General features: G+C 46.8%; 53 protein-coding genes, 2 tRNA genes, 1 other RNA gene, 1 pseudogene and 1 riboswitch (1 of these 58 cut by a window edge). Of the genes and pseudogenes, 26 read left to right on the forward strand and 31 right to left on the reverse strand.

The window, feature by feature from the left end:
* The 3 genes in view from ICN42_RS05195 to ICN42_RS05205 are tightly spaced (at most 29 nt apart) and all read left to right on the forward strand, a layout consistent with a single transcriptional unit that may run on beyond the window.
* On the forward strand, window positions 1–10 hold the end of the coding sequence (locus ICN42_RS05195; protein ID WP_216251859.1) for a hypothetical protein. The gene continues 155 nt to the left of window position 1, outside the view; 10 of the gene's 165 nt are visible here — the last part of the coding sequence; the start codon falls outside the window, past its left edge; it ends in the stop codon at window positions 8–10.
* 10 nt (window positions 11–20) lie between these two features.
* On the forward strand, window positions 21–758 hold the full coding sequence (locus ICN42_RS05200) for a hypothetical protein (protein ID WP_216251862.1): 738 nt from the start codon (window positions 21–23) through the stop codon (window positions 756–758).
* Window positions 759–787: 29 nt separating this feature from the next.
* Complete coding sequence (locus tag ICN42_RS05205; protein ID WP_216251865.1) at window positions 788–1,063, forward strand: hypothetical protein; 276 nt, start codon at window positions 788–790, stop codon at window positions 1,061–1,063.
* 138 nt (window positions 1,064–1,201) lie between these two features.
* Here the strand turns inward: ICN42_RS05205 and ICN42_RS05210 are convergent.
* The 3 genes from ICN42_RS05210 to tsaE form a co-directional block, all read right to left on the reverse strand.
* A tRNA-Lys gene (locus ICN42_RS05210) sits at window positions 1,202–1,277 on the reverse strand.
* An 86-nt stretch (window positions 1,278–1,363) separates the two neighbouring features.
* The gene (locus ICN42_RS05215; protein ID WP_216251867.1) at window positions 1,364–2,701 is read right to left on the reverse strand and encodes an N-acetylmuramoyl-L-alanine amidase; all 1,338 of its coding nucleotides are present in this window, start codon (window positions 2,699–2,701) and stop codon (window positions 1,364–1,366) included.
* A gap of 2 nt (window positions 2,702–2,703) precedes the next feature.
* Window positions 2,704–3,231, reverse strand: coding sequence for a tRNA (adenosine(37)-N6)-threonylcarbamoyltransferase complex ATPase subunit type 1 TsaE (tsaE, locus tag ICN42_RS05220; protein WP_216251884.1), 528 nt, complete (start codon window positions 3,229–3,231; stop codon window positions 2,704–2,706).
* A gap of 43 nt (window positions 3,232–3,274) precedes the next feature.
* Here tsaE and queG point away from each other — a divergent pair, with 43 nt between their 5' ends.
* Genes queG through ICN42_RS05235 form a run of 3 tightly spaced genes read left to right on the forward strand, consistent with a single transcriptional unit; the run spans window position 3,275 to window position 5,540 of the window.
* Entirely contained in the window at window positions 3,275–4,369 is a 1,095-nt protein-coding gene (queG, locus tag ICN42_RS05225) for a tRNA epoxyqueuosine(34) reductase QueG (RefSeq protein WP_216251896.1), read from the forward strand.
* Between the two features lie 44 nt (window positions 4,370–4,413).
* The gene (locus tag ICN42_RS05230) at window positions 4,414–5,199 is read left to right on the forward strand and encodes an AzlC family ABC transporter permease (RefSeq protein ID WP_216251901.1); all 786 of its coding nucleotides are present in this window, start codon (window positions 4,414–4,416) and stop codon (window positions 5,197–5,199) included.
* Window positions 5,200–5,225: 26 nt separating this feature from the next.
* A complete protein-coding gene (locus ICN42_RS05235) occupies window positions 5,226–5,540 on the forward strand; it encodes an AzlD domain-containing protein (protein WP_255539245.1) in 315 nt (104 codons plus the stop codon).
* 23 nt (window positions 5,541–5,563) lie between these two features.
* Here ICN42_RS05235 and ICN42_RS05240 read toward each other — a convergent pair whose 3' ends face one another.
* A complete protein-coding gene (locus ICN42_RS05240; RefSeq protein ID WP_216251909.1) occupies window positions 5,564–8,656 on the reverse strand; it encodes an FAD-binding and (Fe-S)-binding domain-containing protein in 3,093 nt (1,030 codons plus the stop codon).
* Window positions 8,653–9,336 (reverse strand): GntR family transcriptional regulator, encoded by a 684-nt coding sequence (locus ICN42_RS05245; protein WP_255539246.1) that lies wholly within the window; start codon window positions 9,334–9,336, stop codon window positions 8,653–8,655. The genes ICN42_RS05240 and ICN42_RS05245 overlap by 4 nt, the downstream gene beginning before the upstream one ends.
* Window positions 9,337–9,516: 180 nt before the next feature.
* Between ICN42_RS05245 and ICN42_RS05250 the strand changes: the two genes are divergently transcribed.
* The 3 genes from ICN42_RS05250 to ICN42_RS05260 all read left to right on the forward strand — a co-directional run bounded on the left by ICN42_RS05250 (window position 9,517) and on the right by ICN42_RS05260 (window position 12,616).
* Entirely contained in the window at window positions 9,517–10,701 is a 1,185-nt protein-coding gene (locus tag ICN42_RS05250) for an alanine--glyoxylate aminotransferase family protein (protein ID WP_216251912.1), read from the forward strand.
* Between the two features lie 73 nt (window positions 10,702–10,774).
* Entirely contained in the window at window positions 10,775–11,179 is a 405-nt protein-coding gene (locus ICN42_RS05255) for a heme-binding protein (RefSeq protein WP_216252928.1), read from the forward strand.
* A 6-nt stretch (window positions 11,180–11,185) separates the two neighbouring features.
* Window positions 11,186–12,616 (forward strand): DEAD/DEAH box helicase, encoded by a 1,431-nt coding sequence (locus ICN42_RS05260; RefSeq protein ID WP_216251914.1) that lies wholly within the window; start codon window positions 11,186–11,188, stop codon window positions 12,614–12,616.
* Here the strand turns inward: ICN42_RS05260 and gluQRS are convergent.
* Window positions 12,603–13,556: a tRNA glutamyl-Q(34) synthetase GluQRS gene (gluQRS, locus tag ICN42_RS05265; RefSeq protein ID WP_370625999.1), complete on the reverse strand. Its 954-nt coding sequence runs from the start codon at window positions 13,554–13,556 to the stop codon at window positions 12,603–12,605. The two genes, ICN42_RS05260 and gluQRS, sit on opposite strands and share 14 nt — an antisense overlap.
* A 15-nt stretch (window positions 13,557–13,571) precedes the next feature.
* Between gluQRS and dnaE the strand changes: the two genes are divergently transcribed.
* On the forward strand, window positions 13,572–17,198 hold the full coding sequence (dnaE, locus tag ICN42_RS05270) for a DNA polymerase III subunit alpha (RefSeq protein WP_216251917.1): 3,627 nt from the start codon (window positions 13,572–13,574) through the stop codon (window positions 17,196–17,198).
* Window positions 17,199–17,230: 32 nt separating this feature from the next.
* Here the strand turns inward: dnaE and ICN42_RS05275 are convergent, their stop codons facing one another.
* Genes ICN42_RS05275 through ICN42_RS05285 form a run of 3 tightly spaced genes read right to left on the reverse strand, consistent with a single transcriptional unit; the run spans window position 17,231 to window position 19,967 of the window.
* Window positions 17,231–18,388 (reverse strand): glycosyltransferase family 9 protein, encoded by a 1,158-nt coding sequence (locus tag ICN42_RS05275; RefSeq protein WP_216251920.1) that lies wholly within the window; start codon window positions 18,386–18,388, stop codon window positions 17,231–17,233.
* A gap of 23 nt (window positions 18,389–18,411) precedes the next feature.
* Window positions 18,412–19,191: a glycosyltransferase family 2 protein gene (locus ICN42_RS05280; RefSeq protein WP_216251924.1), complete on the reverse strand. Its 780-nt coding sequence runs from the start codon at window positions 19,189–19,191 to the stop codon at window positions 18,412–18,414.
* Window positions 19,188–19,967 carry a glycosyltransferase family 2 protein gene (locus ICN42_RS05285; protein WP_216251928.1) on the reverse strand — a complete coding sequence of 260 codons (780 nt, stop codon included), beginning with the start codon at window positions 19,965–19,967 and terminating at the stop codon, window positions 19,188–19,190. The genes ICN42_RS05280 and ICN42_RS05285 overlap by 4 nt, the downstream gene beginning before the upstream one ends.
* Window positions 19,968–19,977: 10 nt before the next feature.
* On the opposite strand from ICN42_RS05285, the gene msbA reads away from it, so the two are divergent.
* Entirely contained in the window at window positions 19,978–21,741 is a 1,764-nt protein-coding gene (gene msbA, locus ICN42_RS05290; protein ID WP_216251930.1) for a lipid A export permease/ATP-binding protein MsbA, read from the forward strand.
* On the opposite strand, the gene rng is transcribed toward msbA, so the two are convergent.
* Genes rng through ICN42_RS05330 form a run of 8 tightly spaced genes read right to left on the reverse strand, consistent with a single transcriptional unit; the run spans window position 21,738 to window position 28,440 of the window.
* Window positions 21,738–23,201, reverse strand: coding sequence for a ribonuclease G (gene rng, locus ICN42_RS05295; protein ID WP_216251933.1), 1,464 nt, complete (start codon window positions 23,199–23,201; stop codon window positions 21,738–21,740). The genes msbA and rng overlap by 4 nt on opposite strands.
* Window positions 23,198–23,821, reverse strand: coding sequence for a nucleoside triphosphate pyrophosphatase (locus tag ICN42_RS05300; RefSeq protein WP_216862432.1), 624 nt, complete (start codon window positions 23,819–23,821; stop codon window positions 23,198–23,200). The genes rng and ICN42_RS05300 overlap by 4 nt, the downstream gene beginning before the upstream one ends.
* 7 nt (window positions 23,822–23,828) lie before the next feature.
* Window positions 23,829–24,272 (reverse strand): 23S rRNA (pseudouridine(1915)-N(3))-methyltransferase RlmH, encoded by a 444-nt coding sequence (gene rlmH, locus ICN42_RS05305; RefSeq protein ID WP_216251936.1) that lies wholly within the window; start codon window positions 24,270–24,272, stop codon window positions 23,829–23,831.
* Between the two features lie 10 nt (window positions 24,273–24,282).
* Window positions 24,283–24,672, reverse strand: a complete 390-nt coding sequence (rsfS, locus tag ICN42_RS05310) for a ribosome silencing factor (RefSeq protein ID WP_215329439.1) — start codon at window positions 24,670–24,672, stop codon at window positions 24,283–24,285.
* Between the two features lie 55 nt (window positions 24,673–24,727).
* On the reverse strand, window positions 24,728–25,417 hold the full coding sequence (locus ICN42_RS05315; protein WP_255539247.1) for an adenylyltransferase/cytidyltransferase family protein: 690 nt from the start codon (window positions 25,415–25,417) through the stop codon (window positions 24,728–24,730).
* 16 nt (window positions 25,418–25,433) lie between these two features.
* Window positions 25,434–26,345 (reverse strand): oxygen-dependent coproporphyrinogen oxidase, encoded by a 912-nt coding sequence (gene hemF, locus ICN42_RS05320; protein WP_216252935.1) that lies wholly within the window; start codon window positions 26,343–26,345, stop codon window positions 25,434–25,436.
* Window positions 26,346–26,394: 49 nt separating this feature from the next.
* Window positions 26,395–27,672 (reverse strand): phosphoribosylamine--glycine ligase, encoded by a 1,278-nt coding sequence (gene purD / locus ICN42_RS05325; protein ID WP_216251943.1) that lies wholly within the window; start codon window positions 27,670–27,672, stop codon window positions 26,395–26,397.
* Between the two features lie 48 nt (window positions 27,673–27,720).
* Window positions 27,721–28,440 (reverse strand): YebC/PmpR family DNA-binding transcriptional regulator, encoded by a 720-nt coding sequence (locus tag ICN42_RS05330; RefSeq protein WP_216251946.1) that lies wholly within the window; start codon window positions 28,438–28,440, stop codon window positions 27,721–27,723.
* A 141-nt stretch (window positions 28,441–28,581) separates the two neighbouring features.
* Here ICN42_RS05330 and ICN42_RS05335 point away from each other — a divergent pair.
* Window positions 28,582–28,666: transfer RNA gene (locus ICN42_RS05335), tRNA-Leu, on the forward strand.
* 41 nt (window positions 28,667–28,707) lie between these two features.
* On the opposite strand, the gene ICN42_RS05340 is transcribed toward ICN42_RS05335, so the two are convergent.
* The 3 genes from ICN42_RS05340 to lptF form a co-directional block, all read right to left on the reverse strand.
* Entirely contained in the window at window positions 28,708–29,649 is a 942-nt protein-coding gene (locus tag ICN42_RS05340; RefSeq protein ID WP_216251950.1) for a CysB family HTH-type transcriptional regulator, read from the reverse strand.
* 62 nt (window positions 29,650–29,711) lie between these two features.
* Window positions 29,712–30,866: an LPS export ABC transporter permease LptG gene (gene lptG / locus ICN42_RS05345; RefSeq protein ID WP_216251953.1), complete on the reverse strand. Its 1,155-nt coding sequence runs from the start codon at window positions 30,864–30,866 to the stop codon at window positions 29,712–29,714.
* On the reverse strand, window positions 30,863–31,978 hold the full coding sequence (gene lptF, locus ICN42_RS05350; RefSeq protein ID WP_216251958.1) for an LPS export ABC transporter permease LptF: 1,116 nt from the start codon (window positions 31,976–31,978) through the stop codon (window positions 30,863–30,865). Before lptF ends, lptG begins: the two co-directional genes overlap by 4 nt.
* 124 nt (window positions 31,979–32,102) lie before the next feature.
* Here lptF and ICN42_RS05355 point away from each other — a divergent pair, with 124 nt between their 5' ends.
* From ICN42_RS05355 to ICN42_RS05385, 7 genes are all read left to right on the forward strand, one after another.
* The gene (locus ICN42_RS05355; RefSeq protein ID WP_370626016.1) at window positions 32,103–33,698 is read left to right on the forward strand and encodes a leucyl aminopeptidase; all 1,596 of its coding nucleotides are present in this window, start codon (window positions 32,103–32,105) and stop codon (window positions 33,696–33,698) included.
* Between the two features lie 18 nt (window positions 33,699–33,716).
* Window positions 33,717–34,181 (forward strand): DNA polymerase III subunit chi, encoded by a 465-nt coding sequence (locus ICN42_RS05360; protein WP_216251966.1) that lies wholly within the window; start codon window positions 33,717–33,719, stop codon window positions 34,179–34,181.
* Between the two features lie 19 nt (window positions 34,182–34,200).
* Window positions 34,201–34,989, forward strand: coding sequence for a prolipoprotein diacylglyceryl transferase (gene lgt / locus ICN42_RS05365; protein WP_216251969.1), 789 nt, complete (start codon window positions 34,201–34,203; stop codon window positions 34,987–34,989).
* A gap of 25 nt (window positions 34,990–35,014) precedes the next feature.
* The gene (locus ICN42_RS05370) at window positions 35,015–35,932 is read left to right on the forward strand and encodes a LysR family transcriptional regulator (RefSeq protein ID WP_216251973.1); all 918 of its coding nucleotides are present in this window, start codon (window positions 35,015–35,017) and stop codon (window positions 35,930–35,932) included.
* 128 nt (window positions 35,933–36,060) lie between these two features.
* Window positions 36,061–37,365, forward strand: coding sequence for a malonyl-CoA decarboxylase (locus ICN42_RS05375; RefSeq protein ID WP_216251975.1), 1,305 nt, complete (start codon window positions 36,061–36,063; stop codon window positions 37,363–37,365).
* Window positions 37,366–37,481: 116 nt separating this feature from the next.
* Window positions 37,482–38,477, forward strand: coding sequence for a tripartite tricarboxylate transporter substrate binding protein (locus ICN42_RS05380; RefSeq protein WP_216251978.1), 996 nt, complete (start codon window positions 37,482–37,484; stop codon window positions 38,475–38,477).
* Window positions 38,478–38,516: 39 nt separating this feature from the next.
* The gene (locus tag ICN42_RS05385; protein ID WP_216251981.1) at window positions 38,517–40,040 is read left to right on the forward strand and encodes a malonyl-CoA synthase; all 1,524 of its coding nucleotides are present in this window, start codon (window positions 38,517–38,519) and stop codon (window positions 40,038–40,040) included.
* A 19-nt stretch (window positions 40,041–40,059) separates the two neighbouring features.
* Here ICN42_RS05385 and ICN42_RS05390 read toward each other — a convergent pair whose 3' ends face one another.
* The 8 genes and pseudogenes from ICN42_RS05390 to ICN42_RS05425 all read right to left on the reverse strand — a co-directional run bounded on the left by ICN42_RS05390 (window position 40,060) and on the right by ICN42_RS05425 (window position 46,500).
* Entirely contained in the window at window positions 40,060–40,878 is an 819-nt protein-coding gene (locus ICN42_RS05390; RefSeq protein WP_216251984.1) for a sulfite exporter TauE/SafE family protein, read from the reverse strand.
* Window positions 40,879–41,097: non-coding RNA, 6S RNA (gene ssrS, locus ICN42_RS05395), on the reverse strand. It lies immediately after the preceding gene.
* A gap of 99 nt (window positions 41,098–41,196) precedes the next feature.
* A pseudogene (locus ICN42_RS12015) lies at window positions 41,197–41,427 on the reverse strand (cell division protein ZapA); the annotation flags it as partial.
* Window positions 41,402–41,686, reverse strand: coding sequence for a hypothetical protein (locus ICN42_RS05405; protein ID WP_216251987.1), 285 nt, complete (start codon window positions 41,684–41,686; stop codon window positions 41,402–41,404). The gene ICN42_RS05405 and the pseudogene ICN42_RS12015, both read right to left, overlap by 26 nt.
* 51 nt (window positions 41,687–41,737) lie before the next feature.
* Complete coding sequence (locus ICN42_RS05410; RefSeq protein ID WP_216251989.1) at window positions 41,738–42,499, reverse strand: ABC transporter ATP-binding protein; 762 nt, start codon at window positions 42,497–42,499, stop codon at window positions 41,738–41,740.
* Window positions 42,496–43,506, reverse strand: a complete 1,011-nt coding sequence (locus ICN42_RS05415; protein WP_255539248.1) for an iron ABC transporter permease — start codon at window positions 43,504–43,506, stop codon at window positions 42,496–42,498. The genes ICN42_RS05410 and ICN42_RS05415 overlap by 4 nt, the downstream gene beginning before the upstream one ends.
* Complete coding sequence (locus tag ICN42_RS05420) at window positions 43,473–44,378, reverse strand: ABC transporter substrate-binding protein (RefSeq protein WP_255539249.1); 906 nt, start codon at window positions 44,376–44,378, stop codon at window positions 43,473–43,475. Before ICN42_RS05420 ends, ICN42_RS05415 begins: the two co-directional genes overlap by 34 nt.
* A gap of 10 nt (window positions 44,379–44,388) precedes the next feature.
* Window positions 44,389–46,500 carry a TonB-dependent receptor gene (locus tag ICN42_RS05425; RefSeq protein ID WP_216251991.1) on the reverse strand — a complete coding sequence of 704 codons (2,112 nt, stop codon included), beginning with the start codon at window positions 46,498–46,500 and terminating at the stop codon, window positions 44,389–44,391.
* A gap of 147 nt (window positions 46,501–46,647) precedes the next feature.
* Window positions 46,648–46,863, reverse strand: a riboswitch (cobalamin riboswitch).
* Between the two features lie 70 nt (window positions 46,864–46,933).
* Between ICN42_RS05425 and ICN42_RS05430 the strand changes: the two genes are divergently transcribed.
* The 7 genes from ICN42_RS05430 to ICN42_RS05460 all read left to right on the forward strand — a co-directional run bounded on the left by ICN42_RS05430 (window position 46,934) and on the right by ICN42_RS05460 (window position 54,998).
* Window positions 46,934–47,551: a Crp/Fnr family transcriptional regulator gene (locus tag ICN42_RS05430; RefSeq protein ID WP_216251992.1), complete on the forward strand. Its 618-nt coding sequence runs from the start codon at window positions 46,934–46,936 to the stop codon at window positions 47,549–47,551.
* 211 nt (window positions 47,552–47,762) lie between these two features.
* Window positions 47,763–49,472, forward strand: coding sequence for an oxalyl-CoA decarboxylase (gene oxc, locus ICN42_RS05435; RefSeq protein ID WP_216251994.1), 1,710 nt, complete (start codon window positions 47,763–47,765; stop codon window positions 49,470–49,472).
* 76 nt (window positions 49,473–49,548) lie between these two features.
* Window positions 49,549–50,799, forward strand: coding sequence for a formyl-CoA transferase (gene frc, locus ICN42_RS05440; protein ID WP_216251996.1), 1,251 nt, complete (start codon window positions 49,549–49,551; stop codon window positions 50,797–50,799).
* Between the two features lie 96 nt (window positions 50,800–50,895).
* Window positions 50,896–51,318 (forward strand): PAS domain-containing protein, encoded by a 423-nt coding sequence (locus tag ICN42_RS05445; RefSeq protein WP_216251998.1) that lies wholly within the window; start codon window positions 50,896–50,898, stop codon window positions 51,316–51,318.
* A gap of 134 nt (window positions 51,319–51,452) precedes the next feature.
* The gene (frc, locus tag ICN42_RS05450; RefSeq protein WP_216252000.1) at window positions 51,453–52,700 is read left to right on the forward strand and encodes a formyl-CoA transferase; all 1,248 of its coding nucleotides are present in this window, start codon (window positions 51,453–51,455) and stop codon (window positions 52,698–52,700) included.
* Window position 52,701: 1 nt separating this feature from the next.
* Window positions 52,702–53,634, forward strand: a complete 933-nt coding sequence (locus ICN42_RS05455; protein WP_216252003.1) for a methionyl-tRNA formyltransferase — start codon at window positions 52,702–52,704, stop codon at window positions 53,632–53,634.
* Between the two features lie 59 nt (window positions 53,635–53,693).
* Entirely contained in the window at window positions 53,694–54,998 is a 1,305-nt protein-coding gene (locus tag ICN42_RS05460) for an alpha/beta fold hydrolase (protein WP_216252005.1), read from the forward strand.
* A gap of 134 nt (window positions 54,999–55,132) precedes the next feature.
* On the opposite strand, the gene panC is transcribed toward ICN42_RS05460, so the two are convergent.
* The 3 genes from panC to ICN42_RS05475 are packed head-to-tail and all read right to left on the reverse strand — an operon-like array spanning window position 55,133 to window position 57,031.
* Entirely contained in the window at window positions 55,133–55,984 is an 852-nt protein-coding gene (gene panC, locus ICN42_RS05465; protein ID WP_216252007.1) for a pantoate--beta-alanine ligase, read from the reverse strand.
* A complete protein-coding gene (locus tag ICN42_RS05470) occupies window positions 55,981–56,850 on the reverse strand; it encodes a ScpA family protein (RefSeq protein WP_216252009.1) in 870 nt (289 codons plus the stop codon). The genes panC and ICN42_RS05470 overlap by 4 nt, the downstream gene beginning before the upstream one ends.
* Complete coding sequence (locus ICN42_RS05475; protein WP_216252010.1) at window positions 56,843–57,031, reverse strand: DUF3460 family protein; 189 nt, start codon at window positions 57,029–57,031, stop codon at window positions 56,843–56,845. Before ICN42_RS05475 ends, ICN42_RS05470 begins: the two co-directional genes overlap by 8 nt.
* Window positions 57,032–57,161 lie beyond the last annotated feature (130 nt).

The raw sequence follows: 57,161 nt of genomic DNA on the forward strand, positions 1-57,161 counted from the left end.
ATCTATTTAAGTGGAAATTTATGCCATTGCCTATTGAGCAAAGAACGAAATTTTTTGTTTTTGTTATTGAGTCACCATCAGCTCCTGATCTTTATCACAGAAGAAGTGAAGGAGATGTAATAAGCCAGGCTGTATCACTAAATGGTATTCATTGTGTGGTTAAAACGGCCATATCCCTCGAGGCATTTAACGCATGCCTTAAAGTTGGCATATCCGAGGAAATGCAAAAGTTCCCTGGGTTTATGCCGCTATTGCATATAAGTGCTCATGGGAATAGTGAAGGGATTCAGCTATCGGACGGATACATGATGACCTGGGTGAAGCTTAAAGAATATCTAAAGCCAATTAATCAAGCGCTTGGCGGCTCATTAATAGTATGTATGTCTAGCTGCGAAGGATATTCGGGAATAAGAATGGTAATGGATAAGAATGCAATTGATCATCCTTACTTTGCCTTAATTGGATGTAGTGAAAAGCCAACCTGGGGTGAGACTGCCGTAGCTTATGCAACTTTTTATCATCAACTAGCCAGAGGTGAGTTTATTCATGATGCGGCTGAGGCTATGAGAGTTGCCTCTGGAAATAAACATTTCTTTTTGGAGCATTCAGAAAATACACACAAAACGTTTGTTGAGTTTCTGAATAACCGAGAATCTCAGGAGGCGATAGAGAATCTTGAGAAAATTGTTGAGAATGAAAGTCCTGAGAGCAAGACTTTACTAAAGAACTTGTTAAGTTCAAGTGCAAAGATTTTGTAGGAATAAAGGTCTAAACCAAGGAGTTCTAAATGGCGCTTCCCCCAATTCTTGATGATCTGATACGTTACTGTCAGGTTAAGGGCTGCCCAATGGAGAAAGTTTCTGAATTTGTAGATCAGTGGGAAAGTAGTGATGATCCAGGTTCTTTAGTGACCATCCCAATTCCTTGCCCAGAGTGTTTTATGAAGAATGCTCACGAATCAAAAGGGCTTTATCAGCTGGGGCTGGATGAATCTGAGCAGCAATATATGAAATGCCATACCTGCAAAGTAAAAATCCCTATAACCGATGAAGATGATGTTTAGTTGCTCAGTCTCAAGCCAGCGCCTAACATCCTCACCCATCTCGGTCTAATAGATCTCCTATTGTTCCCCGCAGTCACTACATTTCGCCAGCCTATAAAGACAAAACCCCCACTATTGCTAGTGAGGGTTTCTTGATACTGGTGGGTCGGGCGAGATTCGAACTCGCGACCAACGGATTAAAAGTCCGCTGCTCTACCGACTGAGCTACCGACCCAGTAAGACAGAAATTATAGCAAGAACTTGGTTTGACTCGCCTTACTTTGCTGGGTTTTCCCTCTGCGCCTTGTAATTACTAGAGCGCTAAGCGTTTGCTCGTCTGGCAACGGGTGGATTTTTGGAGAAATAGTCCTTAATTCCTCTCAAAATCGCTTCGGCAATTTGATCTTGGTAGGCGTCGTCATTGAGCCGTGCTTCTTCCTGGGGATTGCTGATAAAAGCGGTTTCTACAAGGATAGACGGGATATCAGGGGCTTTGAGAACTGCAAAGCTCGCTTGCTCCACTTTTCCTTTATGCAAAGGTGCAAATCCACTTATTCGCTTCAGAATCGATGTGCCCACTTGCAGTGAGTCCTTAATCTGGGCGGTTGTAGACATATCCAGCAGTAGATTGGCTACTTGCTTATCTTGAGTCTTGATGTTGATGCCACCGATGAGGTCCGAGGCATTTTCTTTGTTGGCCATCCAGCGTGCCATAGTGCTACTGGCACCCATTTGAGATAAGGCAAAAACTGAAGCGCCTTTGGCTCGCGGTTCAATAAATGCGTCTGCATGAATAGAGACAAATAAATCCGCTTCCACTCGACGCGCTTTTTGAACTCGGGTATGAAGAGGCACAAAGTAATCACCATCTCTTGTGAGAAATGGGCGCATGTAGGGATCATTCTCAATTTTGTCGCGTAAGCGCTTAGCAATCGAGAGTACAACATGCTTTTCTTTGGATCCCATGGCTCCAATAGCGCCTGGATCTTCGCCACCATGACCGGCATCGATTGCAATGGTAATAAGGCGTTTGTATTTAGCTTGCGCTGGAAGTTCTTTTACATCTGGAATCGCTTGGACTACTGGGGCTTTGGGGGCTTCTTTTTCTTTCTTGCTTGCGAACTGTGCAATTAAGTCAATTTCTTCATTCGCTTTTTCTAGAGCACTTTCTTTGCGGGCGCTACTTTTGACCAACTCCATCAAAGGATCTGGTGGTGTCGCTGGGTAGAGATCTAGCACCATGCGATATTGGTATTCCGCAATTGGATCGAGCGTGAATAGCTGAGGCTTAACAGGCTCTTTAAGATCAAAGACCAGGCGCACCATACCGGGTTGAAATTGCCCCACTCGAATTTGCGAAACGTAGGGATCATTTGGCTTTACTTTGGCCACTAAATCTTTCAGGGTGGAATTCAATTCCATGCCTTGAACATCGACCACCAAGCGATCGGGGTTTGTGAGGAGTTGTTGGGTAATGGGGAGTGCTTTATCAGACTCAAGCGTAATACGTGTGTAATCTTCCGCCGGCCAAATACGTACTCCCAAGATCTTGGCGCCCCAGGCAATCTCTGCTTCACTGAAGAAGAGGATGAAGCCCAACATCTTTGCTGAGGTTTTGAGGTGTTTTCTTCTGGAGGAATTAATAGGGGGCTTACTCATTTCTATTGGGCACGCATCTTTTCCATAACCGCGATTCCCTGGCCTGAGTTTGCCTTGAGCGTAATCATTCTGGCGTTGTCATCATCGCCAGCAATGAGATGAATTTCAATATCAAATGCGGGTAGGGTACCCTCAGCTTTTGCTGGCCACTCCACTAAGCAGAACCCAGGCTCATCAAAATGCTCTGCGAAGCCTGCCTCTTGCCACTCCAGTGGATCTCTCATGCGATAGAGGTCAAAGTGATGGGCTGTAATGCTTGCTAGATGTGAGTCGCTGCTATTGATTTGAATGGAGTAGGGCTCGCATAGGGTATAGGTGGGACTCTTGACCCGGCCTTCATATCCTAGGGCCTGTATTAGATGACGAGCGAAGGTAGTCTTGCCGGCTCCAAGATCGCCTTCTAGGGAGATGTTGAGGTGAGCGCTTTGATCTGCTTGAAAAACATGACTAAGGCTGAAGGCAAGCTTTTGTGCCAAAGCAGTCGTTTCTGCTTCTTGCCTACAATGTTGAGTAAATGAATTCTGAGCCATTTGCCTAGTTTATTCAATTATTAAGCTACATTCTGTATTCCTAATGACTTCTTCCACAATACTGAACTCTGTAGATCAGTCTAATCTTCGTGAATGGCTAGATGAGCAGTCTCGTCAATTGGGTTTTGATGGCCTACGTATTACCGATACCCATCTTGGATCGGCTACTGAGAGGCTTCATGAGTGGTTAGAGCAGGGTCGCCATGGTCAAATGGAATACATGGCCAGGTATGCCAATTTGCGCTCAGATCCTGGAATGTTAGTCCCAGGGACCGTCAGAGTCATTTGCGTCACTATGAATTACTTATCTCCCGCAATTGATTTTGATCATGAGTGGCAACGATTAGCGGTACCAACTCAAGCAGTTGTGTCTTTGTATGCCCGCGGGCGCGATTATCACAAAGTCATGCGCAACCGTTTGCAGGAGTTCGCTCAGCTCATTGAAAAGCGGATTGGAGCATTTGGCTACCGTGTATTTACGGATTCTGCGCCATTGATGGAGGTGGAGCTCGCCCGCAAGGCTGGATTAGGTTGGCGTGGGAAGCATACTTTGCTGCTGAATCGAGAATCTGGATCGACATTTTTCTTGGGTGAGATCTTGGTGGATGTGCCATTGCCAGTAGACCAAGAACAAGAATCGCATTGCGGTACTTGCCAAGCTTGTATTGATGTTTGTCCTACTCAAGCTATTACCGACCCATATCAATTGGATGCTCGTCGTTGCATCTCCTACTTAACTATTGAAAATCCGGATGCCATTCCAGTTGAGTTTCGTAGGGCCATGGGTAATCGTGTTTATGGATGCGATGACTGTCAGTTGATTTGTCCTTGGAATAAATTTGCGCAACGCACGGCCTTGCCAGATTTTGCTGAGCGTCACGGTCTTGGTAGAGCTAGCCTCTTGCAACTCTGGTCTTGGACTGAGGATGAGTTTGAAAAGCGTCATGAGGGCAGTGCAATTCGCCGTATTGGCTACTCTCGCTGGCGCAGAAACTTGGCGGTAGCAATGGGCAATGCCCTAGCAGATAGGGCTGTGCCTGAAGCAGACAAAGGCTTACTGCGGGATGCTTTGAGTGATGCTTTACCCATTTCAGATGCCTTAGTGGCTGAGCATATTCAGTGGGCGCTGGACTCTTAAACCTGCTTTACAAATCTGATCCTCATCTCACTTACAATCATTCAATGTCATCAGCCGATCAACCCTATATAGATCCCAGCGAAATTGCTCTAGAGGGATCGGCAGCGCAGCGTTTTAAAAATCGTAGCGATGCTTTTTGGTCGGGTATGAGAGATGCTGCAGGTGCTCCTGCCATGGTTTTATTCGCAGGCATGGTGGGCTTTGGGGCGATGGGTAAAAGCAATGGCATGGATGCTTTGTTTACGGGCGCAACAACTTTATTTATGTTTGCGTTGCCTGGGCAGGTTGTGTTGCTAGAGATGGTGATTACTGGCTCTTCCGTCATCGCTATTGCTTTAGCTGTCACATTGACCTCTACTCGTTTCATTACCATGACGATGACACTTTTTCCGCAGTTTCATGAAAAAGATCGGGATCGTGGGCTCTATGCCTCAGTGCATCTCTTAGCAATGACCGCATGGGCTATCTCGATGCGAGAGTTTCAGACAATTGAGGCAAAGCATCGTTTAAGTTACTTCGTCGGTCTTGGTCTTTTGTGCTGGTTCATTTCAGTACCAGGCACAATTTTAGGATATTTATTGGCTGGAATGGTTCCGCCTGCGATCACCCTAGGCCTTGTCTTTATTAACCCCCTATTCTTTTTACTGACGTTTACCGAGGTAAAGCCTTGGATTAATCGTATTGCGATTGGCTTAGGATTTATTCTTGGCCCCATTTTCTTTATCTTGGACCGCGATACCAGTTTGTTGACTACTGGGTTGGTGGCAGGAACCATTGCTTATTACATTGATCGCAAAGTGTTGCGTAAGAAAGCAGGGGTAATCAGTTGATCAATGCCAGTCTCCAAGGGTGGGGCTTGTGGATTGCCTTAGCTGGCGCCACAATCGGCACCTATTTTTGTCGCGCAATCGGCGTCTTGCTCGCCAAAAAAATTAACCAAGATAGCGAGATCTTTCGTTGGCTTGCGGCAGTAACTTATGCGATGGTTGCGGCCTTGGTTGTCAGAATGATCTTGATGCCGATTGGCCTCTTGGCAACTGTCCCGGTATGGATTCGGATTCTGATTTGTGTTCTCAGTATTGGTGTGATGGTGTCTAGGCCAACACGCCGCCTTGTTCCAGCCTTAATGACTGGAACCCTCTTGATGCTAGCTTACGGCGTGATGCGCTAACCCAATAAATTGAGTAGCCTGGTTTAAAGGTGGGCTGCCAAAATTTTGGCAATGTGTACGGCGTCCCTTTTCGTGCCATCAATAATCTGATGGCGGCAACTAGTGCCATCTGCAACTACCCAGCTATCTGGAGATTTTCGTATTGCAGGTAAGAGACTAGCTTCTGCCATTTGCTTTGACACATCAATGTGCTCAGCTTCATAACCAAAACTCCCCGCCATACCGCAACAAGAAGTCTCAATGAGTTTAGGGTCAGCATTGGGGATTAACTTCAGCAGTTCCATTGCTGGCGTAACTGCGGCAAATGCTTTTTGATGGCAGTGGCCATGAAATAGTACTGGGCGCGAGGCTGGCTTTAGCTGGAGCTGGAGCTTTCCATTTTTTGCTTCGCTAGCCAAGAACTCCTCTAAGAGCTGCACCTGTTTACTTACCGTAACTGCACGTTCACCAAAGCCCATGACCAAGGCTTCATCTTTGAGTGTGAATAGACATGAAGGCTCTAGACCAATAATGGGAATATCCTTTTCTGCAAAAGGGGCTAGATGATTTACTAATTCATCTAAGCTAGCTTTAGCCTGATCCACCATGCCAGCAGCTAAGTAGGTGCGACCGCAGCAGAATTCTTTAGAACAGGTGTTTTTTGTTGTGCTTGAGCCGGCATTTTGTTTATTCAAGCTCTTCTGTGGAATATGGACACGGTATCCAGCAGCCTTCAGAACATTTAGTGCTGCTTGCAGATTTTCATCTTCAAAGTAAGAGTTGAAAGTATCGGCTAGCAGTACCACGCCCTTATTTCCATTCGCATCAGCATTACTCAACTCCGCTGGCGTAAATTGATACGATGCAATCGCACTCTGATCACTCCAGAAGTTTTTTGCCTTCCAGATCGGCAGACTTCTTTGTGCGGAAACGCCCATCACCCATTCTTGTAATTTAGCAATTGGTGCAAGGTGATTGCGAAGGTTCAGTAATGCGGGAAGTCCTGGAATAGCGCTGATGATGGGGGCATATTTAGGCAGGTAGGCTACGGCTAAATCGCGCATCGTATGCCCAACCCGTTTCTTATAAGCTGCCAGAAACTCAATCTTCATTTTGGCCATATCGACGCCAGTTGGACATTCACGGCGACACGCTTTGCAGCTGACGCAGAGCTCCATCACTTCCTTGATAGCGTCACTACCTAAGGGGGAGCTTTCATCTTTGATATCTAACTGGTTTGATAGAGCAAGACGTAAAGTGTTGGCGCGACCACGGGTGAGATGCTTTTCATCACGAGTCACGCGATAGCTTGGGCACATCACTTCCGCATCAAACTTGCGGCAGTGGCCATTGTTATTACACATCTCTACAGCTTTAGCTAAACCCATCGCAGGATCGCCGCCAGTTCCCGGTGCGCTGGTTTCTTCAGTGACAGGGTTATTTTGGACATTCCAAGCGGACCAATCTAAAGCGGGCTGAAGTGGAATAACTTTATAGCTGGGTGGAAAGCGGAAGTTTCTCGCATCATCCATCTTCGGTGGATGAATAATTTTTCCAGGATTGAATAACCCTTTTGGATCAAATGCATGCTTGATTTCAGCGAGTGCTTCTGTGATCTTAGGGCCAAATTGCCAAGAGATCCATTCGCCACGACAGAGTCCATCACCATGCTCACCGCTATAGGCGCCTTTGTATTTGCGAACCAAGGCAGAAGCTTCTTCGGCAACTGCGCGCATCTTCTGCGCGCCATCACGACGCATGTCTAAGATCGGACGAACGTGCAGAGTGCCTACGGAAGCGTGGGCATACCAAGTGCCGCGAGAGCCGTGCTTAGAAAATACATCTGTGAGTGCTTGGGTGTATTCAGCCAGACTTTCTAAGGGGACTGCGCAGTCCTCAATAAAACTCACTGGCTTCCCATCGCCTTTTAGGCTCATCATGATGTTCAGGCCAGCCTTGCGTACTTCCCATAAATTCTTTTGTAAGCCTGCATCGGGCATCGCGACTACTGAGCCTGGAAGATCCAAATCACCCATGAGGTTTTGTAAGGACTTTAATTTCTCGAGCAAGGGAGCATGTGCTTCCCCAGAAAACTCCACCAATAAGATTGCCTCAGGAGTCTGGCCAGTAGCATCAATGAGGGCGGTCTCAATAGTTTTTTTGAAGCTGGGGTTGTGGCGCGCTAAGTCAATCATGGTGCGATCAACTAGCTCTACTGCAGTAGGCCCTAGTTTGACGATGTGCTGCGCGCTATCCATGGCTTTGAAGAAGCTCGTAAAGTTCACCACGCCAAGCACTTTATGTTGAGGTAAAGGCGCGAGTTTGAGTTCAAGTGATTTGAAATAAGCTAGCGTACCTTCGCTACCTACTAAGAGGTGGGCTAAATTAACGCTACCATCTTGTGTGTAAGGGCGCTCACTTTGTGGGTGAAATACATCCAGGTTGTATCCGGCGACACGACGTAATACCTTAGGGAAGTGCGCCTCGATTTCTGGTTGGAGGCTGTTGGCGAGATCTTTTACAAAGTCACCCAGTTGTTTTGCAACACCAGAGCTATTGGCATAATTTCCAAAGCTGGCTACTTGCCCATTCGCTAACCAGGCATCAATACCTAAAACGTTGTGCACCATGTTTCCATAGGCGATCGAGCGGCTACCGCAAGAGTTATTGCCTGCCATGCCACCAATCGTGGCTTGACCAGCAGTGGAGACATCTACTGGATACCAGAGGCCATGGGGTTTGAGTGCGGCGTTAAGGTGATCTAAAACCATGCCAGGCTCAACGACTGCTATAGCTTTTTCTGGATCAGCGTGTAAAAGCTTGCGAAAGTATTTAGTGTTATCAATGACGAGTGCAGTGCCGGTGGTTTGGCCACACTGGCTGGTGCCCCCGCCACGCGGCAGAACTGGGATGTCTAGGTCAGCTGCAATCTGAATGGCGCTTGCAACATCTTCGGCAGTTTTAGGGATAAAGACAGCAATAGGCATAGCTTGATAGATCGATGCATCCGTTGCATAGCGTCCGCGACTAGCCATGTCAGTCATGACTTCGCCAGAAGTTTCTTGTTTAAGGCGTTTAGCCAATGCTGCCTTATTGGCAACGAATTCTGGGAGCGGCAAATCAAGCGGCTTGTTCATGCTGCAACTTTCTCTTTGGATTCTGAGTCAATCAATTGAATCACTACATCACGTTTATTCATGACATGTTGAATCATGACTTTGCGCATGCGCACGCTATCGCGAGCCTTTAATGCATCCAACATTTCTTGATGTTCTCCGACAGCCTTTTCCCACTTGACGCCATCCTGATTGGAGCGAAAGCGAAGCGCTTCAATGCGAGCGTTGACTTGAGTAAATAGCTGACTGAGGACAGGATTGTTTGCCGCTTGATTAATAGCCCGATGAATTTTGAGGTTGAGTCCGTAGTAGCTGGAGAGGTCTCTGCGCGCATATGAAGCCATCATTTCATATTGAAGTGCCTCAAGTTCGGTGAGCGCTCGATCGCTAATGTTTTGCGCTGCCAATTCCCCAGAGTAGCCCTCTAGATTCGCAATCACATCAAAGGTGTGAATGATGTCGTCACGGCTTAGTTGTACCGCAATTGCTCCACGATTAGTAATCAGCTCAACCAGGCCATCAGCAGCCAGGCGTCGAATCGCCTCACGAATAGGCGTGCGAGATACATTGAGTTGCTCTGCTAGCTCACGCTCATTGAGTTTGCTGCCGGGGGTGATGGCACCTTCCACTAATAAAGTTCGGAGCTTTTGGAAAGTAGCTTCGTGTAAGTTTTGGGTGCTTTGGGGCGCTGTGAGCATCATTTGAAATGCCTTAAATTTGTATACATAATTACTATAACCCATCAATAAGCATAAATAACGCCATAAATGGCTTATTTTTTTTATTATTTGATCAATATTTTGCATACAAAATTGTCAATTGACAAAAAGTGACTTACACTGGCCCCCAAGATTAACTACAAAAACCAAGCGAGACTCAGCATGCTAAAACTAGATAACCACCTCTCAGGACGTCATTTTTTACATATTCCTGGCCCAAGCCCAGTACCTTCGCGCATCCTGAGGGCTATTAGCTATCAAACCATTGATCACCGTGGGCCTGAGTTCGGTGCGTTTGGCCTCAAAGTCTTGGATGGTATTAAGAAGATTTTTAAGACTGAGCAACCCGTCATTATTTATTCCGCTTCTGGAACGGGTTCTTGGGAGGGTGCTTTAGTCAATGTCCTCAATCCCGGTGACAAGGTGCTCTTTTATGAAACCGGCCACTTTGCAAACTTGTGGCGCGCGTTGGCCAAAAAGATTGGCATTGAAATTGAAGTGGTAGGTAAAGCAGGTGCGGATACTTGGCGTTGGGGTATTGATGCATCTGTGATTGAAGAGGGCTTACGCAAAGATACTCAACATGAAATCAAGGCGGTTTGTGTAGTTCATAACGAAACCTCTACTGGCATGACATCCAATATTGCCGCGGTTCGCAAGGCGATCGACGATGCAAAGCATCCGGCGCTATTACTCGTGGATAGTGTGTCTGGCTTAGGTTCAGCGGATTATGAGCATGACAAATGGGGTGCTGACGTAACCGTTTCCGGTTCACAAAAAGGCTTAATGTTGCCTCCAGGAATTGGCTTTAATGCCTTATCACCAAAGGCGATTGAAGCTAGTAAACATAGCAAGATTCCGAAATCTTATTTAGCTTGGGATGAAATTCTGGAATCCAATAAGACTGGCTACTGGCCAACCACGCCAAGTACTAATCTGATGTATGGCCTGCATGAGGCGATCGACATGATGCAAACCGAAGGATTGGATACGATTTTTGCTCGTCATCAGCGCTTAGCTGAAGCATGTCGTCGTGCGGTAGCTGCCTGGGGTCTTGAGAACCAGTGCTTGGACCCAAATGCCTATTCACCAGTATTAACGGCCATCGTAGTTCCAGAGGGAATGGATGCGGATGTGCTCCGTAAACATGCCCTAGAAAAGTTCAATCTTTCGCTAGGAACGGGTTTAGGCAAGCTCAAAGGCAAGATTTTCCGTATTGGCCACCTGGGCGATTGCAATGAATTGAGTCTGATGGCCGCTTTAAGCGGGGTAGAGATGAGTTTGGGTGCTATGGGCTATAAACCCAAGGCTAGTGGCGTAGTTGCGGCCCAAGAGTACCTAAAGTAAGGCTTAGTCGACAGACTCAACCTATAATTCACCCTATATATCAATAGTATTAGAGACAGAGAGATTAATCATGTTGGCAACTAAACCTTACCTTACTCAAGCTGATGTTCAAAAGATTTTGAATGCGGCAGATAAACATGCTGCAGCCAATAACTGGGCAGTAACCATCGCTGTTTGTGATGATGGCGGACATCTATTGGGTTTAATTCGTCGCGATGGTTGCGCTCCTGTCTCCGCTTACATTGCTCAAGAAAAAGCGCGTACCGCTGCAATGGGTAAGCGCGAGAGCCGCGTATACGAAGAGATTATTAATAACGGACGTATTTCCTTTTTATCTGCCCCACATATTTCGGGCATGTTGGAAGGTGGCGTCAATATCGAGGTAAATGGGTTTACCATCGGCGCAGTCGGCGTTTCCGGCGTTAAATCGACTGAGGATGCCGAAACCGCGAAGGCCGGCATTGCAGCCATTCTGTAAGTTACCTTGACAAATACTGTTCCTGAAATAAATTCCTCTACCGGCGCTGCGCCAAGCAGCGCCACCCCAGCAACTATTACCTTTGCTGACTTTGGTTTAGATCCAAAGATTCAAAAAGCGGTATCTGAGCAGGGTTACAACACCCCAACTCCGATTCAAGCGCAAGCTATTCCGCATGTGTTGGCTGGAAGCGATTTGATGGGCGCGGCCCAAACTGGTACCGGTAAAACGGCTGCTTTTGTACTGCCGATTATTCAAAAGATTTTGCGTCACGCTAGCAGCAGTGCTTCACCTGCTCGTCACCCAATCCGTGCTTTGGTATTAACACCGACACGTGAGTTAGCTGTTCAGGTTGCCGAGAATGCGGCAAGCTACTCAAAACATACCGATTTACGCGCTGCCGTGGTCTATGGTGGCGTGGATATGAAAGAGCAAGTAGCCACATTGCGTGGCGGCGTGGAGATTTTGATTGCCACTCCAGGGCGCTTGCTTGATCACATTGGCTCCAAAGTAGCCAACCTCTCCCAAGTAGAAATTCTGGTGTTAGATGAAGCGGATCGCATGCTGGATATGGGCTTCTTGCCTGACTTGCAGCGCATCATTGATTTGATTCCAGCGCAGCGTCAAACTCTTTTATTCTCAGCAACGTTTTCACCTGAGATTAAAAAGTTAGCGCAAAGTTATTTGCGTACGCCAGTTACTGTTGAGGTGGCGCGTCAAAATGCCGCTGCCGATACCGTGAAACAAGTGGTGCATATGGTATCTAGCGCGGATAAGCAGCGAGCGATTGTGAAAGTGCTTGAGGTGCGGACTCGTCAAGGCTTATCTCGCCAGTGCATCATCTTTACTAATAGCCGTTTGGGTTGCGCAAGACTGGCTCGTTCATTGGAGCGCGATGGCATTAAAGCGGGTGCGATTCATGGTGATAAGAGTCAAGGCGAGCGTACTCTCACTTTGGATGCATTTAAGTCTGGCGCGATTGAAGCTTTAGTTGCAACTGACGTCGCTGCACGCGGTCTAGATATTCCTTCCATGCCTTGCGTCATTAATCACGAGCTGCCATTTAATGCGGAAGATTTTATTCATCGCATTGGACGGACAGGTCGTGCTGGCAGCAAAGGCGATGCGATTGCCTTGGTGGATGCTAGTGAAAAACGTTTGCTCGACGATATTGAAAAGTTGATGAAGCGGAAGTTGGATATCCAACCCTTGCCGGAGGGCAACCCTAGTACTAGCTCTAGTCCTGCGTCAAGTAGGGGCTCGTCTAGATCGGATGCGCCGGCAAAAATGTCGGATCCATTTTTCTATAAGCCTTATGAGCCTACTGTTGCTCCGCAGCCAGCCTCTGGTGCTACTGGCGCCGAAGAGAAGAAAGTCGGTATTACACCTGCAAGACCATCTGTTGGTGCATTACTTGGCGGCTTTAAGAAAAAGTAATTTTTCTATCCCAAGCCTGGGTGGCCGCTAAAAGCCACTCAGCAATTGAAGTCGCCCTCCCATCTGGCAGATTTCTTAATCCAAGGTGTCTTGCAGCTTTACGTAACTCCTGTAAAGCCTGCTGCTCATTCTCAGTATGAATGGCACTCGCTAAAGTTTGCTTACTGAGTTTTTCGCCATGCTCATCAAGCACTAAAGGCAGATGTAAGTAGCTCGGAGTTCCGTATCCCAAGATCCGTTGCAGATGAATTTGCCTTGCTGTGTTGTTGAGTAAGTCTGCGCCACGCACAATGTGAGTGATGCCTTGTTCGGCATCATCTACCACTACGGCAAGTTGATAGGTAAATACGCCATTCCTACGCCGTAATACAAAATCTCCTACTTCTTCATTGAGGTTCTGACTTTGTTGTCCAAGGATGAGGTCTTCAAATTCGATGGTGAGATCTGGTGGCAGGGCGAGTCTCCAAGCCACTTCGTCCAAGGTCGCATTGCCCTCTTTGTATTTGGGTCTTTCATGGGGTCGACAGACTCCTGGATAGACCATTTCTTGATTGCGAGGAGTGACCGCACCACGAGCCTCCAGAGCATTTGCAATACTTTGTCGGGAGCAGGTGCAGGGAAAGGTGATTTGGAGCTCATTCAAGCGCTCCAGAGCCTTTTTATAGCGTTCTTGATGTCTAGATTGCCAAGTGGGCTCCTCGTCCCAGGTAAGGCCACAGGCAAGCAGTTGGCGCAGGATTTCTTGATCCGCCCCAAGGATGCAACGGGGAGTATCCAAATCCTCAATTCTGAGCAGCCATTTCCCTTGATTTTTACGGGCATCTAACCAGCTTCCAAGGGCGGCAACCAGCGATCCCCCATGAAGCGGGCCAGTAGGCGAGGGGGCAAATCGCCCGCGATAGCCGTCGGCTGGGGATGAGGGGTTTTTAAAGTTCAGCACAGCTAAAATGATCTCATGGCTTCACCCCGTTTTGTTCATCTGCGCGTCCATTCCGAGTTTTCAATTACGGATGGCGTCGTTCGCATTGACGATGCGGTTGCCGCAGCCGAAAAAGACGGAATGGGAGCCTTAGCGCTCACTGATTTAAGTAACTTATTTGGCTTAGTTCGGTTTTACACCGCTGCGCGTTCTGGTGGAATAAAGCCAATTGCGGGCGCGGATGTTTGGGTTAGCAATCCTCAGGATCCCGATCAACCTTATCGTTTATTGCTGCTGGTTCAAAACCACTCTGGCTATCTCAATCTTTGTCAGTTATTGAGTAAGGCCTCCCTAGAGAATCAATCTCGCGGTCGAGCTGAAGTAGATCCCAAGTGGTTTAGCGAGCCAGCTTCTAAAGCTGAAGATAAGGCCGTAAAAAGAACGCTTGCCTACGGATTAATCGCACTCTCAGGTGGACGTTGGGGTGATGTTGGTGCCGCACTATTGGCTGGCCAAGAAGAGCAAGCCAAAGAAGCTGCCAAATGCTGGGCAAGCTTATTTCCAAATGCTTTTTACATTGAAGTGCAGCGTGGCGGTCATCCTCAAGATGAAAAGCAGCTTCAGCTTGCTTGTCACCTTGCTAGTGAATTGGATTTACCTATCGTTGCCACACATCCTGTGCAGTTTATGCAGCGAAGCGATTTCACGGCCCATGAGGCGCGGGTGTGTATCGCAGAGGGTGAGCTCTTGGGCAACCCTCGTCGCACCAAAAAATTTAATGAAGAGCAATATTTTCTATCCCAAGAAGAGATGGAAAAACGCTTTGCGGATTTACCGGTTGCGCTGGCCAATTCAGTGGAGATTGCCAAGCGTTGCAACCTCTCTTTAACGCTAGGTCAACCACGTTTACCGGATTTCCCGACGCCGCCTGGCATTACGCTCGACGACTATTTGCTACAGCAATCCGAGATTGGTTTGAAGCGACACATGGAGCGCAACTTCCCGGACCCGGAGGAGCGCGCTAAAGAAGAGGTTCGATATCACGAGCGCTTGGTCTTCGAGGTGAAGACGATTTCCCAAATGGGTTTCCCGGGCTACTTCTTGATTGTTGCGGACTTTATTAACTGGGCTAAGAACAATGGCGTACCAGTAGGCCCTGGTCGTGGATCTGGTGCGGGCTCTCTGGTTGCCTACTCACTCGGTATTACCGACCTTGATCCGCTGCGTTATAACTTGCTCTTTGAGCGCTTCTTAAATCCTGAGCGGGTATCCATGCCCGACTTCGATATTGACTTCTGCCAGCACGGGCGTGATCGCGTCATCCAGTATGTAAAAGATAAATACGGTAAAGATGCGGTCAGTCAAATCGCCACTTTTGGCACGATGGCTGCAAGAGCAGCGATTCGTGACGTAGGTCGCGTACTCGAGCAAGGTTATAACTTCGTTGATGGTATTGCCAAGTTAATTCCAAACAAGCCAGGTCAGTACATGACTATTGAAATGGCCAAGAAGGAAGAGAAGCAATTAGCCGAGCGCGAAAAGAATGAAGACGAAGTACGTCAGCTTTTATCTCTCGCGCAGCAGTTAGAAGGTATGACCCGCAACGTCGGTATGCATGCGGGTGGCGTATTGATTGCCCCGGGCCGCTTAACGGATTTTTGCCCGCTCTACACACAAGAGGCCAAAGATTCTAAAGATCAAGAGAGCGGCTCAGTCATTAGTCAGTTTGATAAAGATGATGTAGAGGCGATCGGCTTAGTGAAGTTCGACTTCTTAGGCTTAACGACGCTGACTATTTTGGCGGCCGCTGAAAAATGGATTAAGACACTGCATGCTGATCGTAAGGATTGGAATATTGGCGAGATTCCGCTCGACGATGAAAAGGCTTTTGAGGTTTTAAAGAATGCCAATACGGTTGCCGTCTTCCAGTTAGAAAGTCGCGGCATGCAAGGCATGCTTCGTGAAGCTAAGCCTGATCGCTTCGAAGACATTATTGCGCTCGTCGCACTCTATCGTCCTGGTCCAATGGATTTGATTCCTGACTTTATTGAACGTAAGCATGGACGTCAAAAAGTAGAGTATCCAGATCCCCGTATTGAACCCGTTCTGCAAGAAACCTACGGCATCATGGTGTACCAAGAGCAGGTGATGCAGATGGCGCAGATGATTGGCGGCTACTCACTCGGTGGCGCGGATATGTTGCGTCGCGCGATGGGTAAGAAGAAGCCTGAAGAGATGGCGCAGCATCGCAAGATTTTTAGTGATGGCGCAAAAGCGGGTGGCATTACCGAAGGCAAGGCCAACGAGATTTATGACTTGATGGAACGCTTTGCAGGCTACGGATTTAATAAATCCCATGCTGCTGCTTATGCGCTCCTGGCATATCAAACCGCTTGGTTAAAGGCCTATTACCCAGCTGAATTTATGGCGGCCAACTTATCGCTCGCAATGGATGACACCGATAAGATCAAGATTCTGTATGACGATTGTTCGGCTAACCAGATACGGGTGTTCTCGCCAGACATTAATACGGGCGTTTATGCATTTACGCCCTTACGTGCGCCGGACGCTACGCCTGATTCTCCCATTAGCCATATTCGTTACGGCTTAGGCGCTGTTAGAGGCACTGGTGAAGCAGCAATTGAGGTGATTGTGAAGGCGCGTGAAGCAGGCGGTCCATTTAAAGACCTGTTTGATTTCTGCGCACGCGTTGATCGCAGACAAGTCAACCGTCGCGCAATTGAAGCCTTGATGCGTGCCGGTGCTTTTGATAGCTTATACAAAGACGCCATTCCCGCCGGTGGAAATCTTTACGATATTCGCTCTACTTTATTAGCTTCACTTGCGCGCGCAATCGAGGCGGCTGAACAAGCTGAAGCCTCAATCAACCAGGTAAGTTTGTTTGAGATGGCAGGGGAAGAGGATCGCCACTTGCCTGAATTAGTGCGCGAACCAGTCTGGTCTGAAAAGAAACGCCTCCAGGATGAAAAAAGCGCCTTAGGTCTTTGCCTCACGGGGCATATGTTTGACGCCTATCGTGAAGAGACTGCGCATTTCATTCGCCAGCCATTGGCTAAAGTGACCGAGGGCAAGGATCAGTTGATCGCCGGCATTATTACTTCCGCGCGGATGCTGACTGGCCAGCGTGGTCGCATGATGATTGCGACAATTGATGATGGAACTGCTGCAATTGAAGTCACTCTCTATAGCGAAGTCTATGAACCCAATCGTTCTTGGCTTAAGGAAGATGAGTTGCTAGTAGCTAAGGTCAACGTCACTCCAGATAAGTTTTCTGGAGGGATGCGCATTGTGTCTGAGGCGGTGATGGATATCACGGGCGCCCGCATGCGTTTTGCGCGCAATGTTCATCTATTCATTGACTCCGGAATTGACCTCAAATCTTTACGTAGCCAAATTGGACCTTACTTAATGAGTAATCGAGTGCGTGATCCAAAGTTGGGGCCTGCAGCGGCTTCCATGCCAAGTGGTAGCGAGGGCTTGAAAGGTTTAATGCTCACTGCTGCAGTCACTACCAGCGGTGGAGCCTGTCTAATGCAGTTCCCAGAAGAGTTACGCATCTATCCAGATGATGCTTGTTTGCATAGCTTGAATCAAATTTTAGCGGCCAAACAATCCAATACCGTTCAGGTTCAGTACCACTAAATTCGTAGCACTAAAAAACTGCCTAGCGTGGTTTATTGATTGATGGCCTTCTGAAGCGCTTCGATGACTTGATTTGGTTCTAGTTGGTCCAAGCATTCGCTCTTGCTGTTTGCGTGATCTTCGCAGCCTGCCTTGCGGCAGGGAACGCATTCGCCAGGGCCTTGAAGGATCGTGACATTACCGACGGTCTGCGAGCGAGCTCTTAATGCATAAGGCTGCATGCCAATAAAGCCATTAGGCCATGGCCCAAAGTTGGTGGGTGGTGTTGGACCAAATAAGGCAATGGTGGGTGTATTACAGGCTGCCGCTAAGTGCGTGATAGAGGTATCCACCCCAACATAGGCTATCGCGCCACGAATCAAGGTTCCTGCCTGCGCAATTGAGAGCAAGCCGGCAGTATCAACGACATGGTTGCGTTTCTCTTCATCAAGTAAGGAAAGAATATCTTTGTTGAGCTGAAGATCTTGCTTGGCTGGAGATGCGCTGAGTACGATTTGCCAACCTTGTTTTGCAATCCAGGTCAGCAATGTTTGCCAGTAGGCTAAAGGCCACCTCTTATAGGCAGTTAAAGGTCCGGGATGCACCACCACGTAGGGTGAGTGTAGCTGGCTAGCAATACTTGGAGTGATAGGGTCACCAGCAGGAGCTGTTACTGAAATTGATTTGCTAAATATGTCTTGAGAATTTTTATAAAAGATTTCGAGTAGACGAAGTTTTTCAGTAATAACATGTTGCGCAAAATAATCTACATCGACGGTATGCAAGCAAATGAATTTCTTCCAGGCATTTTGTTTATCACTTTTACTTTTCTTGGTCCTGTCTTTTTCTGTAAGCCCTTGAGGGTGACCGCCAAGTACGCCAACACGTCGTTGAGCCGCTACTAAGCCATAAAAATAGGCGCGATCACTGGGTTGCGTGACCACTGCCAAGTCATAACGTTGAAAGAGTTTAAAAAATAAAGAGAGATATTCCTTAAGTTTGGGGCGATCTGAAGTTTCAATCGTCTGGGCAATGTCTGGATTGCCTTTCAGCATCTCCAGCTTGCCGCGATACCCTAGAAAATGAAATTCAGCATCAGGCCAAAGCTCTCTTGCTTGTGAAATGAGTGGCGTAGTGACAAGGACATCCCCAATTTGGCGAGTCGCAATAAATAAAACTTTTTTAGGCTTCAGTGCGGAGAATGCAGTCATAGAGCTAATGTAACCTAATCCTCTTATTTAGCTTTGGCCAGAATTTTTTCACGCACGCGACGCGCATTTTCAGCTGCATTGGATTGATCATTAATGCGGTGATGGAGATGAAGTACTTCGGTTGCCCATGAACCAGATTTACGAATCAAGCCTCTGTTTTGCAGTCTGAAAACAAAGTCCGCATCTTCATGTCCCCAGCCGGTCATAGTCTCATCAAAGCCACCAATCGCCAGGGCGTCGGCTTTCCAACAGGCCATATTGCACCCCTTAATGCGGCGCCATACAAATTTCTTGTAATCGCGCCAAGCGCCATTGCCTAGCTTTATTTTGAGAGGCCAGTATTTATTGATGCCTCCAGATAGGCGATAGCTGAATAAGTCGTTGATAAATTTCTTGAAATCCCAGTGTGGCCATGAAAGTAATTCTTTACTGAGTTCGTCATTCAGCAAGACGCGGCTTCCCGTTACCAGATGGTTCGCTTGGGACAAGGTTCGATGTTGGGCGATAAAGTCTGGCTGAACAATGCAATCACCATCTAGAAATATCAAGTAATCGCCGGCTGATGCTTTGATGGCTTGATTGAGGATGCGAGTTTTGCGAAAGCCTTCATCCTCTTGCCAAAGATGTGTCATTTTTACAGGAAAATGCATCTGAGTCGTTGCGATAAGTGCTTTGGTATCTGCGGTAGAGCCATCATCAGCAATAATGATTTCAAAATCTAAGTCTGTTTGAGTGCCGAGTGACTCAAGACATAATTTGAGGGCTTGCGGCCAGTTATAGGTTGCTAAAAGTACTGAGATCATTTGCCGTGATGTTGATGATTTGCGGCTTCTTGATGTAATTGCCATAACTTCATATAGCGATAATAGGTTCCTTGACCATTAGAGATTGCTAAAGCAAAACCTTGGGGGCCATCCAAGAAACCGAGGCGTATAAAGTAGGTGCGTATAAAAGCCCATACACCATGAAGCACCGCCTTGAGTGGACTACTCATTTTGCCTTTGGCAAAAGCTTGCTCTGCCGAAGCAGTTGAATATCGATCTAACTTCTGTAGGACTTGTGAGTAGTTCATGAAGCTGAAGTGCAGCAGGGGATTTTCCAGTTTTGCTACCTGCCCATTTGGGATTAGTCGCTCGTGAACTAGATCATCGGAGAAGCGGGCAGTGCCCCGTTTGAATAATCGATCCACATAATCAGGGCTCCACCCAGAATGTCGAATAAAGCGCCCGCAATACCAAGATAAGCGTGGGATGGCAAAACAGTCGACGTGGGCTGAATGATGGATAGCTGTCAAAATTTCACTTCTGAGAGCGGGTGTAAGGCGCTCATCAGCGTCCAGGGAAAGGACCCACTCGCCAGTTGCTAAGTCTAGGGCGCGGTTCTTTTGGGGCCCAAAACCAGGCCAATCCGCTGGCTGGTTGATGATTGCCCCATGGTTTCTGGCAATTTCTAGGGTGCCATCATTGCTGTTGGTATCGACCACCACGATTTGCTGGGCAATTCCCTCCAGGGAGGCCAAACAATCGGCCAAATTGGCCTCTTCATTGCGAGTGATGAGTATGACGGATAAGGTGGGCATAATTCATTATATGAATGCTCAAGACCGTACCGCCCTAAATCGATTAATTCAGTACCTGAAGCCCCATATCTGGATGATTGTTGGGTCTTTATTGGCCATGGCCTTAGTCGCTGGTGCTGAAACCTCTATTCCAGCCCTAATGAAGCCGTTATTAGACCGTGGCTTTACTGGGCAAATGAATAGCAAGCTCTGGCAGGTACCAGTTTTCTTGGTCGGCCTGGCTCTTGTTCGCAGTTTGGCTCAATTCCTCTCAAATTATTTGCTCACCCGAGTTATTAATTCAGTATTGCTTAAATTGCGTGAGCAGATGTTTCAGACGCTACTTAATGCTTCAACTACTTTTTTCCAAAAGAACTCCGCATCCAATTTAATTAACGCTGTGGTTTTTGAGGTGAATAACGTTCTCTCCATCATGGGGGGTATGTTGATCAGTTTGGTGCGGGATTCGCTCACTGTGGTCGGCTTAATTGGCTACCTCATTTATTTGAATTGGCAACTTACTTTGGTGGTCTTGGTGATCTTCCCCGTTATTGCCTTCATCATGAGCAAAATTAATAAGCGCCTGCGATCTTTAAATCGCGAGCAGCAGACATTGACTAGCGAGTTAGCTTATATCGTTGAGGAATCTGCGGCAGGATATAAGATCGTTAAGGTACATGGTGCTGAAGAGTATGAGATGCGCCGATTTATGGATAAGGCTGAGCGTTTGCGTCAGTTTGCCTTGAAGTCAGCGGTAGCTGGTGGCTTGAATCAACCGATCACTCAACTCATCGCCTCTATGGCGCTGTCGGTCGTACTAGTGATTGCGTTGATGCAGTCAGCCTCCGAAGGAACTACAGTGGGAGGCTTTGCCTCTTTTATTACCGCCATGATGTTGGTGATTTCGCCGATTAAACACCTGGCTGACATTAACCAGCCTCTACAGCGTGGCTTAACTGCTGCGGAAATGATCTTCTCTCTGATGGATCAGCCTTTTGAAGAGGACGAGTCCCGCAAAGAGAATATGAAATCCTTGCTGAAGGCTAAGGGTGGAATCCGATTTGAGGATGTGAGTTTCTCTTACCAGCAAGAGGCTGGGCGTAAAGACGCACTCACTGGTGTGAATTTGAATATTAAGCCTGGTGAAGTGGTAGCTTTTGTTGGACCCTCTGGCGGTGGCAAATCCACTCTAGTAAATTTACTCCCTCGTTTCTTTAAGCCTACAAGCGGACAAATTTTCTTGGACGATATTCCGCTTGAGGACATTGTTCTTGCGGATGTACGAAAACAAATTGCCTTTGTAAGTCAGGATGTTATTTTATTTAATGACAGTATTGCCGCCAACGTAGCTTACGGTGCTGTAGGTCCAGAAGGCGTTGATCGTGGGCGCGTCATGGAAGCGCTTGAGGCGGCCAACCTATCCGCACTCATGAAAGAAATGCCCGAAGGTATTGATACGCAAATTGGTGATAACGGCAATCGCTTATCTGGTGGTCAGCGCCAGCGTTTAGCAATCGCGCGAGCGATTTATAAAGACGCGCCTATCCTGATTTTGGATGAGGCAACTTCAGCACTAGATTCTGAATCAGAGCGTCAAGTGCAAGACGCTCTCGAGCGCTTGATGGCTGGTAGAACTACTTTGGTTATTGCGCACCGCTTATCAACTATTGAGCATGCGGATCGGATTGTAGTGCTGGAGCATGGACATGTGATTGAGAATGGCTCACATGAAGAGTTGATCGCTAAAGATGGCTTATATGCCAACCTGCATCGCATCCAGTTTTCGAATGCCTAACTGAGGACGATATCGTACTGCTCTTGGCGGAAGCTACCTTCCGCTTGTAGTTTGATGGGCTTGCTGATGAAGTCGCCTAACTGGGCTAAGAATTGATTCTCTTCTTCCAGAAAGAGGTCAATGACATCGGGTGCGGCAACGATCCTAAATTCACGGGGATTAAATTGGCGATGTTCGCGCACAATCTCTCGCAAAATCTCATAACAAATAGTTTGCGCTGTTTTAACTTCACCCTTGCCTTGGCAAGTAGCGCAAGGCTCGCAAGTAATATGGGCCAGAGATTCTCGAGTACGTTTGCGCGTCATCTCTACCAAGCCTAGTGAGGAAAAGTCACTCACAGAGGTGCGGGCATGATCACGCTCTAAATTGCGATTGAGTTCGTGTAAAACCGATGCTTGATGATCCTTACTCAACATATCAATAAAGTCAATGATGATGATGCCGCCTAGATTTCTTAAGCGCAGTTGACGGGCAATAGCCTGAGCAGCCTCAAGATTCGTTTTAAATACAGTGTCATCCAAATTACGCGCGCCCACATAACTTCCAGTGTTGACATCAATCGTAGTCATCGACTCTGTTTGGTCGATCATCAGGTAGCCACCCGATTTGAGATCAACTCTTCTGCCGAGTGCTTTATTAATCTCAGCATCCACATCAAATAAATCAAATAGGGCGCGCTCGCCGCGATGCAGAGTGAGTTTATCTAGAAGATTAGGCATATACAGCATCGCAAATCCTTTGAGTTTTTCAAAGTTCTCCGCAGAATCCACCCGAATTTGTGTCGTTTCTTCACCAGCAACGTCGCGTAGCACTCGCTCGGCTAAGCTGAGATCCTGATAGAGCAAGCTAGGGGCAGCCTTATAGTTCACAGCCTCTCGAATCTTCTCCCAAGTCGTGCGCAGGTAATGCATATCGTGCTCGAGCTCAGTATCACTGGCATCTTGAGCGCTGGTACGCACAATGATTCCGCCTTTTTCATCGGCAGGCATAAGTCCTGCAAGGCGCGCCTTGATTGCTTCACGCTCTTCAGGTTGATCAATTCTTTGAGATACGCCAATATATTTTTCGGTGGCTGCATCTGTGCCCGCTGGCGGGAGGTATACCAAGTTACGTCCAGCAATACTCAACTGTGTCGTGAGGCGTGCGCCTTTGGTACCCAAAGGATCTTTGAGGACTTGCACTAAAACATTTTGCCCCTCAAAGAGTAATTTTTCGATTTGTGCTTGAGGATTGTTTTGGGTGATATCGGCGACGTGCATAAAGGCAGTGCGCTCCAGGCCGATCTCAATAAAGGCGGATTGCATGCCGGGAAGAACACGTACTACTTTTGCTAAATAGATATTGCCGACGATGCCACGTTGGCGCGTGCGCTCAATCTGCAGTTCTTGAACAGCGCCTTGCTGAATTAATGCCACCCGCGTTTCCTGGGGGGTGATGTTGATCAGAATTTCTTCATTCATATGCGGGCAACTTTAGCGAAATCCAAGAGTTGGTTAACTTCAAAAACAGGTAGCCCCATGATACCGCTATAGCTGCCTTTAATTGAGGGAATAAAAGCCCCTCCAAGCCCCTGAATACCATAGGCGCCAGCCTTGCCAAAGGGCTCACCACTTTGGATGTAGCGGGTAATTTGCGCCTCAGTTAAGTGGGTAAATTCGACCTCGGAAACTTGTACCAAACAAAGGGGGTTCGTACTCGGGTCAATTGTGAGGACGACCGCAGTTAATACTTCATGTACTTTTCCGCTCAGCATTTCTAGAATGCGTGCAGCATCGGCGTCATTACTAGGTTTTCCAAGGATTTCACCGGCTGGGTTGCCCGGCAAGCTGACGGTGGTATCTGCGCACAAAATAGGTGCCCAAGGTTTACCGGTGTTTTGCCACCTTGCTAATGCTAAGGCGCTTTTGGCAAATGTGACTCGCTCAACATAAGCACGCGCTTTTTCATTGGGTAGAGGTGTTTCAATGGTTTCGGTATCTTCGCCTGGAGCTGCAATCAACATCTCAAACTGGACGCCAATTTGCTTGAGTAGTTCTTGGCGACGGGGGCTTTGAGATGCAAGGTAAATATAAGAAAACATGAATGGCTTACTCGCGATGATAGGGATGGCCTTGCAAAATTGTCCATGCTCGATAGAGTTGTTCTACCAGCATGACTCTTGCCATAGCATGGGGTAGCGTCAGACTCGAGAGGCGCCACATGGCTTGAGCATTTTCCTTGAGGCTGGAGTCAAGCCCGTCGGCGCCACCAATTAAGAAGGTGATATCAAAACCTTCTTGGCGCCAGTTGGCTAGCTGAGTAGCTAGATTTTGGGTAGTTTGATCTTTTCCGCGCTCATCAAGCGCAATGACACGAGACCCTTTGGGAATAGCCGCTGCAATTTTTACAGCTTCTTTAGCCGGCGTGAGATCGGGTTTGATCTCCTTAATTTCAATACTGCAATCTGCTGGCATGCGCTTAATGTAATCATGGGTTGCAGTTGCAACCCATTCTGGCATTTTGTGGCCAACCGAAACAATCGTTAAGCGCATTGCTACAGAATTACTCTTCGTCGTCGGGCTCGCTCGCCTTCACAAGCCCCTTGTCGGCGGCTAATTTGACGCGCACTGGCTTAGCACCCCACATTCCTTCCAGCTGGTAGTAGGCACGCAGTGCAGGTTGCAAGATATGAACAACGATATCGCCGCAATCGACGAGCACCCATTCACCAGTCTCTAAACCTTCGACGGAGATGACTTCACCGCCTTTGGCGTTGACGGCTTCTTTAACGGACATAGCTAAAGATCTAGTCTGGCGATTAGAGGTGCCGGTAGCGATGATGACGCGATCAAATAGTTCGCTGAGTTTAGTAGTGTCGTAAACGCGAATATCCTGCGCTTTAACGTCTTCGAGAGCATCAATCACGACGCGTTGTAATTTTGTTAAGTCCATAGTTTCTTTAATATTTTTTCTGAGATTTTTGTATATAGGGGTGATCTTAGCCTGATTATTTATACAGACCCAGATTTGTGATGATTTCTAAAGCGTGAGACGGAATGTGCTCGGAAGCAATGGCGCCACGAGAGGCGTTTTTAAGCTGATTTCGAAGCTCTGTTGATGAAAGGTCCACTGCAAGACTGTTATCTAGGTAGATGCGGCCAAATGGGCTTTTTTCAAGGGTATCAGTATCAATACATTGATGCTTTTTGAGTAAAGCCTCAATTTCAGGAGTCATTTCTACAGAAAGTGCATGGTGAGGTCTGCTAGCTACTGCGAAATTCACAAAACTAAGCAATTGATCCCAGGAGTTCCAGGAAGGTAGATTTAGGAGGGAGTCCGCTCCCATTAACCAAGTCAAGCTGACATTGGGTCCAAAACGCTCTCTCAAGGCTTTAGCTGTATCGATGGCATAGCTGGGGCCTGCCCGATCCAGTTCGATACGATCAATCCCAATTTCAGTAGGTATTTTTAAATACAGAAATGCTCTGGCGAGATCAATGCCAGCCGCTTCAGTAAGTTGAAAGCGAATTTCTGCGGGGCTAATGCCAGCACCCTTTTGCCAAGGCTCCCCGCTGGGGATGAGCAACAAGGCATCGAGATGCAAGGCTTTTGCAAAATGGGTAGCAAGTTTGAGGTGGCCAAGGTGCGGCGGGTCAAACGTGCCACCGAGAATGCCAATTTTTTTTGGAGTGTCCAAATGCGCCGAGATCAAGTTAGGCTAGCCAGTCGCGCGGCTTAAGGTAGTAATCGTAAAGCTTAGCTTCAGGCGTTCCTGGCTTTGGTTGCCAGTTGTACCACCACTGTACTACTGGCGGCATGGACATCAGAATAGATTCTGTACGCCCGCCAGAGTGCAGGCCAAAAATGGTGCCACGATCAAATATCAAGTTGTACTCTACATAACGACCACGACGGTATTCTTGAAATGCTTTCTCTTCTGGAGTGAAGCTATCTTGATAGCGTCGCTCCACAATTGGCAGGTAGGCATCAATAAACGCATCACCTACAGCACGTGTCATCGCAAAGCTTTGCTCAAAACCAAGACCATTAAAGTCATCAAAAAAGACGCCCCCAATGCCACGAGGTTCTTCACGGTGCTTAAGATAGAAATACTCATCGCACCATTTTTTGAAGCGCGGATATAACTCTTCACCAAACGGATCCAAAGCATCCTTAGCCGTTTGATGAAAGTGTTTGCAATCCTCATCAGCGCCGTAATAAGGCGTGAGATCAAAGCCACCACCAAACCACCAAACCGGTTCTTTATCTGGAGCTTGTGCAATAAAGCAACGCACATTCATATGGGTCGTTGGCACCTTGGGATTGTTTGGGTGAAATACCAAAGAAACCCCCATGGCTTCAAAGCTACGACCTGCTACTTCTGGGCGGTGGTGTGAAGCGGAAGGAGGCATTTGATCGCCACGGACGTGTGAGAAACCCACGCCACCTTTTTCTAAAATATTGCCACCATCCAATATGCAGGTGCGCCCATAACCCTTTAACTTACTATCTTCCGGCTTTTCCCAAGCGTCCACCGCAAAGGCTTTGCCATCGAGCGCACTCATTGCTGTAGTAATGCGCTCTTGCAGACCTAAAAAATAATCTTTTAGGTCTGCAATATTAATTTGCGTATGTTCAGTTGATGACAAGGATGAAATTTCTTCGTAGTTGGGATTATTTCACTGCGCGATAGCCAATATCTTTGCGATATTGCATGCCATCAAACTGGATTTTGGAAATAGCTTCATATGCTTTTTGTTGTGCGCCGCGAACTGTATCTGATAGACCTACAACGCACATGACTCGACCACCTGAGGTGAGTAACTTACCATCTTGCAGTTTGGTGCCAGCATGAAAGGTCATTTGATCTTCAGTATCGGCTGGAATGCCAGTAATGACATCGCCATTACGAGGAGTGTCGGGATAGTTATGTGCCGCGAGCACTACACCCAATGCAGTGCGACGATCCCAGTCTAAGTCCACTTCGTTCAGCGTGCCGTCAACTGCATGATCTAAGGCATCGACTAAATCACTGCGCAGACGCGCCATGATGGGTTGTGTTTCTGGGTCGCCCATACGGCAGTTAAATTCCAAGGTCTTAATCTTGCCATCTGGAGAAATCATGAGGCCCGCATAGAGGAAGCCAGTGTAAGGAATGCCGTCTGCCTCCATGCCCTTCACGGTAGGCATGATGACTTCACGTAAAGCGCGCGCATGAATTTCTGGAGTAACCACTGGGGCGGGGGAGTAAGCGCCCATGCCGCCTGTATTGGGGCCCTGATCGGCATCGAGTAAACGTTTGTGATCTTGACTAGTAGCTAGCGCCAAAACATGTTTGCCATCCACGAGCACGATGAAACTAGCTTCTTCGCCAGTCAGAAACTCTTCAATCACTACGCGGGCACCTGCGTTACCTAATTTATTGTCAGCGAGCATCATGTCGACAGCTGCATGGGCTTCTGCAAGATCCATTGCTACCACCACGCCTTTGCCAGCAGCCAGACCATCAGCCTTAATAACGATAGGTGCACCCTTAGCATCAATGTATGCATGTGCCTCTAAGGCATTTGAAAAAGTCTGATACTCCGCCGTTGGGATGCCGTGGCGTTTCATAAACGCTTTGGAAAAATCTTTAGAGGACTCGAGTTGAGCGGCTAATTGGGTTGGGCCGAAGATGCGCAAACCATGGTTGCGGAATACATCCACGATCCCCGCTGCCAAAGGAGCCTCAGGACCGACTACTGTGAGATGAATATTTTCTCGCTTGGCAAAGTCTGCAAGCTCTTGAAGATCTGAGATGGGGAGATTTTTAATGCCGGCTGTAGCTTGTTTAGCAGTGGCGGTACCGCCATTGCCAGGTGCTACATATACAGTTTGTACATGTGGGGATTGGGCTAGCTTCCATGCTAATGCATGTTCGCGGCCGCCAGATCCAACTAAAAGAATTTTCATAAGGAGCTAAGAAATAGGTTGATGAGTGGAATTTGTAAGGCTGGCTGATTACAAAGATGCATTGGTAAATACCTCTTGAACATCGTCAAGATTCTCGAGTGCATCTAACAGTTTTTGCATGCTTTCAGCTTGCTCGCCTTCGAGCTCAGTCTCAGTTTCTGGGCGCATTGTTACTGTAGCAAGCTCTGCTTTTAAACCTGCTTGAGAGAGGGCATCTTGCACTTTAGAAAAATCGGGCACTGGTGTAAGCACCTCGAATGATCCATCTTCATGGGCAATAACATCTTCTGCGCCTGCATCAAGTGCGATCTCCATGAGCTGATCTTCATTTGTGCCTGGTGCAAATAGCATTTGTCCGCAGTGTTTGAACATGAACGCAACGGAACCTTCGGCCCCCATATTCCCACCATTTTTTGCAAATGCATGGCGCACTTCAGCAACGGTACGGGTGCGGTTATCAGTTAAGCAATCGACGATGATGGCGGCTCCGTTGAAGCCGTAACCTTCATAACGAATTTCTTCGTAATTAACACCTTCTAGTGAGCCTGTGCCGCGCTGAATTGCCCGCTGAACGTTGTCATTAGGCATGTTGGCATCTTTAGCCTTATCAATTGCTAGGCGTAAACGTGGGTTTGTGGCGATATCGCCGCCGCCTAATTTGGCTGCAACCGTGATTTCTTTGATGAGTTTGGTCCAAATCTTGCCGCGCTTTTCGTCTTGACGTCCTTTGCGGTGCTGAATATTGGCCCATTTCGAATGGCCGGCCATACGGGTAAGTCCTTTTGATTAATGTGGCTTGAAGACCTCATTTTAAGGGCTTCTCAGACCAAGAATGGGGGTAGGGCAACTTTTTTGTTACACTCTCACCTCTTAGTTTGCTTCAATGCAGTTTTTCCACTGCAAACACCTGCCCCGGTGATGGAATTGGTAGACGTGCCGGACTCAAAATCCGGTGCCGCAAGGCGTGGCGGTTCAAGTCCGCCCCGGGGCACCATCTCTATTAGGCTGTTATCCACGCCCAGAGATGCTCTAAATCTAGATCTCGTAAGTTTCTGATTCGCTATTCATGGCTTGCTCAACAATTTTCTTGGTGAGCGTTGGTGAGAATAGTTCGATGAAGGTGTAGACAAAAGAGCGTAAGTAAGCGCCTTGCTTAACGCCCAAATGGGTCACGTTGTTGCCGAATAAGTGTCCCACCGGAATCACTCGAAGATTACGATCTCGATCTGCGTCATAGGCTAATCCAGCGACAATCCCTACGCCCATCCCCGTTTCTACGTATGTCTTAATCACGTCCGCATCAATCGCTTCCAAAATAATATCGGGGTTGAGATTACGTTGTGCAAAAGCGGCATCAATCTTGCTACGACCCGCAAACGCTTTGTCATAGGTGATGAGTGGGTACTTCGCAATTTCTTCTAAGGTAACTGTTGATTGGTTCAGAAGTGGGTGGCTTAAGGGCACCATGATGACGTGATGCCATTGGTAGCCTGGAAGTGCCAGTACACCAGGGGTATTGGCAATTCCTTCAGTTGCAATGGCGATATCAGCACGATCATGAATTAGCAGTTCTGCAATTTGACCTGGACTTCCTTGCTGAATACTGACCCGAACCTTTGGAAAGCGCTTGGTAAACTCAGTCAGTACTTTAGGTAGGGCATAACGAGCCTGCGTATGGGTGGTAGCAATGACAAAGTTACCCTGATCTTGGCTAGCAAAGTCTTTGCCTACTCTTCTTAAAGTCTCTACTTCATCCAAAATGCGCTCAACTGAGGTGAGGATGCGTTTACCTGGCTCAGTAAGCGAGCGGATACGTTTGCCATGGCGTCGAAAAATTTCCACACCTAGCTCATCTTCAAGCTCAATAATGGCCTTGGAGACCCCCGGCTGGGAGGTAAAGAGCGCCTTAGCGGCTGAAGTCAGATTGAAGTTCTGTCTTACAGCTTCGCGTACAAAGCGAAATTGGTGCAGATTCATAGGGATCCCATTCTTTATATCAACTGCGATATAGGAATTAGATTCTATATGATTTTGAGGTATTAAGCTCTAGATACCCAGCGCAAACCCACAATTGCCAGAATGAAGTACAGCAATGGTGGAGTTAGAGCAGTAAGAAGTGCTGGCCAAGAGCCTAAAAGGCCAACATTTGAAAACAGGGAGTTAAATAGCTGAAAACTCATCCCCAGCATGATGCCGCCGAATACCTTGATACCGACACTACCAGCGCGTACCTTGAGATAGGCAAATGGCAGAGCTAAGGCCAGCATCACAAAGATCGTAAATGGATAGATTACTTTTTTCCAGAACGCAATGGAGTGACGCTGTGCATCTTGCTTGTTATCCCTTAAGTGAGAAATGAATCGACCTAAGCTAAAGATCGACATTTTTTCAGGACTAACTAAAAGCACACTCAAAATTTGAGGAGTGACTTCAGAGTTCAGGCTGACAATCGGATGCACAAAAGTCTGCGCTGAATAGACGGGATTTAGTGGATCAGACTGCTTGGTTTCTCTAAAGCGAGTTTCGGTGACGTCATCCAAAATCCAAGTTCCCGAATGATCAAAGCGTCCAGATGCCGCACTCCGAATGGAGAGCAAGCGATACGCATCATCAAATTCATACATGCGAATATTTTTAATTTCATTATCTTGTTCAATTTTGCCAACGTTGACATAGCGAACTCCTGGCCTGATTGGCCCGCTGCCATCCTCATCGCGCAAGCGATCTTTTACCCATACCCCAGTTTTAAATTGCGAGCTATAGGATGATCCTAGCGCCTTCATTCGAATTTGCTCTGACAAATTTTCGGTGTAAGGCCCAAGCCACTCACTCATGATGAGCGTCAACACAACTAGGGGTAATGAAATTTTGACCAATGTAGTTAGACCCCTGCGCATATCTAATCCAGCAATACGCAAGATAGTGAACTCTGACTGACTTGCCAACATTGCAAACACGTAAATACTTCCAATTAGGCCAGCAATTGGAATGATCTCGGATATACGACTTGGCGCTTTTAATAAAACATGCAGCAGCGCTAATGGCAAGGTGTATTGACCCTTAACCGAACCAAGCTCGCTCAAGATGTCAAAAAATAAAAACAGTGCCACTAAGGCAAATAGGATGAAGCCAAAGGCGGCATAAATTTGCCTAGCTAAATAGCGCTCAAAGATGTATGGAAATAGATATTTCATCTATTAGCCAGAAATGAGGGTAATTGGCGGCGCCACCATTTCAACGAGGGGTTGATACGATTGCGTATGAGTAAAAAAGCAATGCCGAAGGCAAGGGCATGTATAGGCCATGCAGCTGCAAATACATTTACCTTTCCTTGTGAAACAAAGTTCTGGGTAAGGTTTAATAAATTACTGTAGATGAGATATATCAGTACCGCATAGAACATGGCCGTATAGTTGCCGAGGCGTGGGTTTACATAAGCCAAGGGGATGGCAATCAAGACTAAGCCCAGTGCCATCAAAGGCAAGCCAATGCGCCAAAGCAGTTCTGCCCGATTAGCGTTGATGAGCCAAGGCTCGCTTGTATTCAGAAGCTCTGCCACTGTTTTTTCTCGATCACGCGGTGGTGGCTCCAGAACCTCTTTGCTATGGATATTAGTAAGATATTCAGTAAATTCTAGGATCCTAAAGTCAGGCTGAGTAGGCAAGCCCTCATACCGTCGACCATTATTTAAAACAATCGATTTTCCGCCACCCTCTGTATTTTCAATAAATCCAGTTGAGGCAACAGCAACGCTCAGTCGACCATTTTTAGTTTCAGCAGCAAAGATGTTTTTAACTTCACTTTTATCAACATCTAACTCTTCAATAAAAAATACACGCTCTGCTTTAGCTGACTCTCTAAATTGGCCTGCGGCAACCATAGAAACATCGCTACGCTGCTGAAATCTTTGGCTAATCAGGGTAGATTCGCGATTAGCCCAAGGCCAAACAAAAAGGGCTAGTAGGGCGATGATGATGATGAGGGGTGTCGCAAACCGCAGAATTGGTCGAATCAGGTTGGCAATACTAAGACCGCTTGCAAACCAAACAATCATTTCGGAATCTTTATACCAACGCACCAGCACAATTAAGACAGCCACAAATAGGGAAACAGTCAGCAGTACGGCCATATAGCCCAGAGTGGCTAGCGCTATGAGTACTAAGGCATCCTCTGGATTTACAGCGCCATTTGCCGCAAACCCCAGAATTCGGATGACTAGGGTGGTAATCATGATGGTGACCAAGACTAAAAAAACGCCACCAGTCGTAAAACTGAGTTCGCGGCGAAGGGCTTGGTGAAAAATCATGAATAGATAATGAATTGACTGTTATTGGCCCACTCAAGATGTGAACCTGCATCTCGGAGGATAATGGATAAACAGCTATTTTCCCCCTCAAATTGACTTAAAAATACCGTAAGACATTATGACTATTCAATTTAGTACCAAGATTTTCGCGCAAGCCGATCTGAATAACCCTAAGCAGCTTAAGGCAAGTCTGGCCATCCTATTGGCTCAGAGCTCTGATTGCCTAGTTTTAGCCTACTCAAAGGCAGATTTAGACGCTTTAGAGGCCAGCAAATCCAAGTCTGGACTTTTGGTTGAGTTGGATCGCTTGCTTGGCAGCTCGGTCACTCATGCAAATCTAGTAGGCGATCTCGATGCTCAGCCAGCTTCTACCTGCCTGATTCGTGCTGAAAAATTCTGGACTACAGCTGGTGTAAAGGTAAAACGGATTCTCTTGGTGTCTTTGGGTGATATCACCCCTGCTAGCGCACGTAGCCTTAATTCCTATTCCAAGATTGCTCGCGCTGCATTAAAGGAGTTAAGCGGTGGGTCCATCCAAAGCGCCTTGTGGTTCATTCCCAGTTTTGCTCTGGGGCATCGTGCTGACTTTATTGCTGAAGAGGTTCGTTTAACAATTCAGTATGCCGGTGATCAGGCGTATCGATTTGGCGTTCGTCAACCCACAATGAAATTCAAAGCTAAAGATAAAGCCGATACTTTTACTCGCCTGATCTTTGCAGGCAATGACGCTTGCGCTAAAGAATTAAAGGCCGCAGTACCAGAAGGCGCGGCAATGGTTGAGGGTATGAATTTAGCCAAAGACTTGGGTAATTTGCCTCCGAATATTTGTACTCCGACTTACTTGGGTAAGGCAGCTCAGGGCCTTAGTAAGAAGACGGGGCTAAAGGTCGAGGTTCTAGGTCGTAAGCAAATCGAAGCGTTAGGTATGGGTTCATTTTTATCTGTCGCTAAGGGCTCAGATACGCCACCACAATTTATTGTGATGCGTCACCAAGGTGGCAAAGCAGGTGAGGCTCCGATTGTGTTGGTGGGTAAAGGTATTACCTTTGATACCGGCGGTATTTCCTTGAAGCCTGGTGACGCCATGGATGAGATGAAGTACGACATGTGTGGCGCTGCATCTGTTATTGGCACGATGTATGCAACTGCCTTAATGAAATTGAAAAAGAATGTCATCGGCGTCATTCCTACTTGTGAAAATATGCCATCTGGTCAAGCTACTCGTCCTGGTGACATCGTGAAGAGTATGTCGGGACAAACTATCGAAATTCTGAATACAGATGCAGAGGGTCGTTTAATTTTATGTGATGCCTTAACTTACGTTGAGCGCTTCAAGCCTAAGGCTGTAATTGATGTTGCTACCTTGACTGGCGCTTGCATCATTGCATTGGGCCATGTGCATAGTGGCGTGTTCTCCGATGATGAGGGTTTAGTCAGCGCACTCACTAAGGCAGGCCATGCTTCTTTGGATACCGTATGGCGCTTGCCCTTAGATGCTGCTTATCATGAGCAACTCAAGTCCAACTTTGCTGATGTAGCTAATATTGGCGGTCGTCCAGCAGGAAGTGTTACCGCTGCCTGCTTCTTATCGCGCTTTACCGAAAAATATAAATGGGCTCACTTAGATATCGCAGGCACTGCTTGGAAGAGTGGAGCTGCTAAAGGTTCCACTGGACGCCCAGTCCCCTTACTCGTGAATTACTTGCTAGAGCAAAAGTAAAAGCGAAAGACGGTATTTATGGCTCGTATTGATTTTCATAGTAACGTTAACGACAAGCTGGAATACGCTTGTCGCTTAACGCGCAAGATCTGGAGTGCGACACCCGCTGGCGAGTCTGTACGTCATATCGTGATGGTCGGTGAGAAGGCGGATCTCAAAAAGTTGGATGAGATTTTATGGACATTTAGTGCTGTCGATTTCTTACCGCATTGCTTTATTGAGGATGAGGCTGCAATCGACACACCCATCTTGCTAACAGACAACTTCTTATCTCCCGCATTATCTGGACTCCCTCATGCGGATGTTCTGATTCACTTGGGAATGCGCATGCCATCAGATGTTCCAGGGTTGCTGGCGCGTTTCCCTCGCGTTGTTGAGGTCGTTACTATCAATGAGGCAGAGCGCCTTGCCGGTCGTGAGCGATATAAAGCCTATCGTGACTTAGGCCACGAGTTGCATAACTTCGATCAATCTAAACCATGACCATTACTCGTCTCCAAGCATGCTGATTCATCCAGAATTTGATCCTGCTGCAATTCGTATTGGCTCATTTGCCATTCATTGGTATGGCTTGATGTATCTCTTGGCCTTTGCCCAATTTTTGTTATTGGGCCGTCTGCGCATACGCACTGCCCGATACCAATCCTTGGGTTGGTCATACAAAGACCTCGAAGATCTTTTATTTGCCGGTGTTTTGGGTGTGGTGCTTGGTGGGCGTTTGGGCTACACCTTGTTCTATATGCCGGCTTACTATTTTTCTCACCCTTTGAGTATTTTTAAGATTTGGGAGGGCGGCATGTCTTTTCATGGCGGCCTTTTGGGAGTCTTGGCGGCATTGCTCTGGTTTGCTTATCGTCGCAAAGTATCTTTCTTTGTAGTCAGCGATTTAGTTGCGCCACTGGTTCCGTTTGGCCTAGCATTTGGCCGCTTGGGTAATTTCATTAATGGTGAGCTGTGGGGGAGGCCGACTGATTTACCTTGGGCTATGGTGTTCCCAATGGTTGACTCTATTCCCCGCCACCCTTCTCAGATCTACCAGCTCTTTGGTGAGGGTATTTGCCTGGGGATCATCCTTTGGATCTATTCCAGTAAACCCCGTAGGGTTGGACAAATTTCTGGCTTGTTTTTATTGGGCTACGGGCTTTGCCGTTTCTTGGCGGAATTTGCTCGCGAGCCTGATGCTTTCTTGGGCCTCTTGGGTCTTGGCCTGTCGATGGGGCAGTGGCTTTCTGTGCCCATGATCATTTTCGGTATTTATCTCCTCACTATTTTTAGATCTAAGTCGCCTTAAGTCGTGACTAAAAGGGTTGGGACGCATGTTAAATACTGATGTCACTCTTCGCAAGCTTGAAATTCTCTGCTCATTTGTTAGAACAGGAAGCCTCTCCAAAACCGGTGAGGAATTAGGTCTCAGTTCAGTAAGCATTCATAAGGCACTCCACTCACTAGAGGGTGGGGTTGGCTGCCCTTTATTTGTAAAAGAGGGGCGTCAATTAAAGTCGCTGCCAGCTGCAATTTATTTAGCGGAGATGGGTGTTGAATTGCTTGAGGATATGGAGCACATTCTTAAAAAAACAAGATCTAAAGCAGGGCTTGAGAGTGGACAAATACGCTTGGGCTCAATGTACTCGCTAACTGCAAACATTATCCCGCGGATAATTATGGGGACTAAAATTCGTAGACCGGATTTGGATATTGATTTGCATCTTGGTTCTAACGAAGAGTTGATGAAAAAATTATCTGAAGGTGCAATTGATGCGGTTGTAATCGCAACACCCTCAGGAAAATTGCCAGATGGCTTACAGGTAGTCCCTTTATTTGATGATCAGCTTTTCTTTGCCTCCTCGCAAAAAAATAAACCCAAAGACGCCAGTATTGATTTGTCCCTGTATCAGAGTGAAAAATTCATTACTCTTCAAGAGGGGTTTGCCACCACTTCTGGTTTTTATGATGCCTTCCAGTTAGCTGGAATTAAGCCAAATGTAGTGATGAAGGTGGGCGATATTTTTTCTCTCATGAACATGGTTTCTGGCGATCTTGGTAAAACACTTTTGCCGGGAAGGGTAAAAGCACTTATGGGTGATGCAATTGTCTTTACTCCTTTGCTGCCAAAATATACGGTCACCCAGCGTATCGCCTTGATATATCTTCAGGCTAACGAATTGAATTCAAATATTTTGGCTTTAGCGGCTGAAGCCCGTATGTTGCAGCGCAAAATGTTGGAGCTTAAGTAGTGTTCTTCAAAAATCATTAACCTAAAGTTAATGTTATTCTCATTTGATTAATTGATTGTGCATGTTTCAAGTATTAAATTGGTCTTACTACAACATTCTTAATTCTTAGTCTTTTCCGAGAGAAGCCCATGCTAGAGAAGTTAACCAAAGCTCGAAATTTGTCTAAGGCAAATAACGCTATTAAGCGTTTGATATCCGAGCGGGGTGAATCAAACGCACTCAGCATGGCCGATGATGTGGTCAACAACTATCGTAAATTAGCGAAAGATCAACACGTCTCATTTTTTAATCTTCTATTTGAGAAGCTCAATCCCCAAGCGGACTTAGTGCTCAAGGCGGCGCAAAATTTTGTAGCCGACTCCAGTGCGCGCAATTACATCCAGCTGCAAAAGGCTGCCGAGTCTCCTCGTCAAGAATTTTTTCGTCGCCTCAATCGCGCCAGTCAAGGTACTGCGGCGGTAGTGCAAATGCGCCGTGACTTATTGCAGCTCCTAGATAAAAAACCAGAATTGGCTGCTGTGGATTTCGACATGCGCCACCTGCTGTCTTCTTGGTTTAATCCGGGCTTCCTCAAGATGCATAGAGTCGATTGGAAGTCACCAGCAGAGGTGCTTGAGAAGCTCATTCAGCATGAAGCGGTTCACGCCATTGATGGATGGGATGACTTGCGTCGTCGCCTCCAGCCTGATCGTCGTTGTTTTGCATTCTTTCATCCGCAGCTTCCTAGTGAGCCACTGATCTTTGTGGAGGTTGCGCTCTTACCCGAGATCCCAACGGTGATAACACCATTGGTTGATAAAAAAGCTGAGACAGTAGATCAGCCATCTCAATATAAGGTTGCCGTTTTTTACTCTATTAGCAATTGTGAACCCGGCCTTCGTGGCGTATCCATGGGTAACTTTTTAATTAAACGGGTAGCGGAACAATTACATGCTGAATTCCCAGGAATAAAAACGTTTGTGACTTTGTCACCAATTCCAGGGTTGATGGATTGGGTTGCCGCAGGCGCGAATTTGGGTGAGGGTGTCCCCGCAGAAAGATTGAAGCCGAACCTCAAGGTGGCAAGAGATGCTGCTTTGGCGGCATTAAAACTGGAGAGTCAATCTTGGAGCGAGCGATTAGCGGGTGGGTGGCATCCAGATTTAGCCTCTGAAAAAGAAAAAGCAGCTTTATTGAGTTTGGCGAGTATGTATTTGGGTTTGGCCTCAACTGGGCGCGATGGCAATCCAGTAGCGAAGTTTCATTTAGGTAATGGTGCCAAGTTACATCTAGTTAATTGGGCGGGTGATTTATCGCGTAAGGGATTACGCCAGTCTGCCGGCCTTATGGTGAATTACCTGTATGACCTGGGAAGCGTGGAGGACAACCATGAGCGCTTTGCAAATGGAGAGATTGTGTATTCCAGGGCTGTGGGTCGCCTAATGGCGCCCTAGGATTAATGCTGAGGCCAACTTCCGCTTAAAAGTGTAAGTCCCCTTAGAATGAGGGGTTGAAAATTAGTTGCAAAAATAAACCAACGCAATAGTTGGTAAAAATACAGGAGACAACAATGTTTAATCAAACTAGAATTTCCGCATTCTCATTAGGCGCTTTGAAAAAAGCACTATTTCTCATTTGCGCTGCTCCGCTTGTCGTAATGGCTCAAGAGTGGCCAAATAAGCCTATTACCTTTGTTGTGCCTTTTCCTGCCGGCGGTGGCACTGATGCGTTCGCCCGACCATTAGCTGCGCAACTGACAAAGCAGTTAGGTAAGCAAATCATCATCGATAACCGCGGTGGGGCAGGCGGTACCTTAGGTGCATCTCTTGCTGCAAAAGCAGCTCCGGATGGTTATAGCTTTTTTGTTGGCGCCGCCCATCATGCGATCGCCCCCTCTATGTACCCCAACTTGGATTACGACATTGAGAAAAGTTTTGTTCCTGTAGCGATGATTGCTAACCCACCCCAAGTGATTGTGGTGAACCCTAAGAATGTTCAAGTTAAGAATTTAAAAGAATTTATTGAGCTCTTGAAAAAGAACCCAGGTAAGTTCAACTACGCCAGTGCTGGTAATGGCTCTTCGCATCACTTAGCTGGCGAGCAATTTAAGATGCTTTCCAAGACTTTCATTACTCATATTCCTTATCGCGGTGCTGGCCCAGCCATGCAAGATTTGATCGCTGGACAGGTGGATGTGGAGTTTGACGGCCTAGGCTCATCAGCTGCGCAGATCAAAAATGGATCCATCGTGGCGTTGGCAGTGGCATCACAAAAACGTGCACCAGGGTTCCCAAATGTTCCCACCGCTGCTGAGGCTGGTTTAGTGGGATATGAAGTGTCTACTTGGTATGGCCTATTTGCGCCAAAAGGAACGCCACAGCCTATCGTTGATAGGATGATTGTCGAGGTACAAAAGGCAATCAATACTCCTGAACTCAAAACTATCTGGACTAACAATGGTTCAGATACCCCTAATCTTACCGGGGATGCCTTTGGCAAATTTGTATCCGCAGATATCAAGCGTTGGGCTGCAGTGGCTAAAGCCTCTGGCGCAAAGCTTGATTAACAATTTGATTTAATTTACTGGTTTTGATTTGAGGCTCGAATGAATTTATATTCCTTATTGGAAAAAGGTTTTCCAAAAGATAAGCAAGCATGTGCATTGGAAACTCACGATGGACTTTATTATTCCTGGAGTGATCTAGAGCGCGCTACTGCCAAGATGGCCAACCTGCTGAAGAGTCTCAAGTTACCAGCGGGATCTCGTATTGCGGCGCAGGTTGAGAAATCGCCAGAAGCACTTTTTTTGTATCTGGCCACCATCAAAGCGGGCTATGTTTATTTGCCTCTAAACACTGCCTATCAAGCGGCAGAAATTCAATACTTCTTAGAGAATGCAGAGCCCGCAGTCGTGGTTTGCAGTAGCAAGAATTTCTCTTGGGTATCTAAAGTTGCTTTTAAAGCGGGCACTAAACATGTCTTCACTTTGGATGAGGATCGTAAGGGCACTTTATTAGAGCGTGCCGCTGGTCAAAGCGATAAGTTCAAAACCGTTGCTGTTAAAGATGATGATTTGGCAGCTATTTTGTATACCTCTGGAACTACTGGTCGTAGTAAAGGTGCAATGCTGACCCATAAGAACTTGGGAAGTAATGCACAAGTACTGCAGAAGTTTTGGGGGTGGAAAAAAGGCGACGTCTTATTGCACGCACTTCCAATCTTCCACGTTCATGGATTATTTGTGGCTGCACATGGCGCCTTAATTAATGGTAGCAAAATGATTTGGTTGCCACGCTTAGATACCGCGCAATTAATTCATCACATGCCGAATTCCACTGTGATGATGGGTGTACCAACATTCTATGTGCGCCTCCTTGCAGACAAAAACTTTAATAAGCATGTCACGCGCAATATGCGGCTATTTGTTTCTGGATCGGCTCCATTGCTTACTGAAACATTTAATACGTTTAAAGAAGTGATTGGTCAGCCAATCCTTGAGCGTTACGGCATGAGTGAGACCGTGATGTTAGTTTCCAATCCGTACAAAGGTAGTCGTGTAGGTGGATCGGTTGGCTTGCCTTTACCAGGCGTCAAGGTTCGCGTTGTCAATGAAAATAACAAGCCTTGTGGCGTTAATGAAATCGGCAGCATCCAAGTTAAGGGTCCAAATATCTTCAAGGGCTACTGGCGCATGCCTGAAAAAACCGCAGAAGAATTTACTAAAGACGGTTGGTTTAAAACCGGTGACGTTGGTCGTTGGGGTGGGGATGCTAATGGCGGTAAAGCGCCTAAGGATTACCTCTGTATTGTTGGCCGTAGCAAGGATCTGATTATTTCTGGTGGGTATAACGTCTATCCAAAAGAAATTGAGAGTTTTATTGATGACATGGATGGCGTAGACGAAAGTGCTGTGATTGGTATTCCGCATCCAGATTTTGGTGAAGCGGTAATGGCGGTAGTCGTGCCAAAAGCGGGTGCTAAATTAGATGCGCAAGCAATGATCGCCACACTCAAAACGCAAATTGCGAATTTCAAGATTCCAAAGCGTTTGGAGATTGTTGCTGACTTACCTCGCAATGCAATGGGCAAGGTTCAAAAGAATATTCTGCGTCAGCAATACACCAGCTAATGGCAGTAAAGAAGTCGCCTTAGAAGCCGAATGCCTTGCGGCTTTCATTAAACATGAAGGCCGCAAGCATAAATAGCATCACACCAAAGATGCGCTTTAGCTGAGCTACATTGAGTTTCCTGGCCATTTTTGCGCCCAGTGGGGCGGTGAATATGCTCACTGCAACAATGCAGAGCACCGCTGGAACATACACAAATCCAAGTGATCCTTCAGGTAGATTGGGATTGCCCCAACTTCCATACATGTAGCCGATCGTCGCTGCAGCTGCAATCGGAAATCCTAGTCCTGAAGAGCTGGCCATTGCCGTATGCGGTTTTACGTTGCACCAAAGCATAAAGGGCACAGTAATAAATGCTCCGCCTGCACCTACCAAGCTGGCAATCACGCCTGTCAATGCTCCGAATGAGAAAAGACCAACAGTGCCGGGTAACTCCCGGCCAGCTGCAGGTTTTTTATTGATGATCATTTGGATCGAGGTGTAGACAATAAAAAGCGCAAAGAATAAAGACAGCCAAGAAGTATTGATAGCTTCGAAAATCTCACTGCCGCCAACGAGGCTACCAATCACTAGGCCGGGGCTAAGTGCCGCCACCAGCTTCCAGTCGATGGAGTTGTGTTTGTGGTGTGCCCAGATGGCTGAGGTGGTGGTAAAGAGGATGGTTGCCATGCCTGTAGCAATGGCCATATGCACGATGACATCTTGACTAAATCCCAAATGATTGAAAACCACAATCATGAAGGGCACCAGAATCATTCCGCCACCAATCCCGAGAAGTCCCGCTAGGAAACCCGATATGCTTCCGCATAACATCAGCATGGCGATATCAGCTATTGACATGAATTCCCCGCCTTGGCCGCTAGGCCGTCATCCTGAACCCTAGGGTTCAAGTTGGAACGGCTACTCTGTTTCGGGTGCATTAAGAATTTCAGGGAGTGAACAGCGCTAAGCTGCCACTGTGAAGATTCGAAACGCTCACGCCCACAGTGTAAAGATCGTTCCTGATGCTTGCGCATCGGTTCAAGGAACTATTGGCCTTGGCGAACCAGGCAGGGAAAGGGTTTGCATTAGAGCATCTACTTGGTCTTCCAGGGTATGAATCTCGCTCTGGAGTCGAGCAATCTCTTCTGGATTGGAGTTGGGTGACATGCTCTGCGCAGGAATTTGTTGTGAAGTAGTTTGCAATTTAATGAGATCACCCGCAATCTTCAGTGCGGCCATCATGCTGGCACGTTCAATGCTACGGTTACCACCATTGATTGCCAATTGAATTTGCTCATCCACTAATGTGCACGCTGCACGAAGTAGGGGCTCATGTTCAGTGCTGGTTGCTAAAGTAATTTTTTGACCGGCGAGGGTTACTTCAATGCGTTGTTGGCTCATTGTCATCCTCTGGATTGGTTGGTGTCACGGGTTCACCGAGCAAGTTCAATTGACGTCCATCACTTTGTTCTGGCAGACGACTCAAGATATGCTGAATCCGTTTTTGTGCATCCTCAATTTTGGTCTCAAGTTGACTTCGATCTTGATGTAGTGCCTTGACGGCATCAGAGATCAGCTGAATTTTTCTAGATAGCCTCAGGAGTGATGCGGCTATCAGATCGGATTCAGTGGAGTCGCTTGGGACGTGAGGGTTGTACTCGGTCATATAGGCATTGTAGCCTTAGGGAAAAGCTTTGTGGAACCCCTGATTTTGGGCTTAGTTCGGTAAAGCTATCCAATCATTACCAAGCTTTTCCAGGTGAATGCGGCCATCAAATAAGGATATGAGGGCTTGGTGAGTAGCGGGATCTTGACTAGACCCTTGAAAATGCAGTTTGCCTCGATTTAGCATCACCACATGGTCGGCCCGGAGCGCAAAATGGATTTCATGCAACACGGTTACCAAGGTTTTACCCTGCGCTAGTAAATTGCTTTGCCATTTTAAGAAATCGGCCTGATGGGGAGGATCTAAGTTAGCCAGCGGTTCATCCATGATGAGGATGTCAGAATCCACGGCAAGCAGACGCGCCAATAAAACTCGCTGACGTTCGCCTCCGGATAGCTTCTGCAGCTGGCGATGATGTAAATGCCAAGCATCAGTCTGTTGCAAAGCTTGCTCAACTGATCTGTGATCAGTCTCTGATGGTAGATGAAGCCATCCTTGATGGGGAAGACGCCCCAACATGACGGTGTCATACACGCTGAGAGAGTCTCCAAATTCATCTGGAGTATTTGAGCTTTGATCAAGCCAAGCAATTTTCTTAGCTAGATCTTTCTGGGTAAACGAAGCAATGTTCCTCCCATCAATTGTGATGGATCCATCCCATTTCAGTAAGTCAGTCATCGCTTGCAAGAGGGAGGATTTGCCTGCGCCATTGGGCCCAATAACGCTAGTCCATTTTCCCTGTGGGATATCCAGATTGAGGTCTGAGAGAATGGCGCATGGACCTCTATATACAGTGAGCTGGCGGGTTTTCATGAGCGCGCCCTAAAAGAGGTTTGCCTGAGCAGAACCAGTAGATATAGGCCACCCAAGACTGCAGTCACAACACCAACGGGAATTTCAATTGGTGCAAAGACAGTGCGTGCGATGAGGTCTGAGCTGAGTAGTAATATTCCGCCACCGAGGCAGGAGAATATAAGTTGTACGCGTTGCCGTCCACCAGAAAGCTTTCTGACTAAGTGCGGGGCTGCTAGTCCAACAAAAGCTACCAAGCCTGTTTGCGCAACAGCACAACCTGTTGCAAGGGCAAGAATACCGATCAATATGAGGCGGAGTTGATCTAGTGGCAGGCCTAAAGTGCGGGCAGTGCTTTCGCCGAGTGAGAGTGCATCGAGTACGGGGCTAATGATCAGTGTGATAACTAGGCAAAGTGAAAGAGCAATTGCCATTAGTCCTACGCCTGACCAATTCAATAAGCTGGTGTTGCCAAGCATGAAGGATTGAATGCTTTGAAATAGATCAGGGCGAATAAATGTAAATAAAGAATTCGCTGCACCTAAGATTACGCTGATCACTACCCCGGATAACAGGAGGCGCAAGGAACTGCGGTAGCCGCCAGCCAGAAGGAGAGAGGCAAGCACGCCAAGTAGCGCTCCAAGAAAGGCGCCACCATTGAGCCCAATGATTTCTAGCCAAGAGTTACCAAGGTAGGCAAAGCAAAGAATGCTGCCCACCCCAAGTAGGGCGCCCGATGCGCTTCCTAGTAGATAGGGGTCAGCTAAAGGATTGCGAAATAGGCTTTGTGCAATACCGCCAGCAAGCCCCAATAAAGCGCCGGCAAGATAGGCACCCAATGATCTTGGCAGTCTAATATCAAACAAAATAGTTTGATCCGACCCTGGCATATTCCAGCTAGCTCCTAAGCTTCCGAGTAAGGTCCCAAGCAATACCAAGACCGCACTGAGAATGAGTAGGCTGGATAACTTGCGAAGAAAATGATTTTTTTGCATTACCGAGATGATGACATCTTCTCTTGAATGCATTGGGAAATAATGAGTGCTGCTTCCCCCATTCGAGGGCCAGGGCGTACCAAAATATCGTTTTGTTCACCCGAAAATACACAAATTCTATTTTTGGAAATTGCTGGTATGGAGTTCCAGCCTGGACGCTTTTGAATATCAACTGCGGTTGATTCAGTAAGGAGAATGACATCAGGTTTCTCCTGCACTACAAACTCAGGGTTAATTTTAGGAAATGGGCCAAGCGATTTTGGAATGATATTGACTAGTGCTAATTGAGTCAGAATTTCGCCAATAAAAGAAGTGTTGCCTGCCGCAAAGGGTGCTGGATTAATTTCAAAGTACACACGTACATTTTGATTGCTAGTTGCTAGTTGCTTATTGGCACGCATGATTTCTTTCTGGATTTGATTCCATACTCGAGCTTTCTCGGAGCTGCCCAGCAAGAGGTCAAGTTTTTGCAGCGCGCGCTCTTCATCGCCCATGGACTTAACATCCAATGCAAAATTTTTGATACCCAAGCCATTGAGTCGCGCTATTACTGGAGAGGCTTTCTCCAGTAAAACAACATCCGGCTTAAGTTGCGCAATACGCTCGATATTGATATCACCCATTCCACCCAGCTTAGGGAGGCCTTGAATTGATTTTGGCCAATTGGAAAATCGATCTACCCCAACCAAAGCGCTACATTTGCCCAGAGCGCAAACAGACTCAGTGAGAGAGGGCAGGAGACTCACAATTCTCTGGGGTGGATTATCAAAGCCCACAACAACTCCTCGGTCATCAGCGACTGAGACAGGTGCAGCAAAAACAGCCAAGGAAAATCCCGCTAGAAATAAAGTAGCCCCGATCAGCAAATAGCGTGTGCGGGTTGAGAGTTGCAGCGTGATTTTCAAGATCTATCAATCAAAGTGTGTACTTGACGCTTAAGAAGACTGCGCGAGGATCATTTGGATAGTAGTAGTAACCTGTGGTTAGCTGCCCCCCTGGAGCGGAGATTGAGCCGTAGCCCCCATACGTTGAATAGGCTGTGTTACCAATATTTTTGATTGATAATTTACTCTCCCACTTACCCGTTTTATAGGTTGCGTACACATCGCCTACTGTATACGAAGGCATTTTTGCAAGGCCATTGCTAATGCCGGGATCAGAGTCATACATTTGTTGGCCAACAAAATTTACTACTCCACCAATTGCCCACTCTCGATTAACAAGGTATTGAGCTCTTGCATTAAGAATTAAGTCTGGCACCAGGGAGACCGAGGTTCCGCTATAGACCCCTGTTGTGTAGGCTGTTTTTTGATATTTACCGCCGCCTGAGATGCTGAAATTAGAGGTGGCATTCAATGTTGAGTCTACTAGAACCCCCTTCCTTCCGATGTTATCGGCGGAGTTTGTGTTGTAAAAAGTGCTTGGGTCATAGCGGATTTCATTTTGTGTAATTGACTGAAAAGCCGATCCAGAGATGCGTACATTGCTCATGTTCCACTCTCCGCCTACTTCATAGGTTTGGGTGGTTTGTGGCTTTAGGATGCCCGAGAAAATCCTGTTTCCCATTGCATCCCATCCCCAAAATTCATCAATATTTGCGAATCGAAATGACTGGTTCCATTTCGCATAAATTTTCTGACCTTTTACATAGTTGTAATTAAAGGCCACATCCCCAGCATTTGCCCCATAAGTTTGGCTTCCGGTAACTGGTGATGGGGAGGTAATTTCAGAGTTATTGGCGCTGGCCATCTGCACTTGCCTTCTGTAGCCTCCACTTAATTCAACATCCTTGATTAGCGGGATTCTGCTAATGATGTATACGGATTGATTGATTAAATTTGCAGACTGCACGTTGCTCAATTGATTGTTGTAATAACCAGCACCTTGGTTCGCAATAATTGCTTGCTGCGCAAGGCTTCCATATGCATTGGAAGCCCCTTGATTAGCTTTATTAAAATCATAGCCAACAACCGTTGTCCCAAAGCTTCCAAGATTTGCTTTGAGTTTTGGATTAAAGGTCAGATCCCAGCTTTGAATATTTGTGCTGGTAGGTCCTCCGGGGTAGGTGGATCCCCAAAAATTAATAAGTGAATCCTGTGAGTTGTAGTATGGGGCGTTATAGCCTATGGATCTATTTCCATAGGATGCATCAACTTCAAAAATATAGTTTTCACTAAGACCTTTAATCGCCCCAGCTCGTATGCCCGAGTTCACTCCAGTGTTACTAGAGCCAATATTATTAAATTTGGCTGCTTGAGGATTTCCTTGTCCAACTTGTCCGACTACACCCCCTGGCAATTGTTGGTTGGTATAGCTGTAATATGCATCAGCATACACATTGTCAATTCCACCTAAAGCTTGAGAAACTTTTGCATCAAATGCATAGGCATTGGCAGCTGAGTTTGCTCTCCACCCCTGACTATTAGAGCTATTAGCCGTTAATTGCAGAGTAGTGTTTTCAACTTTGTTGCGCAGAATTGCATTGCCAATATATGTTCCAAAACTACCAGCAGTAATGCTTGCTTGATTGAGGTTGGTTTTGCCACCATTGGTAATGATGTTGATTACCCCACCAACTGCGCCGTTGCCATACTGGACGCTTGCGCCACCTTGAACAATTTCAATGCGTTCAATTGAATCAATGGGAATGGATTCCCAGGCAACCCCCAAAGAGTCTATGGGGTTCAATCTTTGGCCATCAACCAAGATGAGCGTATTGCTATTTGCAGTTGCTCCAAATCCCCCCATATCTACAGTGGCATCTAAATTGAGTTGCCCGCCATTAGTACTTCTTACGTTAAGCCCACCAATTTGTGAGAGCACATCAGGAATATTGTTGGACGTGGAATTTGCTATCTCATCACGCGTGATGACTTTGACATTTGCTGGAACCTCATTGAGATTCTCTTCAAAGCGTGAGCCAGAAACTATCACTGTCGATTGAGAGTTTTGGGCTACTGCTCCAAATGATATTGCTGCGCCGCAAAATAGGGCGACTAGCATTTTGCTACTGAACTGCTGTTTCATGATGAACCTTCTGCCTTCGAATCACCTAGCTAACTTCCCCGTAAGCTGGGTCGAACAGAATTCCACTTTTTGAGAGCTCAGGCGTCAATTGGGCATCTTGCCTTTTTGGCAGGGGATGCTTCATCGGCGCGCGAAGATCCCCGTCCGCAAAATTCCACCTGTCTTGGCCGGTATCCGGGCTAGTAAATCTCAGAATCTGGCCTTCCCATGCAATTGACGCGCACAGTGGCTTACTCAGACTCCTGACACCCTCACATTAAAGTTAGGGTGTATTTACTTACCGTTGCGGGGGCAGCACACGTTTAGTGTTTCCCGTTTAACTTTATTGCACTGCAATAAAGCACCACGACTCCTCAATTCTATCTCAGGCCGGCTCCAGCTCCGTTTAAAGGCCCAAAAAAGCCTACAATATAGGCTCTAGGATTAAGGATTCATGACAGCATTAGATAAGCACCCCGAAAAAAACCTGATTCGTCTGCAGCTGAGCCAAAACTCGGTATTAAAAAGCTTGGATTCTGAGGCAATGGCTGATTTAGAGCGCCATTTAGTGATCTCAGACCTTAAAAAATCAGAAATTCTGCTTCATCAAGGCGATCACCAGATGGAGCAGTACTTTGTGCTGGATGGAATCTTGAAGCGCATCGTTTCTAGTGCTGACGCAAAAGAGATGATTTTGCGTTTTGCCATCGAAAAAGATATCGAAACGAGTTATGCGGCTTGGCGCCTCAAGACGGCCGCCCCATATAGCATCGCCTCAGTGACAAAGGCTCGCGTTGCCCGTATGCCCCTCAAGAAGTGGGCTGAATTTTTGGATGCCCATAAGCCACTTAAAGAAAGCTTTGAATTTGAAGTCATGCGCTTGATGAGCGAGATCATGGCTCATACGATTACCCTCCATATGCTGGATGCGCCAGGTCGTGTAGAGCGTTTTTTACGTAAATATGAGGATTTGTTTGAGTTGCTCCCTAAAAAAGAGCTGGCTGCCTACCTCAACCTCTCTCCAGAGACTTTAAGTCGCCTAAAAACAAAGCACAAAGAGCTCTTTGTCTAATTAGAAACCCGAGTTGTTTCTAGACTTTAGGGGAAATTGACCGAAGTCAATGATGAACCCCAGCCCCAAGCCTAAGATGCATCTCAGCCGTAACGGGTATGCTACTAGTTACCCGTGGCACCACTAATAACTTAATTGGAGACAGTTAGCGAAAGCTGAATTGCACTGAGCGCACTATAAGTTCGGGCGGTGTAATTAACTATAAATTTCTATGACAACAGATAATCAAAATACCCAAGTCACTGATGGCTTTCATCTCGTCATTGATGCTTTAAAAGCAAATGATCTAGATACTATTTTTGGTCTCGTTGGTATTCCAATTACCGACTTGTGCCGTCTTGCTCAAGCTGAAGGCCTTCGCTTCATTGGGTTCCGTCATGAACAACATGCTGGTAATGCCGCAGCAATTGCTGGCTATATGACTCAAAAGCCTGGTATTTGTATGACTGTTTCAGCACCTGGTTTCTTGAATGGTTTAACAGCGTTGGCAAATGCCACTGTCAATTGCTTCCCAATGATTTTGATTTCTGGTTCAAGTGAGCGTGAAATCGTTGACTTGCAACAAGGCGATTATGAAGAGATGGATCAGCTCAATGCAGCTAAGCCATATTGCAAAGCCGCCTATCGTATTAATCATATTGAAGATATCGGCGTTGGTTTTGCGCGTGCTATTCGTGCAGCCGTTTCTGGTCGTCCAGGCGGTGTGTATTTGGATTTGCCTGCGCAGCTGCTTGCCCAAACAATGCCAGTTGAAGAAGCTAAGAAATCAATCTTCAAAGTAATCGATCCAGTTCCACGTCAAATCCCTGCGGCTGATGCGGTAGAGCGTGCTTTGAATGTCTTGAAGGGTGCTAAGCGTCCATTGATTTTGTTGGGTAAGGGCGCTGCTTATGCTCAAGCCGATGCCGATATTCGTGCATTGATTGAGAAGTCAGGCATTCCATACTTACCAATGTCTATGGCTAAAGGTTTGTTGCCAGACAATCACCCACAATCCGCTTCCGCAGCGCGTTCATTTGTATTGGCTGAGGCTGATGCGGTGATGCTAGTTGGAGCTCGCTTGAACTGGTTGCTAGCACACGGTAAAGGTAAAACATGGGGCAAAGATCCTAAGAAATTTATCCAAATCGATATTCAAGCAAATGAAGTTGATAGCAACGTACAAATTGATGCGCCATTGATTGGTGATATTGGTTCCGTTGTTGGTGAGCTCTTAAAAGGTATCGCCTCAGTTCCAAAGCCTTCTGCTGAGTGGATCAGTGCGATCAACGAGAAAAAAGACAAGAACTTGGCGAAGATGGCCGAAACACTTGCCAAAGAAGCGTCTCCGATGAACTTCCATGGTGCCTTGCGCGCTATTCGTGATGTGATCAAGAAGAATCCCGATGTGAATTTGGTAAACGAAGGTGCAAACACACTCGACTATTGCCGTGCAATTGTGGATATGTACAAGCCACGCAAACGCTTTGACTCAGGTACCTGGGGGATTATGGGTATCGGTATGGGTTACGCCATTGGTGCTGCCGTAACTAGCGGCCTACCAACGGTTGCGGTTGAGGGCGATAGCGCATTTGGTTTTAGCGGTATGGAGTTGGAAACAATTTGTCGCTACAACTTGCCAATTACAACTGTCGTATTTAATAACAATGGTGTTTACCGCGGTACTGACGTGAATCCAACTGGTGGTGCAGATGTTGCTCCAACAGTATTCGTGAAAAATGCCCGTTACGACAAGATGATTGAGGCATTTGGTGGTGTTGGTTACTACGTAACTACCCCAGCTGAATTAGAAGCTGCTTTGACTAAGGCAATTGCCGAGGGCAAGCCAGCCTTAATTAATGCGGTAATTGACGAGACAGCCGGTACAGAGAGTGGACGTTTGACTAACTTGAATCCATCAACTGCAGCTGGTAAGAAGTAATACGTAAGTAATAAAGACGTAATTTTTTAAGAATACATTTAGCAACAAATAAGAAATACTTTAAGGAGAATCAAACATGACTAAACCATTAGACGGCATTCGTATTATCGACTTCACACACGTACAGGCAGGGCCTGCATGTACTCAACTGCTCGGCTTTTATGGCGCAGATGTGATTAAAGTTGAGCGCCCAGGTTCTGGCGACGTAACTCGCAGCCAATTGCGCGATATCCCAGGTGCGGATGCTTTGTACTTCACTATGCTGAACGGTAACAAGCGTTCTTTGACATTGGATACGAAGACTCAAGAAGGTAAAGAAGTTTTAGAGAAGATGATCAAGACCTCCGATGTGATGGTTGAGAACTTTGGCCCAGGCGCTTTGGATCGTATGGGCTTCTCTTGGAAGCGTATTCAAGAGTTGAACCCAAAGATGATTCTTGCTTCTGTTAAAGGCTTTAGCGATGGTCACTCATACGAAGACTTAAAAGTGTATGAGAACGTTGCTCAGTGTGCTGGTGGCGCTGCTTCTACAACTGGTTTCTGGGATGGTCCTCCAACCGTTTCTGCCGCTGCTTTGGGCGATAGCAACACGGGTATGCATTTGGCGATTGGTATTTTGACTGCATTGATGCAGCGTCAAAAAACTGGCAAAGGTCAAAAAGTATCTTGCTCAATGCAAGATGCCGTATTGAACTTGTGCCGCGTGAAGTTGCGTGATCAACAGCGTTTGGACAAAATTGGTTACCTCGAAGAGTACCCACAGTATCCACATGGCACATTCACTGATGTGGTTCCACGTGGCGGTAATGCTGGTGGTGGCGGTCAGCCAGGCTGGGTATTGAAGTGTAAGGGCTGGGAAACAGATCCAAACGCCTATATCTACTTCACAATTCAAGGTCATGCTTGGGAGCCAATTACTAAAGCTTTGGGCAAACCAGAGTGGGCAACTGACCCAGCGTATATGACTGCTGAAGCACGTCAAGACAAGATTTTTGATATCTTTGCAACAATTGAAGATTGGCTCAAAGATAAGACTAAGTACGAAGCTGTTGATATCCTCCGTAAGTTTGATATTCCTTGCGCACCAGTTCTCTCAATGAAAGAGTTGGCTGCATCACCTGATTTGCGTAAGAGTGGCTCTATTGTCGAGGTTGATCACAAGGTACGTGGTAAGTACTTGACTATCGGTAGCCCAATCAAGTTCTCTGATTTAGAGGTTGAGGTAAAGCCATCACCAGTATTGGGTGAGCATACTGATGAAGTATTGACTGATCTTGGCTATAGCGCTGATGACATCGCTAAATTACATGCAGCAAAAGCGGTTTAATAACAATAAGCAGTATTTGTTTTAGTTTTGAAGGCGCTCCTGGTGGGCGCCTTTTTTATTCTTACCATCTGATAAAAAAATCATTAGACTAACAATATGAAAACAACTGTAGATTTGATTCAATTGCTCGACTGTATTGGTGATGCGGTGATTGTTGCTGATGCCCATGAAAAAATTGTTCTTTGGAATGCGGCGGCTACCAGAATATTTGGCTATTCTGAAGAGGAGGCGCTTGGCAATACTTTGGATTTGATTGTTCCCGAGCGTCAGCGCCAAAGACATAACGAGGGCTACAGTAAATCCATGGAGACTGGAACTACTCGCTATGGCACTTCATTATTAAAAGTCCCAGCAAAGCATAAAGATGGTCGTACCTTATCAATTGCATTTACTGTGGGCATGTTGTTTGATGAAAAACACCAGGCTAATGGGGTGGCTGCAGTGATTCGAGATGAGACTGAGCGTTTTGCCGAAGAAAGAGCGCTTAAAAAGCGACTTTCTGATCTTGAAAACCCTTAAATTACTGACCGTGTAGCCTATCGAGGGCATTAAATGCGAACATGCCCAAAAAGTAGGCATTCAATGTTGCACCGCAATCCGTCGCTGGTAAAATTGGATCAATTCAAAATTTCAATCTTATTAGGACTTTAATCATGGCAAAAGCATTAGAAGGAGTCAAAGTTCTTGACTTCACGCACGTTCAATCAGGCCCAACATGTACTCAGCTACTCGCTTGGTTCGGTGCCGATGTAATTAAAGTTGAAAAATCGGGTGAGGGTGATGCCACTCGTGGTCAATTGCGCGACATCCCTGATGCGGATAGTTTGTATTTCACAATGTTGAACCATAACAAGCGTTCAATTACGGTGAATACCAAAACCCCAAAAGGCAAAGAAATTCTTGAGCGCTTGATTAAAGAGTGCGATGTTCTTGTTGAGAACTTTGCGCCAGGAGCGCTAGATCGAATGGGTTTTTCTTGGGAGCGTATTCAAGAACTCAACCCGATGATGATCATGGCCTCAGTAAAGGGTTTTGGTCCTGGTCCTTACGAGGACTGCAAGGTTTATGAAAACGTAGCGCAATGTGCTGGTGGTTCAGCGTCCACTACCGGTTTTGATGATGGTCCTCCTATGGTGACTGGCGCTCAAATTGGTGATAGTGGTACTGGCCTGCATTTAGCTTTGGGAATCGTCACAGCGCTGTATCAGCGCACGCATTCTGGCCGCGGTCAAAAAGTATTAGCGGCGATGCAAGATGCCGTATTGAATTTATGTCGTGTGAAGTTACGCGATCAGCAGCGCTTAGAGCGCGTTGGTCTCATGCAAGAGTACCCACAGTTTCCGAATGGTGAGTTTGGCGACTCTGTGCCCCGTGCTGGTAATGCCTCTGGTGGTGGTCAACCTGGTTGGATTGTGAAATGTAAAGGCTGGGAAACGGATCCAAACTCCTATATGTATGTCATCGTACAAGCGCCAGTTTGGGAGGCGATTTGTAAAGTGATTGGCCGTGAAGATTGGATTACGGATGTGCGTTTCGCATCACCAATGGCTCGCTTGCCACACCTAATGGAAATTTTTGGTGAAATTGAAAAGTGGACTATGACCAAGACGAAGTTTGAGGTTATGGATATTTTGAATAAATACGATATTCCATGCGGCCCGATTTTGTCGATGAAAGAAATCGCAGAAGAGCCAGCGTTGCGCGCTACTGGAACAGTTGTTGAAGTAGATCATCCAATTCGAGGCAAGTACCTCACAGTGGGCAATCCAATCAAGATGTCCGATAGCCCAACTGACGTAACGCGCTCACCATTGCTAGGTGAGCACACTGATGAGATTCTTAGCGAACTGGGCTACTCAACTGATGAGTTAATTGCACTTCGTCACGATAAGGTAATTTAAGATGCGTATCGCTTTGATCGGGAGTGCGGATTTTGGCAAGGCAGCTTTAGAGGCTTTTTTAGATCGGGGCGATGAAGTAGTGGCGGTGTTTTGTCCGCCAGACAATCCTAAATCCAGCAAGCCTGAAGTGCTGAAAGAAGCGGCTATTGCAAGAGGCTTAACGCCCTTGCAATTTGCCTCTCTCAAAGGCCCTGAAGCAGCGCAGGCGATGATTGATAGCAAGGCTGATATTTGTGTCATGGCCTATGTGATTCAGTTTGTACCTCAAGAGCTATGCAAGATACCAAATCATGGCACGATTCAGTATCACCCATCCCTGCTGCCTAAGTATCGCGGCCCAAGTGCCATTAACTGGGCAATCGCATTAGGCGAGGAGAAAACAGGTCTCACGATTTTTCGCCCATCAGATGGTCTAGATGAAGGCGAAATCATTTTGCAAAAAGAAGTGGTGATTGCTCCTGACGATACTTTGGGCAAGGTCTACTTTGATTACTTATTTCCGCTAGGCGTAAAGGCGCTGCTTGAGGCCGCTGATCTAGTGGTAGCCAATCAACACCATGAGTTGGTGCAAGATGAATCAAAGGCAAATTACGAGGGCTGGTTTGATGCGAATGCCGCTCAAATCCATTGGGCAACTCATATTTCGCAAATCTACAATCTGATTCGTGCCTGCAATCCTGCGCCCGGTGCTTGGACCAAGTTTGGCGAGCAAAAAGTGCAGATCTACGATTGCCATAAACATGTGGCAGCTACCTTCAGCTCTGTAAACGGCAAGCCTGGAGAAATCACCCAAATTACCCTGGACTCTCTCTTTGTTGCCTGCCATGGTGGACAGATAGAAATCTTAAAGGCAAAGGGCGCCGCTGGAAAAGTAACGGGCGCTGAATTGGCCAAGGAATTGAATTTAGAAGTAGGTCAATTCTTTACGCTTTAGATCTGTTGCTTTTGAATTGCCGCTGTTGGTCATCAAAAAATATTGGAGTTATCCAGACTATGGACAAATTTACTCGCTTAACAGTTTTAGCGCTTAGTACGGTCCTGAGCATTCTTCCGTCTGTTGTTTATGCTGACCCACCTGTGGCGGCCTTTTATGAGTCCGTTGCTAAGTTGAGCGCTAATGGCAAGCTCGGTCAAATAGTTAAGCAAGAGAAAATCAAGACATCGGTCAAGGGTGCGCAAGCTTGGAAGATCGCCTATATCTCCTCCGATGTTGTGGGGCGAAAAACGATTTCTACTGGCTTGATCGTAGCCCCCATTGGCCAGGCGCCAAAGGAAGGTAGACCAATTTTGGCGTGGGCGCATGGCACCACTGGATCGGCACAAAACTGTGGCCCTTCTCAAATCATTAATCCAGCCTCCCCGTTGAATGAGTACTTTCTCATGGACGGAAATTCATGGACAGATTACGGCATTCCAAACTTAGAAGAATTTATTAAAGAAGGTTATGTTGTTGTTGCCACTGACTATCAAGGTCAAGGTGGTGGAGGCAGACATCAGTACGCAATTGCAGGGACCAACGGTAGAGATGCCATTAACTCTGCACGAGCAGCTAGCTCTATGAAAGGGGTTGGCGCCGGCAAAAAGACCATTATTTATGGTTGGTCACAGGGTGGTGGCGCAACGATTGCCGCTGCAAGTCTGCTCGACTATCAAGCGCAGCAAGGTACTGCAGCGGATAACCTTCAGTATCTTGGATTTGTTGGCTTGGCACCGGATGACGTAGCGGCCGTTCTTCCAAGGCCACCAGCTGATGAGGTGGCTACCATTAAGATCATGAATGATTTAACTCAGGCCAACGTCCCAAATGTATTTTTGTTTGCTCATTATGTAATGGCTCTTTGGGGTGCTGAGGCAGCATATCCTAACCTCAAGATATCAGATATTTTGACTGAAGAAGGAGCCAAGGTGGTTGATCGTTTAGCCAGTAATAAATGCGTCCATGTGATGGCTGATTCCTTCAGCTATGCTTATGGCGATCAATACAAATCCTTGATTAAGCCGCAACCTAGCAATTCCCTGGCATGGCTCAATGCATTTATTGATAGCAGCGTACAACCAGTGAAGCCGGTAGCGCCAGTGGTCATTTACTGGGGTACAAAAGATACCGCTGTTCCTCCGGTCATGCATGAGCTTTATCAAAAGCAAATGTGCGCCATGGGTGCGAATGTCGGAAGAATTCAGTTACCAGGCGAGCAAACTCACTTTACGACTCCCGGCGTTTCGGCGCCCATGTATCTGAATTGGGTGAAAGACCGTATTGCCGGAAAACCTTTAGCAAATGGATGCCCAGCAAGCTAACCTGAAGTTCACCCCAAAATAATGGGGTATTAATAAAGAGAAAGCCACCTTCGGGTGGCTTTCTTTATCTGGTAGCGTCTATTTTTGGTTGATCGTTTAGGGGTTTTAGAAAAACCAAATTATTTGTGTAGTGATTAAATCTCCAGGTTATCAATCAAGCGCGTTTTACCAAGCTTAGCAGCCGTCAAAATGACTAATGGTTCGCCAGCTTGTAGGCTTTCGTTAGAGGCTGGAGCCAAATCAATCTGTTGGCGAATAGCAATGTAATCAGGTTGCCATCCGCGACCAGCTAGAAGATCTACTGCTATTTTTTCAATCTCAATCAGTGAGTGGGTATTTCGCTCATTCAATTCAAGCACGCGTGCACGAACTTCTTTTAAAGCTTTTTGTAGTTCAGGCGCTTCTGCACGTTCTTCAACAGAGAGATAGCCGTTGCGAGAGGATAGGGCGAGGCCGTCTTCAGCGCGAACTGTTTCCCCTGGGATGATTTCTACAGGTAGCGCAAATTGTTTTGCCATCTGACGAATAATCATCAGCTGTTGGTAATCTTTTTTTCCAAATACGGCTACCTTGGGTTGCACGCAAGAGAGTAGCTTGAGCACTACGGTGCAAACACCTTTAAAGAAGCCGGGGCGGAATTCACCTTCAAGGATATCGCCAAGTTGTTGCGGTGGATCTACCCGGTATTCCTGAGGCTGTGGATAGAGGTCGCGCTCGGTTGGTGCAAAGAGGATATATACCCCCTCTTTTTCTAGCTTATCAATATCTGCCTGCATGGTGCGGGGGTAGCTATCAAAATCCTCGTTTGGCCCAAATTGCAAGCGGTTAACAAAGATACTGGCTACTACTGGATCGCCATGCTGTCTAGCAAGGCGCATTAGCGATAGGTGACCTTCGTGGAGGTTGCCCATGGTTGGCACAAAGGAGGCGCGATTTTGTCCACGTAAGTGGTCACGTAATTCTTGGATGTCGCTAATAATTTTCATGCAACAGGGGTATAGGCTAGACGCACGTAAATTGGCGCATACGGCTCAGCTTGTGTAATTTCAACTAAAGCTTCACGGGATAGTTCTAGCATCGCAATGAAATTCACAATCACTACTGGAATACCTTTACCAGATTTGATAGCGTCTTCGAATAACTCACCGAATTCTACGAAGCGGGTATTTTGTAAACGACGCAAGATGCGTGTCATGAAGTCGCGAACGGATAGCTCTTCACGTGTAATGGTGTGATGTTGATTCAATTTTGCGCGATGCAGTACATCACGCCAAGCCATTTGCAGGTCATCTTGGTTGACATCAGGCCAAGTCACTGCAACTGTAGTGTCAACGTAACCATGAGCGATTTGGAAATCACGCCCTTGTTGTGGGATTTGATCGAGCTCTTGCGCAGCTAATTTCATGCGCTCGTATTCTAAGAGGCGACGAACTAGTTCCGCACGTGGATCTTCAACCTCTTCATCGCTATCAGCCTTCTTCATTGGCAATAGCATGCGAGATTTAATTTCAATCAACATGGCCGCCATCAACAGATACTCGGCAGCAAGTTCTAGATTGTGGTGGCGGATTTGATCGATGTAGCTAAGGTACTGCAAGGTTACCTGCGCCATCGGAATATCAAGAACATTGAAATTCTGTTTGCGAATCAGGTACAGCAAAAGATCGAGGGGGCCTTCAAATGCCTCTAGAAAAACTTCTAGCGCATCAGGTGGAATGTATAGATCTGTTGGAAGCTTAAATAATGGCTCACCATACAGCTTTGCGAAGGCTGAGGACATGCCATCGGTAACCGATGGAGTGCTATCTAGCAACTCGGATTGAGCGCCTGGCTCAGCTCCCAACTCAGTCATTCGAATAAACGTAAGCGCGTTGCTTTAATTTAGCCGCTTGAGCACGACGTTGATCTTCGGTAGTTAAAGGCTCTTTATCCCAAAGGAGCGCGCGACCAGCTTGCTGGCCTGCTTCGAGATGCGGTTTCTCGGATTTGAGTTCATTTAAGAACTGGGTGAATTCGGATGTATATCTGGCCATCATATTTCCTAAAATTCTTAATTAATTCAATAGCTTGCAAAAATTACTACGTAGCAAATTACTGCCTAGCCCATCATTATTAACGATTTTTCCTACAAGCCTGACGACTTTTTGGCTAATTCCTGGAAAT

Source organism: Polynucleobacter sp. 71A-WALBACH (assembly GCF_018882365.1).
In the GTDB taxonomy this organism is placed as follows: domain Bacteria; phylum Pseudomonadota; class Gammaproteobacteria; order Burkholderiales; family Burkholderiaceae; genus Polynucleobacter.

Excerpts from the sequence above, each read along its gene's own strand:
- ICN42_RS05200 (WP_216251862.1), top strand. The coding sequence starts at position 21 with ATGCCATTGCCTATTGAGCAAAGAACGAAATTTTTTGTTTTTGTTATT.
- ICN42_RS05205 (WP_216251865.1), top strand. The coding sequence starts at position 788 with ATGGCGCTTCCCCCAATTCTTGATGATCTGATACGTTACTGTCAGGTT.
- ICN42_RS05215 (WP_216251867.1), bottom strand. The coding sequence starts at position 2,701 with ATGAGTAAGCCCCCTATTAATTCCTCCAGAAGAAAACACCTCAAAACC.
- tsaE (WP_216251884.1), bottom strand. The coding sequence starts at position 3,231 with ATGGCTCAGAATTCATTTACTCAACATTGTAGGCAAGAAGCAGAAACG.
- queG (WP_216251896.1), top strand. The coding sequence starts at position 3,275 with ATGACTTCTTCCACAATACTGAACTCTGTAGATCAGTCTAATCTTCGT.
- ICN42_RS05230 (WP_216251901.1), top strand. The coding sequence starts at position 4,414 with ATGTCATCAGCCGATCAACCCTATATAGATCCCAGCGAAATTGCTCTA.
- ICN42_RS05240 (WP_216251909.1), bottom strand. The coding sequence starts at position 8,656 with ATGAACAAGCCGCTTGATTTGCCGCTCCCAGAATTCGTTGCCAATAAG.
- ICN42_RS05245 (WP_255539246.1), bottom strand. The coding sequence starts at position 9,336 with ATGATGCTCACAGCGCCCCAAAGCACCCAAAACTTACACGAAGCTACT.
- ICN42_RS05250 (WP_216251912.1), top strand. The coding sequence starts at position 9,517 with ATGCTAAAACTAGATAACCACCTCTCAGGACGTCATTTTTTACATATT.
- dnaE (WP_216251917.1), top strand. The coding sequence starts at position 13,572 with ATGGCTTCACCCCGTTTTGTTCATCTGCGCGTCCATTCCGAGTTTTCA.
- ICN42_RS05275 (WP_216251920.1), bottom strand. The coding sequence starts at position 18,388 with ATGACTGCATTCTCCGCACTGAAGCCTAAAAAAGTTTTATTTATTGCG.
- ICN42_RS05280 (WP_216251924.1), bottom strand. The coding sequence starts at position 19,191 with ATGATCTCAGTACTTTTAGCAACCTATAACTGGCCGCAAGCCCTCAAA.
- ICN42_RS05285 (WP_216251928.1), bottom strand. The coding sequence starts at position 19,967 with ATGCCCACCTTATCCGTCATACTCATCACTCGCAATGAAGAGGCCAAT.
- msbA (WP_216251930.1), top strand. The coding sequence starts at position 19,978 with ATGAATGCTCAAGACCGTACCGCCCTAAATCGATTAATTCAGTACCTG.
- rng (WP_216251933.1), bottom strand. The coding sequence starts at position 23,201 with ATGAATGAAGAAATTCTGATCAACATCACCCCCCAGGAAACGCGGGTG.
- ICN42_RS05300 (WP_216862432.1), bottom strand. The coding sequence starts at position 23,821 with ATGTTTTCTTATATTTACCTTGCATCTCAAAGCCCCCGTCGCCAAGAA.
- rlmH (WP_216251936.1), bottom strand. The coding sequence starts at position 24,272 with ATGCGCTTAACGATTGTTTCGGTTGGCCACAAAATGCCAGAATGGGTT.
- rsfS (WP_215329439.1), bottom strand. The coding sequence starts at position 24,672 with ATGGACTTAACAAAATTACAACGCGTCGTGATTGATGCTCTCGAAGAC.
- purD (WP_216251943.1), bottom strand. The coding sequence starts at position 27,672 with ATGAAAATTCTTTTAGTTGGATCTGGCGGCCGCGAACATGCATTAGCA.
- ICN42_RS05330 (WP_216251946.1), bottom strand. The coding sequence starts at position 28,440 with ATGGCCGGCCATTCGAAATGGGCCAATATTCAGCACCGCAAAGGACGT.
- ICN42_RS05340 (WP_216251950.1), bottom strand. The coding sequence starts at position 29,649 with ATGAATCTGCACCAATTTCGCTTTGTACGCGAAGCTGTAAGACAGAAC.
- lptG (WP_216251953.1), bottom strand. The coding sequence starts at position 30,866 with ATGAAATATCTATTTCCATACATCTTTGAGCGCTATTTAGCTAGGCAA.
- lptF (WP_216251958.1), bottom strand. The coding sequence starts at position 31,978 with ATGATTTTTCACCAAGCCCTTCGCCGCGAACTCAGTTTTACGACTGGT.
- ICN42_RS05360 (WP_216251966.1), top strand. The coding sequence starts at position 33,717 with ATGGCTCGTATTGATTTTCATAGTAACGTTAACGACAAGCTGGAATAC.
- lgt (WP_216251969.1), top strand. The coding sequence starts at position 34,201 with ATGCTGATTCATCCAGAATTTGATCCTGCTGCAATTCGTATTGGCTCA.
- ICN42_RS05370 (WP_216251973.1), top strand. The coding sequence starts at position 35,015 with ATGTTAAATACTGATGTCACTCTTCGCAAGCTTGAAATTCTCTGCTCA.
- ICN42_RS05375 (WP_216251975.1), top strand. The coding sequence starts at position 36,061 with ATGCTAGAGAAGTTAACCAAAGCTCGAAATTTGTCTAAGGCAAATAAC.
- ICN42_RS05380 (WP_216251978.1), top strand. The coding sequence starts at position 37,482 with ATGTTTAATCAAACTAGAATTTCCGCATTCTCATTAGGCGCTTTGAAA.
- ICN42_RS05385 (WP_216251981.1), top strand. The coding sequence starts at position 38,517 with ATGAATTTATATTCCTTATTGGAAAAAGGTTTTCCAAAAGATAAGCAA.
- ICN42_RS05390 (WP_216251984.1), bottom strand. The coding sequence starts at position 40,878 with ATGTCAATAGCTGATATCGCCATGCTGATGTTATGCGGAAGCATATCG.
- ICN42_RS05405 (WP_216251987.1), bottom strand. The coding sequence starts at position 41,686 with ATGACCGAGTACAACCCTCACGTCCCAAGCGACTCCACTGAATCCGAT.
- ICN42_RS05410 (WP_216251989.1), bottom strand. The coding sequence starts at position 42,499 with ATGAAAACCCGCCAGCTCACTGTATATAGAGGTCCATGCGCCATTCTC.
- ICN42_RS05415 (WP_255539248.1), bottom strand. The coding sequence starts at position 43,506 with ATGCATTCAAGAGAAGATGTCATCATCTCGGTAATGCAAAAAAATCAT.
- ICN42_RS05425 (WP_216251991.1), bottom strand. The coding sequence starts at position 46,500 with ATGAAACAGCAGTTCAGTAGCAAAATGCTAGTCGCCCTATTTTGCGGC.
- ICN42_RS05430 (WP_216251992.1), top strand. The coding sequence starts at position 46,934 with ATGACAGCATTAGATAAGCACCCCGAAAAAAACCTGATTCGTCTGCAG.
- oxc (WP_216251994.1), top strand. The coding sequence starts at position 47,763 with ATGACAACAGATAATCAAAATACCCAAGTCACTGATGGCTTTCATCTC.
- frc (WP_216251996.1), top strand. The coding sequence starts at position 49,549 with ATGACTAAACCATTAGACGGCATTCGTATTATCGACTTCACACACGTA.
- ICN42_RS05445 (WP_216251998.1), top strand. The coding sequence starts at position 50,896 with ATGAAAACAACTGTAGATTTGATTCAATTGCTCGACTGTATTGGTGAT.
- frc (WP_216252000.1), top strand. The coding sequence starts at position 51,453 with ATGGCAAAAGCATTAGAAGGAGTCAAAGTTCTTGACTTCACGCACGTT.
- ICN42_RS05455 (WP_216252003.1), top strand. The coding sequence starts at position 52,702 with ATGCGTATCGCTTTGATCGGGAGTGCGGATTTTGGCAAGGCAGCTTTA.
- ICN42_RS05460 (WP_216252005.1), top strand. The coding sequence starts at position 53,694 with ATGGACAAATTTACTCGCTTAACAGTTTTAGCGCTTAGTACGGTCCTG.
- panC (WP_216252007.1), bottom strand. The coding sequence starts at position 55,984 with ATGAAAATTATTAGCGACATCCAAGAATTACGTGACCACTTACGTGGA.
- ICN42_RS05470 (WP_216252009.1), bottom strand. The coding sequence starts at position 56,850 with ATGACTGAGTTGGGAGCTGAGCCAGGCGCTCAATCCGAGTTGCTAGAT.
- ICN42_RS05475 (WP_216252010.1), bottom strand. The coding sequence starts at position 57,031 with ATGGCCAGATATACATCCGAATTCACCCAGTTCTTAAATGAACTCAAA.